The sequence below is a fragment of the Streptomyces sp. NPDC004126 genome (assembly GCF_050275515.1).
Taxonomy (GTDB): Bacteria; Actinomycetota; Actinomycetes; order Streptomycetales; family Streptomycetaceae; genus Streptomyces.
The window spans coordinates 1-56,256 of sequence record NZ_JBNNPF010000015.1; the positions used below are offsets into that span (position 1 = coordinate 1).

The window sequence follows — 56,256 nt, forward strand, 5'->3', positions numbered from 1 at the left end:
TTCCGGGGCGGGACGGCCTGTCAAGGGTCGCCGAAGGCGATCGCGAAGCGACGCGACCGAAGGGAGCGCCCTTGACAGGCCGGCCCGAACCGGAAAGACGATGGGACTGACGGGAAACCCCCAAACCCTCCCTGGCTCCCGCCCCAGGAGATCCCGCCCACCCAACCCCGGCCGCGCAGGCCCCCCAACCGGGTGAGTCCCCCCGACCCGCCCCTCACCCTCGTCGGCCCTCCCCCTTCCCCGTGGCAGCATCGGGCGGCGGAGGTGATTACATGACAAAACGACTACTGCGGATCGCCTGCCTCGCCGCCGTCTTCGTCGCCGCCGGCCCCCCGGCCGGCGTCCACGCCGAGCCGGCTCCGCACCCCCGGCTCGCCGCCGTCCCCGAAGCCCTCCCCGCCCGCGGCGTCGGGGAGTTGCTCACCCGCCTGCAGGGTCTCTACCAGCAGGCCGAGGAGGCCAGTGAGGCCTACAACGCCGCCGAAGCAGCACTCAAGGCCCGCCGGGCCGACGAGGCGCGGCTCACCACCGAGCTCGGGCGGGCCCGTTCCGTGCTCGACTCCGAGCGGGCCACCGCCGGGCGGCTCGCGCGGGAGCAGTACCAGGGGGTCCGGGGCGGCAGCCTCTCCCCGTACCTGCGGTTGCTGCTCTCCGGCGACCCCCAGCAGGCCGTCGACCAGCGCCGGCTCGCCGCCCGCGAGGGTGCCCGGCGGGCCGGGGTCGTGGCGCGGCTGGAGCGGGACCGCAAGGCGGCGGGGACGCTGGCCGGTGCGGCGCGCAAGGCCCTCGACGCCCAGGCGGCGCTGGCCGCGCGGCAGAAGGAGGCACAGACGGAGGTGACGGGCCGGCTCAAGGAGGTCGAGCGGCTGCTGGCGGCGCTCACCCCGGAGGAGCTCGCCGGGCTCGGGGCGCACGAGGCGGCCGTGACCGCCGGGGCGCAGCGGACGCTGGTGGACTCGGGCCGGCTGCCCGCCCGTACGACCACGCCGACGGCGGCGGGCGGGGCCGCCCTCCGCTACGCGGCGGCGCAGATCGGCAAGCCGTACGCGTGGGGGGCGGAGGGGCCGGGTTCGTTCGACTGCTCGGGGCTGACCTCGCAGGCCTGGGAGCATGCCGGGCGGTCCATCCCCCGCACCAGCCAGGAGCAGTGGGCGCGGCTGACCCGGGTTCCGCTGGACCGGCTGCGTCCCGGGGACCTGGTGGTGTACTTCCCGAAGGCGACGCACGTGGCCCTGTACGTCGGGGGCGGCAAGGTGATCCAGGCGCCCCGTCCGGGGGCGACGGTGAAGGTGTCCCCGATCGCGGCGAACCCGCTGCTCGGGGCGGTCCGGCCGGATCCGGAGGGGGCCCCGCTGGCGGAGTTCACCCCGCCGCCGCTGCCCGAGGCCGCGGCGGCGGGGGACGACGCTGGCTATTCCGCGGAGGAAGAGCCGGACGGGGAGAGCGACGCGGCGACCTCCGCCAGGTAGTCGGCCGTGTCCTCGGGGTCGTAGAAGTACGAGTCGAAGTCGGCCGGGTTGTCGAAGCCGTTGGCGAATCGATTCGCCACCGGCTGGAGCTGCCCGGCCGCACCGATCAGGTTCAGCACGTGCTCCGGCGGGACGCCCAGCATGGCGTTGGTCCACTGGGTCACCGGCTTGCCGGAGGTGAACCAGTACTTGTCGAAGGTGGCCTTCATCCACGCCTCGTCGAACGGCTTGTCTCCGTGCATGAGGATCGAGGAGAGGTACGAGGCCGCGCACTTGGCCGCCGAGTTCGAGCCCTGTCCCGTGATGGGGTCGTTGGCCACGACCACGTCCGCGACGCCCAGGACGAGGCCGCCGCCGGGCAGGCGCCCGATGGGGTTGCGGACGACCGGCGCGTAGCGGCCCGAGAGGGTGCCGCCCGCGTCCGTCAGTTCGACCTTGGTCGCCCGCGCGTACTCCCACGGGGTGTACTTCTCCATGAGCTCAAGCGTCAGCGCCAGGTGCTCGGAGGGGTCGTTGACGCCCCTGAAGACGTCCAGCGGGCCGCCCGGCAGGCCCTCCCAGAACAGGATGTCGGCGCGCCCCGAGGTGGTCAGGGTCGGCATGACGAACAGCTCGCCGACGCCCGGGACCAGGTTGCAGCGCACGGCCTCGGTGTCCGGGTGCTCGCGGCGCGGCCCGAGGCCGTGGACGTAGGAGACGGCCAGGGCGCGCTGGGGGGTGTCGTACGGGGAGCGTGCCGCGTCCCGCCCGAACATGGACACCAGCTCGCCCTTGCCGGCGGCGACGAGCACGAGGTCGTACGTCCGGGAGAAGAAGTCCAGGTCGGCGACGGAAGCCCCGTGCACGACGAGCTGTCCGCCGCGCTGGGTGAAGGTGTCGAGCCAGCCCGCCATCTTCACGCGCTGGTCCACGGACTGCGCGTACCCCTTGAGGCGGCCGAGCCAGTCGATGGCGCGGGAGCCGTCGGGGGCTGCGACGGAGACGCCCAGGCCCTGGATCTTCGGGGCCTGCTTCTCCCAGAAGTTCAGCTGGAGGTCCCGCTCGTGCTGGAGCGCCGTGTCGAACATGCACTGGGTGGACATGACCCGTCCGGTGCGGATCTCGTCCGCGGTCCGGTTGGACATGAGGGTGATCTCGTAGCCCTTGGCCTGGAGGCCCAGGGCGAGCTGGAGACCGGACTGGCCGGCCCCGACGACGAGTATCTTGCGCATCACGTTCTCGATTCGGGGGGAGGGGGAACGGACCTACTCGGGGGTGGCGTCCAGTGCGTGGCCCACCAGGGTGAGCAGGGACTCCACGACCGTGGTCCGGCGCCGCGCGTCCATGATCACGACGGGGACGCTCGGCGGGATGGTCAGGGCCTCCCGTACGTCCTCCACGTCGTAGGAGCGCGAGCCCTCGAAGTGGTTCACGGCCACCGCGTACGGCAGCCCGCAGGTCTCGAAGTAGTCGAGCGCGGGGAAGCAGTCGCGCAGCCGGCGCGTGTCGGCGAGCACCAGGCCGCCGATGGCCCCGCGTACGAGGTCGTCCCACATGAACCAGAACCGTTCCTGGCCGGGGGTTCCGTACACGTAGAGCACGAGGTCGTCGTCGAGGGTGATGCGCCCGAAGTCCATCGCGACGGTGGTCGTGCTCTTGTCCGGGGTCCCGGTCAGGTCGTCGGTGGGGACGCTGGCCTGGGTCATCACCGCTTCGGTGCGCAGCGGGGTGATCTCGGAGACGGAGGACACGAAGGTGGTCTTGCCGACGCCGAAGCCGCCGGCGACGAGCACCTTGACGGCGACGGGGGCGCGCGAGCGGTCGTACTGCCAGGGCTGGACGGGCTCGTCGTCCACGAGGCCCGTCACGCCGGCGGGGGCGCCGGCGGTGAATTCAGAGACGGCGGAGGCCACTGAGCACCCTTTCCAGCAGCGCGCGGTCGGGCCGGCCGGTGCCGTATCCCGTGCCGTAGACGCGTATGCGGCCCTGGTCGGCGAGGTCGCTGACGAGGACCCGGACCACGCCGAGCGGCAGCTTCAGCAGTGCGGATATCTCGGCGATGGTGCGCATCCGGCGGCACACCTCGACGATGGCGCGCATCTCGGGCATGCGGTCGGGCGTCTTGGCCGGGCCGCTGTCGAGCGTGGCGACGAAGGTCTCCACCAGCAGCACCTGCGGGAAGCGGGTGCGGCCGCCCGTGAGGGAGTACGGGCGGACGCGGGCGGGGCGGCGGTCGGCGCCGCGTATCGGCAGCCGGTCGGAGGCCGTACTCCTCACGGGTTTTTCTCCATCGACTGGCGCAGCTCGCTGCGGACTTCGGGGGTCAGGACGTGGCCGGCGCGGCCGACGAAGAGGGCCATGTGGTAGGCGACGACGCTCATGTCGCAGTCGGGCGTGGCGTGCACGCCGAGCAGGGAGCCGTCGCTGATGGACATGACGAAGACGGAGCCGTTCTCCATGGCGACCATCGTCTGCTTGACCGTGCCGAACTCCATGAGGGCGGCCGCACCGGTGGTGAGGCTGCCGAGTCCGGACACGATGGTGGCGAGGTCGGCCGAGGCGCCGCGGGGGCCCTTGGGGCGGTCGCCCCGGGCGGATTCCGCGGCCGGCTCGGAGGAGAGCAGCAGCAGCCCGTCCGAGGACACGACGGCCACGGAGTTGACCCCGGGCACCTCCTCGACCAGGTCGGTCAGCAGCCACTGCAGGTTGCGGGCCTGGGTGCTCAGTCCGTACGTACTGGGCGCGGTCATGTGCGTGCCTCCTGTGCGGTGTCCCCCTGGTCGGTGTGCCCCTGCCCCCGGTCCTGCGCGAGTTCTTCCGCTGCGACCCGGCGCCCGTCCTGGGCGCCCTGGTAGAACCCGCCGAGCCGGCGGCGCAGTTCCTCGGCGTCGACCCGGCGCGGCTCGGGGCGGGCCGCTGCGGGGTTTCCGATGCCGGGTGCCGCCACGGAGCGCGGGGTCCGCTTGGGCAGGCCCTTGGCGGTGACGGGCTGGGGGGCGGGCTCGGCCATGGGCTCGGGGTGGCTGCCCTGGCGGGGGACGAAGCCGTCCTCCGCGTCGGCGGCCCGCCGGTGGCTGGACTGTTCGGCGTCGTGCGCCGGTCCGGTGTTTCCTTCGTCCGTGTCCGCTTCGGCCGCGACCCGCGCGTGGGGTTCCTGCTCGGGGGCGGCCGCGGTGAAGACCTGGTCGGCGGGGGGCGGCGGCGCGTCCTCGAAGGCCTCGGCGAGGGTGACGACCTTGGCGGGCTCCGCCTCGGGGGTCACCGGACCGGCGTCGTCCTGCGCGGCCTCGGGGGCGGCGGCGGTGTCGTCGGCGCGGGCGAAGGCCCCGGCTCCGAAGGCCTCGGCCACCAGGGACCCGGCGTCGTAGGTGTCGGACTCGTACACCTCGGCGTCGAGGTCCTGCTCGACGGCGTCCGCGCCGTGCGCGTCGGCGGCGTCCACGTCGGCGGCGTCCGCGCTCACGTCCGCATCCGCATCCGCATCCGCGTCCACGCCCGCGTCGAAGGCCTCGGCGAGCGTGACGACCTTGGCGGGCTCCGCGTCGGCGGCCACGGGCTCCGCGTCGGCGGCCGCCGGCGGCGCGTCCGTGGCGGCCTGCTCCGCCGCGGGCGGGCGCAGCCGCGGCGGCAGGGTGTTCTCGTTGGCCTCGGCGATCACGCCGGGCAGCTGGAACGCGGGGGCGCCCGGCGTGGCCAGGGTGTGCACCGGGGAGCTCGGCGGGGCGTCCGGCAGGAGCGCCTCGGGGACGACGACCAGGGCCTCCAGGCCGCCGTGCCGGCCGGCGCGGAGCTCGGCGGTGACGGCGTGGCGCGCCGCGAGGCGGCCGGCGACGTACAGGCCGAGTCCCAGGCCGTGTTCGGCCTCGGGTTCCTCGTCGTAGGCGTCGGGGGTGGACAGGCGGGTGTTGAGGGAGGCCAGGCGGTCCTCGGTGACGCCGATGCCCTCGTCCACGACGGAGAGGACCACGTCGCCGGCGTCGTTGAGCCAGCCGGACACCTTCACCTTGGCGTCGGGCGGGGAGAACGTGGTGGCGTTCTCCAGGAGCTCGGCGAGGACGTGCGAGATGTCGTCGGCGGCGTGCCCGGCGACCTGGGTGTAGGAGGGCATGGCGGCGAGCTCGACGCGCTCGTAGCGCTCGATCTCGCTGACGGCGGCCCGCATGACGTCGACCAGGGGCACGGGCAGGCTCTGGCCGTGGCCGTGTTCCTGTCCGGCGAGGACCAGCAGGTTCTCGTTGTGGCGGCGCATGACGGTCGCCAGGTGGTCCAGCTTGAAGAGGGTGGCGAGCCGGTCCGGGTCGCCCTCCTTGGACTCCAGCTCCTCGATGACCGCGAGCTGGCGCTCGACGAGGCCGAGGGTGCGCAGGGAGAGCGAGACGGAGGTCGTCGACATGATGCGGCGGTGCTCTTCGAGTCCCGCGCGCAGCTTGGCGAGCTCCTCCTCCAGGACCTCGCGGCCGCCGGTGAGGGCTTCGTTGCGGCCGATGAGGCGGCGGCGGTCGGCGTCGAGCCCGGAGACCTTGGTGTGCAGGGCGACGGTCTGGTCGCGGACCGCGTTGAGGTGGCGTACGACCTCGGCGAACTCGTCGTTGCGGCCGGTGAAGCGGACGGGCTCCTGCGAGCCCTCGGGGGTCGCGAGCCGTTCCGCGCCGCGCCGCAGCACCGACAGGGGTCTGGTGAGGGAGCGGGCGACGGCGGTGGAGAAGCCGATGACGAAGAGGAAGAGGACGCCGAGTCCGGCGACCATCAGCTCCATCCGGGTGACGTCGTCGTCGCGCAGCTTGGTGAAGGCGCTGACGCGGTCCCCGGCCAGGGTGGACTCCACCGAGCGCATCCGGTCGATGCGGGCGGTGAGGGTGGTGGCGAGGGCTGCGGCGTCGGTGGCCTTGCGCTCGGCCGGGGTCAGGGTGGACCGCTCGGTGAGGCGCTTGAGCTGGTCGTCGGCGGCCTTGACCTCGGGGCCGGTGACGGTGGCGGCGAGGGTCTGGCGTACGGCGGGGCGGGCGGCGCGCGCGAAGTCGTCGAGGGCGGCCTGTTCGCGCACGCGGGAGCGCTGGGCGGCGCCGGTGAGCTCGTCGGCGACGGCGGAGTTCGGGGTCTGCTCGGCGCGCGGGACGGCCAGGGCGGCGAGCAGCAGGCCGCGGGTGGCGGACGCCTGGTCCACGGCCTGGCCGAGGGGGGCCATGGGCCGGGTGACGGCGAGGGCGGCCTCGGCGCGCGGCGGGGTGAGTTCGGCGAGGCGGTCGCCGGGTGCGAGGAGTTCGGTGAGGAGTCCGGCGTAGGCCTGCTGGGCGGCGAGGGCGGTGCCCTTGCCGTCGACGGCTTCGGCGCGGACGGCCTTGACCTTGCCGAGGGCGCGGGCGAGTTCCGCGTCGGCCTCGGGGCGGAGTTCGGTGATCTGCCGGTCGGTGCGCGCGGTGCGCTCGTCGACGGGGGCCTTGGCGTTGCCGGGCCGGCCCTTGGCCGCGTACTCGACGACGGCGTCGCGCTCGTCGCCGAGGAGGTGGGCGAGGGTGAGGGCGTGCTGCGTCTGCTCGGCCAGGGTGACCAGGCGCTGGGAGTCGTTCAGTTCCCTCGTGGCGGAAACGACGGCGGGGGTGCCTGCCGCGAGGACGGTGAGTCCGGCGACTGCTACTCCGACGACCAGCCTGCTGCGGACGCGTACGCGCCGTCCTGCGTTGGCGGGTGCGTCGGCGCTGGCGGTGCCGTTCTTCCGAGACCGCTTCTTGGACACCGGTGCTCGCAATCCTGTACGTGTGCTCGTGCTCGTCTACTCGTGTGGCCGAGGTAACGGCCGGTCAACAAGTAAACGCCCCCTGCCCCCTCGTACCGCCTCAGACCTTCGCAGTGTGTTGGGAGGAGAGCCGCACATCGCCCACCCGGCCACTCGAAGGAGTGAACATCACGGAGGAGTGGCCGACCAACTCGGGCACCGCGTGCCAGTGGCCCGGCATGGACGGGCGGTTGAAAGAACGCGGCGGGCTTTGGCAGTATGCCCGCCCACATTTCGCGGTGGGCGGGCGGCGGGGGCTTCCGGGCGGCCGGGCCGACAGTTCCGGGCATTGGTACGGACCTTCCGGCCCTTCAGGGGTCCCGGCGGGCAGAATGTCCGCATGCGCATCGACCTGGCCTCCGAACCCGGCAACCCGGAACACCCCAACCAGGACTGGGTGTCGGCGTCGGCACCTGCGTCGGGAGGCGGCGTCGTGGTCGTCCTGGACGGGGTCACCCCGCCGCGCGGGGACGACGGATGCGTGCACGGAGTGCCCTGGTTCTCCACCCGGCTCGGCGGCCGATTGACCGAACTGTCCGGATCGCGGCGGGACATGCCCCTGGAGGGGGTCCTGGCCCGGGCGATCACCGACACCGCCGACGCGCACCGGGACACGTGTGACCTTTCTCACGCACGGACCCCGCAGGCGACGGTGGTCGTGGTCCGCTGGGACGACACGTACGTGGAGCACTTGGTGCTCTCCGATTCCGTGCTCCTGCTCCGCGGGCCCGGCGGTGCGGTCACGCCGGTGCTGGACGACCGGCTGGACCGGGTGCCGGAGGGGGTGCGCGGCTCGGTGGCGGCGACGGACGCCCTGCGCAATGCCGAGGGGGGCTTCTTCACGGCGGCCGCGGACCCGGCGGTGGCGGCCCGGGCCGTCACCGGGCGCACCCCGCGCGCGGAGGTGCTGGCGGTGGCCGCGCTCACGGACGGGGCGAGCCGCTGGACGGACACGTTCGGGGAGGGCGACTGGGCGGCCTGCCTGGACGTGCTGCGCAAGGAGGGGGCGCGGGGGCTGATCGGGCGGGTCCGGGCCGTGGAGTCGGACCCGCTGCGCCCGCCGGCCCGGCACAAGCGGCACGACGACGCCTCGGCGGTCTACGCGGAGCTCTGAGCCCGCATCCGCCCCGGGGGCTACTCCTCGCCGGAGTTCAGCTGGTTGAGCAGCCGGGCCAGCTCCGCGACCTCGCCGCGGTCCCAGTCGGCGAGCTTGCGCATGTACTGCTCGCGCCGGGCCCCCCGTACGCGCAGGAAGCGCTCCCGGCCCTCTTCCGTGAGGCCGACGAGGAAGGCGCGGCCGTCGGCGGGGTCCGGCTCGCGGGCCACCAGGCCGAGCACCTCCAGGGCGCGCAGCTGGCGGCTCATGGTGGCCTTGCCGACGCCGAAGTAGGCGGCCAGCTCGGTGGCCCGCTGGCGGCCGGCGGCCTCCAGGCGGACCAGCAGGCCGTACGCGGCCGGCTCCAGCTCCGGGTGCAGGGCGCGGGCCATCTCGCCGGAGGAGGCCCGGGCGCGCCGCAGGAAGACGGACAGCTCCCGCTCCAGGGCGAGGAACTCCTGGTCTTCGCTGCCGTGCACGTGCCGCTCCCATCGGTGGCGGGGCACGCCGTGGCACCCCTGTTCGGGACCAGTATTTCGCAGCGGGTGCGCCGAGGACCCGGGGCCCCGCCTGGGGGTCCCCCCGGACGGAGTCTGGGGGAGGGGTCCCCGGGCCCTCAGCGGACCGTGTGCGCCTTCCGGATCAGGCGGCCTTGGTGAAGGACACCACCGCCGGGGCGAGGGCCAGCTCCAGCACCTGGCGCACGTCCGTCACCGGGTGCACCTCCAGCCCCTCCAGCACCTCGCTCGGGACGTCGTCCAGGTCCGCTTCGTTCCGCTTGGGGATGATCACGGTGGTCAGCCCGGCCCGGTGCGCGGCCAGCAGCTTCTGCTTGACCCCGCCGATCGGGAGCACCCGCCCGGTCAGCGAGACCTCGCCGGTCATGGCCACGTCCGTGCGGACCTGGCGGCCGGAGAGCAGGGACGCCAGCGCGGTGGTCATGGTGATGCCCGCGCTCGGGCCGTCCTTGGGGACGGCGCCCGCCGGGAAGTGGATGTGCACGCCCCGGTCCTTGAGGTCGGCGACCGGCAGCTCCAGCTCCGCGCCGTGCGAGCGCAGGAAGCTGAGGGCGATCTGCGCCGACTCCTTCATGACGTCGCCCAGCTGGCCCGTGAGGGTGAGCCCGGCGGCGCCGGTCTCCGGGTCGGCGAGGGAGGCCTCGACGAACAGGACGTCGCCGCCGGCGCCGGTGACGGCGAGGCCGGTGGCCACGCCCGGGACGGCCGTCCGCCGCTCCGCCGGGTCCTGGGCGGACTCGGGCACGTGGTGCGGGCGGCCGATCAGGCCGCGCAGCTCGTCCGCGCCGATGGCGAAGGGGAACTCCCGCTCGCCCAGTTCGTGCTGGGATGCCACCTTGCGCAGGAGCCGGGCGATGGACCGCTCCAGGGTGCGCACGCCGGCCTCGCGGGTGTACTCGCCGGCGAGCTTGCGCAGCGCGTCCTCCTCCAGGACGACCTCCTGCGCGGTCAGCCCGGCGCGCTCCAGCTGGCGGGGCAGCAGGTGGTCGCGGGCGATGACGACCTTCTCGTCCTCGGTGTAGCCGTCGAGGCGGACCAGCTCCATGCGGTCGGCGAGGGCTTCGGGGATGGCCTCCAGGACGTTGGCCGTCGCGAGGAAGACGACGTCGCTGAGGTCCAGCTCCACCTCCAGGTAGTGGTCCCGGAAGGTGTGGTTCTGCGCGGGGTCCAGGACCTCCAGGAGGGCCGCCGCCGGGTCGCCGCGGAAGTCGGAGCCGACCTTGTCGATCTCGTCGAGGAGGACGACCGGGTTCATCGACCCGGCCTCCTTGACCGCCCGCACGATGCGGCCGGGCAGGGCGCCGACGTAGGTGCGGCGGTGGCCGCGGATCTCGGCCTCGTCGCGTACGCCGCCGAGGGCGACGCGGACGAACTTGCGCCCCATGGCGTGGGCGACGCTCTCGCCCAGCGAGGTCTTGCCGACGCCGGGGGGCCCGACGAGCGCGAGGACCGCGCCGCCGCGCCGTCCGCCGACGACGCCCATGCCGCGCTCGCCGCGCCGCTTGCGCACGGCGAGGTATTCGGTGATGCGGTCCTTCACGTCGTTCAGCCCGGCGTGCTCGGCGTCGAGCACCGCCCGGGCGCCCTGGATGTCGTACGCGTCCTCGGTGCGCTCGTTCCAGGGCAGTTCCAGCACGGTGTCCAGCCAGGTGCGGATCCAGGAGCCCTCGGGGCTCTGGTCGCTGGACCGCTCCAGCTTGTCGACCTCCTTGAGCGCGGCCTCGCGGACCTTCTCGGGGAGGTCGGCGGCCTCGACGCGGGCGCGGTAGTCGTCGGACTCCTCGCCCTCCTTCTCCCCGCCCAGCTCGCGGAGCTCCTTGCGGACGGCCTCCAGCTGGCGGCGGAGCAGGAACTCGCGCTGCTGCTTCTCGACGCCGTCCTGGACGTCCTTGGCGATGGACTCGGCGACGTCCTGTTCGGCGAGGTGGTCGGAGAGCGCCTTGACGGCGAGGCGGAGGCGGGCGACCGGGTCGACGGTCTCCAGCAGCTCGACCTTCTGGGCCACGCTCAGGAAGGGCGAGTACCCGGAGTTGTCGGCGAGGGCGGAGACCCCCTCGATCTGCTGCACACGGTCCACGACCTGCCAGGCGCCGCGCTTCTTCAGCCAGCTGGTGGCGAGGGCCTTGTACTCCTTGACGAGCTCGGCGACCGCTCCGGGCAGCGGGTCGGGCACCTTCTCGTCGACGGTCTCCCCCTCGACCCAGAGCGCCGCCCCGGGCCCGGTGGTCCCGGCGCCGATCCGGACGCGGCCGCGCCCGCGGATCAGCGCCCCGGGATCGCCGTCGGAGAGCCGCCCGACCTGCTCGACGGTCCCCAGCACTCCGATCCCGGCGTACTTCCCGTCGACCCGCGGCACGAGCAGCACCCGGGGCTTCCCGCTGCCCGCCGCCGCCTGGGCCGCCTCGACGGCTCCGCGGACCTCGGCGTCGGACAGGTCCAGGGGAACGACCATCCCGGGCAGCACGACCTCGTCGTCGAGCGGCAGTACGGGCAGGGTGAGCGATACGGACGTCGAAGCCATGATCTTCCCTCCGGCAGTGAAGTTGAGCTATGCCGACTCAATGCTTCTGCGTCCGGCAATGTTCCCCAACGCCCGTTCGCCGGGGGCGAACACGTTTTGCGGGCCCTCCGTAGCACCATGACGGCATGGCAGACATACGACGGACCGTCAGCTCGGGCTCCCCGCTGGAACCCCGGATCGGCTTCTCCCGCGCGGTGCGGAGGGGGCCGTACGTGGCCGTCGCCGGCACCGCTCCGATCGGGGACGACGGCTCCACGGTCGGCCCGGGCGACGTCCACGCCCAGACGGTGCGCTGCCTGGACATCGCGCAGCGCGCCCTGGAGGAGGCCGGCGCCTCGCTCGCCGACGTCGTGCGGACCCGGATCATGCTCACCGACATCACCGCCTGGGAGGAGGCGGCGCGGGCCCACGGCGAACGCTTCGCCGCGGTCCGCCCGGTGACGACCTTCATCGAGGTGTCCCGCTTCATCGACCCGGCCTGGCTGGTGGAGGTGGAGGTCGACGCGGTGACCGACTAGACCGGCTGGACCGGCTGGAGCGGCTGGAGCGGCTGGACCCGCTCGACCGGCTAGACCGCGGAGAGGCGGATGTCGCCGGAGCTGGTGCGGACCGCGATGCGGGACGGGGCGTCGGGGGCGTCCCCGAGCGTGACGTCCCGCTTGCCCGAGGCGGTGTCCACGGACACCCGGTACGGGGCCTGCGGCGCCCGCAGGGTCACGTCGCCCGAGCTGGTGGTGACGGACACCGAGGCCGGGGCCTTCGCGAAGCCGACCGTGGAGTCCCCCGAGCTCGTGCGGAACTCGAACTCCGGGCCGGACAGCTCGGCGGCCGTCAGGTCCCCGGAGGAGGTGCGCACCTTCAGCGGGCCCGCGATCCGCTCGGCCCGGACGTCGCCGGAGGAGGAGTCCAGCTCGGCGGAGGCCACGCCCGTGACCGTTATGTCCCCGCTGCTGCTGCCCGCCTTGAGCCGCACCGAGGCCGGCACCTCCAGCCGGTAGTCCACCCAGCAGCTGTCCCCGTCGCCGCTGCAGCCGTCGGTGAAGCCCAGCACCCCGCCCGAGACCCGCTGCCCCGGCTCGGGCGCGGTGTCGCCCCGGTAGTGCACGACCCGGTGCACGGTGACCCCGGGACCGCTGCCCGGGGTCACCGTCACCGACCCCCGCCGAAGGCCCGTCAGCTCCACCGCGGTGACGGCCTCGGTGAAGGTGGCGTCGGCCTCGGCCGTCTTCAGCCTGGCTTCCTCCACGAAGGAGCAGCCCGACAGGAGCAGGGCCGAGGCGGCGACGGCGCCGGCGAGAGCGGTGCGGACGGTGCGGGAGGAGGTGTGGAGTGCCATGCCGACGAGTCTGCCGACCGGGCGCGCGGACCGCGCTGGTGCAGGTATCCGAACCCGGGGTGGGGCTAGCCCCACCCCGGTCAGGGCCCCGTCACCACCGGCCGCAGCTCCGAGGGCAGGCCCCACTCGCTCCACGACCCGTCGTACACCGCGGTCTCCCCGTACCCGGCCAGGGTGGCCCCCAGCGCGAGCACGCAGGCCGTGACGCCCGAACCGCAGCTGAAGTAGAGCCGCTCCCGCTCCCCGGCCAACGCCCCGAAGGCCTCGCGGAGTTCACCGGCGGGCCGCATCAGGCCGTCCTGCCCCTGGAGTTCGCCGAACGGCAGGTTGAGCGCGCCCGGCATGTGCCCGCCCCGCAGCCCCGGCCGGGGCTCGGGGGCGGTCCCGGCGAACCGCTCCCGGGTCCGGGCGTCGAACACGGCGGCGGCCGGATCGGCGAGCGCGTCGGCGACGACCCCGGCGTCCACCAGCAGCCCGGGCCGGGGCCGGGCGGTGAAGGAGCCGCGCGGCCCCTCGTACGCCGCCGCCCCGGCCTCCACGTCCAGCCCGGCGGCGACCCACGCGGGCAGTCCCCCGTCCAGCACGGCCGCCCGGTCGAAGCCCATGGCGCGCAGCATCCACCAGGCGCGGGCGCTGGAGTAGATCCCGGCTCCGTCGTACACGACCACCGTGTCGGTGTCGTCCAGCCCGAGCCCGCGCAGTGCCCCGGCGAAGTCCGCCGGGGAGGGCATGGTGTGCGGGGCCGGCGCCGCGTGGTCGGAGAGGGCGCCGTCGAGGTCGAAGGGCCGCGCGCCGGGGATCCGCACGGCAGCCCGCCGGTGCGCCCCGACGGAGGCGTCGAACACCACGACCCGGCCGAGCCGCTCCGCGAGCCAGTCGCTGCCGACGAGGGGGCCGGGTATCTCGGGTACGGGCATGCGGGAACCTCCGGTCGCGGCGTCGAACACGATCACGGCCCATCCTGACCGATCCGCGGCCGGGCCGGCCCCTGAACCGCACGTCACCCGCACGTCCCCCGCCAGGCGTACACCGCCACCCGGGCCCCGCGGACCGGGGTCACCGAGCAGCGGTCGAACGCCTGCGCCAGGGCCTCGCGCTTCGCCGCCTCCGCCGGGTCGCGGTCCAGCGGCTGGTCCGGCGGGTCCAGCAGGGCTATCACCCTCGGGGCGGCCAGGACCGCCGCCCGGACGCCGTCGGCCGGGAGCTCCGTGCCGTGCAGGGTGCGGGACTCCGCCGGGGTGCGGGACAGGGCGACGTCCCGCAGGGAGCCGTACGCCCCGGGTGACGACAGCAGCCACTCCCGCCGCCGGGACGGCATGAACAGCACCGCGTCCCCGGGCCGGGCCAGCTCCCGCACCGCCGCCGCGACGGCGAGGGCGTCGTCCTTGCGCGCCTCCGGGGTGCGCAGCCACACCGACCACCCCGCGAAGGGCACCAGCAGGGCCCCGGCCAGCAGCCACGGCGCCCACCGCGTCCGCGTACCGCTCGCCCGCGCCCCGGCCAGCACGGCGAGGCCGGCCAGCGCGTAGAGGACGTACCGATCGACGTACCAGGGGTGCACGAGCGAGACCGCCATCAGCAGCCCGGGCGGGAGCAGCGCCAGGGGCACGGCCACCCGTACGAGGTCCCGGTCCCCGGCCCCCCGCGCCAGCAGGGCCACCGCCGCCGCCAGTACCGCGTACGCCGCCCAGTCCTGCCACGACGGCCGCCCCAGCCAGCCCAGCTGGGCCGCCGCCTGCCGGGCGCTCACCAGGGCCAGCGGGAGCAGCCCGGCGAGGACGGCACCCGCCGCCCGGCGCCAGCCAGGCGCCCGCCAGGCGGTGAACGCGTGCGCCGGCAGGGCCAGTACGGCGAACTCGTGCAGCCAGCAGCCCAGCAGGAGGACCACCGCGTAGGCCGCCCACCGCTCGCGCAGCATCAGGTACGTCGCCCAGGCCACGGCCGCCGCGACCAGCGCGTACGAGCGGCCCTCCTGCGCGTACGCCTGCACCGGCGGCAGCGCGGCGTACGCGGTGCCGGCGATCAGCGCGGCCCGCTCGCCCGCCAGCCGGTGTGCCACGGCGGCCACTCCTGCGGCGGCGAGGGCGGTGCCGGCCACGGACGGCAGCCGCAGGGCCCAGGGGCCGCCGTCCCAGAGGGCGAAGACCCCGTGCATCAGCAGGTAGTAGAGGCCGTGCACCGCGTCGACCTGTCCGAGCAGTTCCCACAGCCCGCCGAGGGGACGGTGGGCGACCTGCCAGGTGGTGGACTCGTCGCGCCACATGCTCCCGCCGCCCGCACCGCGCGGCAGGCCCCACAGCCCGAGGAGCACGGCGGTCAGCGGGGGCAGCGTGCGCCAGGGGGTGATGCGGCGGATGGCGGCCTCCGGGTGCTTTCCGTTGCGGGGCGGGGGCTTCATACTCGGTGTTCGGTCGGAGTACCTGCGGAGGTGGGTGTGCGAGCGATCCGGGCGGCCGGGGCCGCGACGGTGGTGCTGCTGGGCGCGGTGCTGGTCCTGGCCGGCTGCGGTGGCGGGTCCGGGGGGCCTCCGGACGCGACGGCGGCCCCGACGGCGTCGGCGACGGCGACGGCGGCCACCACGACGCCTCCCCCGCCCACGACCCCTCCCCCGGCGGCCACCACCCCGCCGGCATCAGCCCCCACACCCCCCGCGGCAACCGTCGCGGCCTCCGAGACCCTCGTCCGCGTGACCCGCAGCGGCGGTTTCGCGGGCCGGACCAGGACCGTCCTCGTCAAGGGCGACGGCTCCTGGACCCTCCTCGACGACCGGGCCCGCGACCTGCGGTCCGGGAAGCTGGAGCCGGCCCGGCTGGAGGTGTTGCGCGGTGCGCTGCGGGAGGCGGACTTCGCGCACCTGCCCCGGGTGGCGACGGCCGATCCGCCGGTCTACGACGGGTTCACGTACGCCTTCGTGCACGGCGGTTTCGAGGTCGCCGCGGACCAGACCGAGCTGGCTCCGGGGCTTCGGAAGGTGCTGGACGCGCTGCCCGGATTCGACACGACGGGATGAATCTCTGATTCCGGATGACGCCGTCTCCTGTCCGAACCCCGCATAGCCGCAGGCCGGTGCCTCCTCTACGCTGCACCCCATCACGCGGGATCTTCAGGGGCGGGACATGGAACAGACACACACCACCCACAGCGTCGCCGCGGCCACCCCAGGTGCCCAGCGGCGCGTGCTCGTGGTCGAGGACGACCGCACCATCGCCGACGCCATCGCCGCGCGGCTGCGGGCCGAGGGCTTCCAGGTGCAGACGGCCTACGACGGGCCGGCCGCCGTCGCGGCCGCGGAGAGCTGGCAGCCCGAGCTGCTGGTGCTGGACGTCATGCTGCCCGGCTTCGACGGGCTGGAGGTCTGCCGCCGGGTCCAGGCGCAGCGGCCGGTCCCGGTGCTGATGCTCACGGCCCGGGACGACGAGACCGACATGCTGGTCGGCCTCGGGGTCGGGGCGGACGACTACATGACGAAGCCGTTCTCGATGCGCGAGCTGGCCGCCCGGGTCCACGTGCTGCTGCGCCGGGTGGAGCGGGCCACGCTGGCCGCGACGGCTCCGCGCGGGGCGACGCTGCGGCTGGGAGACCTGGAGATCGACCACGCGCAGCGCAGGGTGCGGGTGCAGGCGGAGGACGTGCACCTGACGCCGACGGAGTTCGACCTGCTGGTGTGCCTGGCGGGGACGCCGCGTGCGGTGCTGTCGCGGGAGCAGCTGCTGGCGGAGGTGTGGGACTGGGCGGACGCGTCGGGGACCCGCACGGTCGACAGCCACATCAAGGCGCTGCGGCGGAAGATCGGTGCGGACCGGATCCGTACGGTCCACGGCGTCGGGTACGCCCTGGAGACCCCGGCGCAGTCGTGAGCGGCCCGCCGCGCGGGCCGGGTCTGCGGCCCTACTCGCCGTTCTCGATCAAGACGAAGCTGGGCGTGCTCGTCGTGGTGTCGGTGTTCATCACCACGGGGCTGCTGATGGTGGCCCTGCGCACGGCCACGGAGCTGCGGTTCATCACGGTCTTCTCGGTGATCGCGTCGATGCTGATCACCCAGTTCGTGGCGCACGGTCTGACGGCGCCGCTGGACGAGATGACGACGGTGGCGCGGGCGATCTCGCACGGGGACTACACGCGCCGGGTGCGGGGTGCCGGGCGCCGTGACGAGCTGGGTGATCTGGCGTCGACGATCAACCGGATGGCCGACGATCTGGAGGCCGAGGACAGGCACCGTCGAGAGCTGGTCGCGAACGTCTCGCACGAGCTCCGGACTCCGATCGCGGCGTTGCGCGCGGTGCTGGAGAACGTGGTGGACGGGGTCTCGGAGGCCGATCCGGAGACCATGCGGACGATGCTGAAGCAGGCGGAGCGGCTGGGCCGGCTGGTGGACACGCTGCTGGACCTGTCGCGGGTGGACAACGGTGTGGTGCCGTTGAAGGCGCGCCGGTTCGAGGTGTGGCCGTATCTGTCGGGGGTGCTGAAGGAGTCGGGGCTGGCGGCCGCGGGGCGGCCGGGGCTGACTTCCGGTTCGGGTGGGCACACCCGCAATGACGTGCATCTTCACCTGGATGTGCACCCTCCGGAACTGACCGCGTACGCGGATGCCGAGCGGCTGCACCAGGTGGTGGCGAACCTGATCGACAACGCGGTGAAGCACAGTCCGGCGCACGGCCGGGTCACGGTCCGGGCGCGGGCCGGGGCGGCGCCGGGGAGCCTGGCGCTGGAGGTCGTGGACGAGGGTCCGGGGATTCCGGAGGCGGAGCGGCACCGGGTTTTCGAGCGGTTCAACCGGGGTTCCGGCGGTGGCGGGGACGCGGGCGGCGACGGGGGCACCGGCCTGGGTCTGGCCATCGCACGCTGGGCGGTCGGCCTGCACGGGGGCCACATCGGCGTGGCCGAATCGTCACGGGGTTGCCGAATCCTTGTCACCCTTCCGGGCAGCTCACAGGTCCCTTCTTGACGTAGGGTTCGAGTGGGAAGGACATGATCTCGGCCACACGTGCCCGGGGTCGTCAGGGGTGCGAGGCCTAGGGGGTCGCAACCTGGCTGCCCCCTACCCGAACCACGCTTGTTTCCCGCCATTCCGATGGGTGAAACCCGCCGTTCGGTGTGACCTGCACGACGGAAGTCCCGCCCGGCCTGCATCACACGCCCTGGGAGGCGTAGCCTTTATCCCCGCTGTCCATACCTTGTGAAGCGGAAGAGGGCGGTTGCCGCCGTGTCGCCACAGTCCCCCAGTAACCCGAGCACCACGACCGACGCAGCAGAGGGCGGGAAGAACCCCGCCTCAGGCTTCGGCGCGAATGAGTGGCTCGTCGACGAGATCTATCAGCAGTACCTCCAGGACCCGAATTCGGTCGACCGGGCCTGGTGGGACTTCTTCGCCGACTACAAGCCGGGTGGCGCTGCCGCCCCGGTGAAGGCGGCCGAACCCATCAAGACCCCGACGACGGACGGCGCCTCCGCACAGGCCGCCACCGCCACCGCCGGGGTTCCTCAGGCCGTCGACGCCGCCACGGGGGCGGCGCCGGCCGCGCCCGCCGCCGCGCCCACACCTGTGTCAGCTCCTGCCCCTGCTCCTGCCACCCCCTCTGGTGCCCCTGCTGTGACTGTCACCTCCCAGGCCCCGGCCGCCGCACCGGCCGCGCCCGCCCCTCAGGCCCCGGCCGCCACCACCCCGGCTCAGAAGGCCGCGCCCGCCACCGAGGCCCCCGCCGGCCCCGAGCTGGTGACGCTCCGCGGCCCCGCCGCCGCCGTGGCCAAGAACATGAACGCCTCCCTCGACGTCCCGACGGCCACGTCCGTCCGCGCCGTCCCGGTGAAGCTGCTGTTCGACAACCGCATCGTCATCAACAACCACCTCAAGCGCGCCCGCGGTGGGAAGATCTCCTTCACCCACCTCATCGGCTACGCGATGGTGCAGGCCATCAAGGCCATGCCGTCGATGAACCACTCCTTCGCGGAGAAGGACGGCAAGCCGACCCTGGTCAAGCCGGAGCACGTGAACTTCGGCCTCGCGATCGACCTCGTGAAGCCCAACGGCGACCGCCAGCTCGTCGTCGCCGGCATCAAGAAGGCCGAGACCCTCAACTTCTTCGAGTTCTGGCAGGCCTACGAGGACATCGTGCGCCGCGCCCGCGTCGGCAAGCTGACGATGGACGACTTCACCGGCGTCACCGTCTCGCTGACCAACCCCGGCGGCCTGGGCACCGTCCACTCCGTGCCCCGCCTGATGCCCGGACAGTCGGTCATCATGGGCGTCGGCTCCATGGACTACCCCGCCGAGTTCCAGGGCACCTCGCAGGACACCCTGAACAAGCTGGGCATCTCCAAGGTCATGACCCTGACCTCGACCTACGACCACCGGGTCATCCAGGGTGCGGCCTCCGGCGAGTTCCTGCGCATCGTCGCGAACCTGCTCCTCGGCGAGAACGGCTTCTACGACCAGGTCTTCGAGTCCCTGCGGATCCCGTACGAGCCGGTCCGCTGGAACCGCGACATCGACGCCTCGCACGACGACGACGTCACGAAGGCCGCCCGCGTCTTCGAGCTGATCCACTCCTACCGGGTCCGCGGCCACGTCATGGCCGACACCGACCCGCTGGAGTACAAGCAGCGCAAGCACCCCGACCTGGACATCACCGAGCACGGCCTCACCCTGTGGGACCTGGAGCGCGAGTTCGCGGTCGGCGGCTTCTCCGGCAAGTCGATGATGAAGCTCCGCGACATCCTCGGCGTGCTGCGCGACTCGTACTGCCGCACCACCGGCGTCGAGTTCATGCACATCCAGGACCCGAAGCAGCGCCGCTGGATCCAGGACCGCATCGAGCGCCCGCACACCAAGCCGGAGCGCGAGGAGCAGCTGCGCATCCTGCGCCGCCTGAACGCGGCGGAGGCCTTCGAGACCTTCCTGCAGACGAAGTACGTCGGCCAGAAGCGCTTCTCCCTGGAGGGCGGCGAGTCCGTCATCCCGCTGCTCGACGCCGTCATCGACTCGGCCGCCGAGGCCCGCCTCGAAGAGGTCGTCATCGGCATGGCCCACCGCGGCCGCCTGAACGTCCTCGCGAACATCGTCGGCAAGTCGTACGCGCAGATCTTCCGCGAGTTCGAGGGCAACCTCGACCCGAAGTCCATGCACGGCTCCGGCGACGTCAAGTACCACCTGGGCGCCGAGGGCACCTTCACCGGCCTGGACGGCGAGCAGATCAAGGTCTCGCTCGTCGCCAACCCCTCCCACCTGGAGGCGGTGGACCCGGTCCTGGAGGGTGTCGCCCGCGCCAAGCAGGACGTCATCAACAAGGGCGGCACGGACTTCACCGTCCTGCCGCTGGCCCTGCACGGCGACGCCGCGTTCGCCGGCCAGGGCGTGGTCGCCGAGACGCTGAACATGTCGCAGCTGCGCGGCTACCGCACCGGCGGCACCGTCCACGTCGTGATCAACAACCAGGTCGGCTTCACCGCCGCCCCGGAGTCCTCGCGTTCCTCGATGTACGCGACCGACGTGGCCCGCATGATCGAGGCGCCGATCTTCCACGTGAACGGCGACGATCCGGAAGCGGTCGTGCGCGTTGCCCGTCTGGCCTTCGAGTTCCGCCAGGCGTTCAACAAGGACGTGGTCATCGACCTCATCTGCTACCGCCGCCGCGGCCACAACGAGTCCGACAACCCGGCGTTCACGCAGCCGCTGATGTACGACCTGATCGACAAGAAGCGCTCGGTGCGCAAGCTGTACACCGAGTCCCTCATCGGTCGCGGCGACATCACGCTGGAAGAGGCCGAGCAGGCGCTCCAGGACTTCCAGGGCCAGCTGGAGAAGGTCTTCGCGGAGGTCCGCGAGGCCGCCACGCAGCCCGCGGTCGCCGCCCCGGCCCCGGCCCCGCAGGCCGACTTCCCGGTCGCCGTGAACACGGCGATCTCCCAGGACGTCGTCAAGCGGATCGCCGAGTCCCAGGTCAACATCCCCGAGGGCGTCACCGTCCACCCGCGTCTGCTGCCGCAGCTGCAGCGCCGCGCGGCGATGATCGACGACGGCACCATCGACTGGGGCATGGGCGAGACCCTGGCCTTCGGTTCGCTGCTGATGGAGGGCACCCCGGTCCGGCTGTCCGGCCAGGACTCCCGCCGCGGCACGTTCGGCCAGCGCCACGCGGTCCTCATCGACCGGGAGACCGGCGAGGACTACACCCCGCTGCTGTACCTGTCGGACGACCAGGCCCGCTACAACGTCTACGACTCGCTGCTCTCCGAGTACGCGGCCATGGGCTTCGAGTACGGCTACTCGCTGGCCCGTCCGGACGCGCTGGTCCTCTGGGAGGCCCAGTTCGGTGACTTCGTCAACGGCGCGCAGACCGTCGTCGACGAGTTCATCTCCTCGGCCGAGCAGAAGTGGGGCCAGACCTCCGGCGTCACGCTGCTGCTGCCGCACGGCTACGAGGGCCAGGGCCCGGACCACTCGTCCGCCCGCCCGGAGCGCTTCCTCCAGATGTGCGCGCAGGACAACATGACGGTCGCGATGCCGACCCTGCCGTCGAACTACTTCCACCTGCTGCGCTGGCAGGTCCACAACCCGCACCACAAGCCGCTCATCGTCTTCACCCCGAAGTCGATGCTGCGCCTGAAGGCCGCGGCGTCGAAGGCGGAGGAGTTCACGAGCGGTTCGTTCCGTCCGGTCATCGGCGACACCACGGTGGACCCGAACGCGGTCCGCAAGGTCGTCTTCTGCGCGGGCAAGGTCTACTACGACCTGGAGGCCGAGCGGGAGAAGCGCGGCATCACGGACACGGCGATCATCCGCATCGAGCGGCTGTACCCGCTGGCGGGCGCGGAGCTCCAGGCGGAGATCGCCAAGTTCCCGAACGCGGCGAAGTACATCTGGGCGCAGGAGGAGCCGGCGAACCAGGGTGCGTGGCCGTTCATCGCGCTGAACCTGATCGACCACCTCGACCTGGCGGTCGGCGCGGAGGTCCCGGCGGGCGAGCGCCTGCGGCGCGTCTCGCGTCCGCACGGCTCGTCGCCGGCGGTGGGTTCCGCCAAGCGTCACCAGGCGGAGCAGCAGCTGCTGATGAACGAGGTCTTCGAGGCGTAGTCGCTGACGCGGCCTGCACGAAGAAGGAAGGCCCGGCCCCCCACCTGGGGGGCCGGGCCTTCCGGCGTCGGTCAGGGTTGCGGTTCGAAGTCCCAGTAGGGGCGGGTCTGTTGGCGGGCCGAGACGGTGTGGACGTGCTGGGGGCCCAGGGTGCGGGTGAGGGCCTTGAGGCCGGCGTCCTCGTGTTTGGAGGCCTCCGCGTCCTCGCGGACCGCGCGGAGGTCCGCCGCGAGGGCGATCTGTGCGCTGAGGGCCATCGGGTGGTCGGGGCCCAGGACCCGTTCGGCTCCGCGCAGGGTCTCGCGGCTGAGTTCCAGGGCGGCGTCCAGGCGGCCGGTGATGTTGCGGTGGCCGGTGGCGTTGAGGGCGCAGCCGAGGGTCCAGGGGTGGTGGTCGCCGAGGGCGCCGCGCATGCCGACCAGGGCCTGTTCCGCGAGGTTCAGGGCTTCGGTGCGCTCGCCCTGGGCGCGCAGCACGAGGGCGAGGTTGCCGACGGTGCCGATGCTGTAGGGGTGGGCAAGGCCGAGCTGGGACTGGTAGCCGCGTACGACTTCCTCGGAGATCCGGCGGGCCTCCTCGATGTCCCCGTACTCGCGCAGGTAGGTGGCGTAGTCGGAGGCGACCATCAGGGTCCAGGGGAACTCGGCGCCGAAGACCCGGGTGGAGCGTTCCAGGACGCTGCGCAGCCGGGAGCCGGCGCCGGGGATGTCGCCGGTGCGGCGCAGGCACTGGCCGAGGTTGTGTTCGGCGCGCAGGGTCTGGGGGTGGTTGGCGCCGAGGACCTGGACGTGGAGTTTGAGGCCCTGTTCCTGGCGGGCGAGGGCTTCGCGGTAGCGGCCCATCAGGCGCAGGCCCATGGCGCAGCCGATGCCGGAGGAGAGGGTGGCGATGTGCCGGACGCGCAGGACGCGTTCGCGGCGGCGCAGGGTGTCGAGGTCGGTGTCGTAGGCCTCCTGGTAGCGGCCGAGGAGGCGCAGGGCGACGGCGACGTTGTTCTGGGCGCCGAGGGTGGTGGAGTCGTCCTCGCCGAGGAGTTCGCGGTAGCTGGCGAAGGCGTGTTCGAGGAGTTCGCGGGCCTCGTCGAACTTGGCGGTGCTGAGGAGGACCCCGGCGTAGGTGCTGGTGGCGCGGAGGGTTTCCAGGTCGCGGTCGCCGCGTTCGGCGAGGAGCCGGTCGGCGACGGAGCGGGCGAGGGTCTCGGCCTGCCGGAAGTGGCCGAGCATGCGCAGGGCGCCGCCGTAGTGGTAGCTGAGCTCGCGGACCTGGTCGTGGTCGTCGCCGAGCATGGCGCGCCATACGGCGTCGGTCTGTTCGGACAGGCGCAGGCAGGTGCGGTACTCGCCGGCGAGGATCAGGTAGCGCAGGCAGTGCAGCAGGAAGTTCTGGATGCGGGGGTTGCTGCTGGTGAGGACGCCGGCGTGGTCGAGGTGGGGGATGAGTTCGGCGTAGCGGGGCCAGAGCCGGGAGTCGGTGGGGCGGCCGGGGTCGGCGGCGGCGAGGACCTGGCGGACGGCGCGGGAGAGCTGGTCGGACTCGTCCTCGGCGAGGTTCTCGCGGACGATGTTGTGGACCATGCGGTGGAGCTGGACGGTCTCCAGGCCGCCGCCGTCCTCGACGGAGAGGTCGGAGTACTCCAGGCGGACGACGGAGAACTGGACGAGCTTGTTGAGGGCGGCGTTCCAGCGGATCTGGTCGTTGAGGATCCCGGCGAGGTGTTCGGGGACGCCGTCGGCGGGGAATTCGCGCAGCAGGCGCAGTGGGACGCGGCCGGGGGCGAAGAAGACGAAGAGCCGCAGCAGGGCGAGGGCGTCGGGGAAGTTCTCGCGGACGTTGTTGAGGAGTATGGCCAGGGCCGTCGGGAAGGGCAGCGGGTAGTCGTCGGAGAGGGTGACGGCCTCGTGGGAGTCGAGGCGGTGCTGGAGGAGGGTGAGGTACTCGCCGACGCCGAGCGGTGAGTCGGCGAGCCAGCCGGCGGTCTGGTCGAGGGCGAGGGGGTAGTCCTCCAGGGCGTCGGCGAGCTGGTCGGCCTCGTCGCCGGTGAGGCGGCGGGCGCGGCGGCGGATGAAGGTGACGGACTCGGGGCGGGCGTAGAGGGGGACTTCGACGAGGCTGGTGTGCCGGGCGGCCCATTCGCGGTTGCGGGAGGTGATGATGACGTCGCCGGCGCCGGAGGGCAGCAGGTCGGTGAGGTCGTCCGGGTTGTCGCAGCCGTCGAAGACCATCAGCCAGCGGTGGTAGGGGGATCCCCGGCGCAGGGCCTCCAGTACGGCCCGGATCTGTTCGCCGTAGCTGCCGGCGCCGCGGGGCAGGCCGAGGGCGGGGGCGAGGTCGGCGAGGCGTTCGCGGAGGGTGGGGCGGTCCTCGGCGGGCACCCACCAGACGACGTCGTACTCGGAGGCGAAGCGGTAGGCGTACTCGGTGGCGACCTGGGTCTTGCCGACGCCGGAGAGGCCGAGCAGGGTGACGGTGGAGGCGCCGGGCGGGGCCTCGGTGAGGGCGTCGCGGAGCCGGCCGATGACGTCGTTGCGGCCGGTGAAGCGGGGGTTGCGGCGCGGGACGCGGCCCCAGATCTCGGGCGGGTCGTTGGGGAAGCGGGGGCCCCGGCGGCCGCTCTCGGTGCCGATGCGGTCGGTGGCGAGGTCGAGGCGGCGCAGTACGCGGTATTCGGCCTCGTAGGCGTCCAGGCCCCACAGGTCGGTCTTCTCCAGGGCGGCGACGGCGCTGGGCAGCGGGGCGTCGGTGAGGCAGACGGCGGCGAACCGGTCGGGGTGGGAGGCGGTGACGGTGCGCAGGGCGGTGTTCCACTCCTCGTCCGTGTGGGTGCCGGCGGAGAAGTAGCGCTCGCTGAGGACCACGAGGATCCGGCCGCCCGCGCGGGCCAGGTCGTCGAGGGCCTCGGTGAGTCCGCCGGGGCTGCCCTGCGGGTCCCAGCGCTGGAGGACGACGCGGTGTCCGTGTTCCTCCAGGCGGTGGGCGATCCAGACCGCCCAGGGGCGGTTGAAGCCCGCGAAGCTGATGACGAAGCGCTGCGCGGGGGCGGCTCCGTCGCGGTCGTGACGCATGGCGGTACCGGTCATGCGGCCGTCTCCCTGGGGTCCGTTCGTTGGACGGGGTGCGGGGCGGTTCGGCTTGAAAGGTACCGCAGGGGACGGGGCGTCATACCCGTACGAACGGGGCGAGTTCGGGGTGTGCCTCGCACCAGGCGCGGCGTTCGCGTTCCAGGGCGCGGCGGGCTGCGGCGTGCTGGTCGCCGGGCGGCGGGGTGGCGTCCATGGCGCGTTCGGCGGCGGTCATGCCGTCGACGAACTCCCGTCCGGTGACGGTCAGCGCGGGGTGGGCGCGCAGGGCGGGCAGGACGGCGGCGACCTGGGCGCGGATCCGGGCGTGCTGGGCCCAGGCGCCGCGGGCTCCGTAGAGGGCGGCGTGCTGCCAGTACCCGGCGAGGGCGAGGTGGGCGTACGTGCCGTGCAGGAGGCCTTCCAGGGGGCGGGGGTCGGCGCGCCAGGGGGCCCAGTGGCGGGGGGTGCGGTCGGCGGTGTGCAGGGTGAGGACGTCGGCGAGGGCGGCGAGTTTGCCGTGCTGCACCTCGTGGACCAGGGTCGCGGCGAGGGCGGGCGGGGCCTGGGCGCGGGCCAGGACGGAGCCGGCGGCGGCGGGCAGGGTGGCACCGGTGGAGCGGGATCCGCCGGCGAGGGGGACCACGGAGCGCAGCAGCAGGCCGATCTCCCCGGCGCGGGCGGAGTCGTAGCGGCCCAGCAGGGTGTGCGCCCCGGACCACTGGATGTCCCAGCGTTTGTGGCCCTTGGGGGTGAGCCGGCGGGCCGGGCGGACGGCGGCCGGGCCGGTGGCGGTGCCGGGGGGCGGGACCCGGTAGGGGTCGAGGTCGTCGAGGGAGGTCGTGGCGGCGCCGGGGAGGGTGTGCAGGGGGAGGGCGTCGGCGGTGTCCCAGGAGCGTTCGGTGAGGGCGAGGCGGCCGGGGCCGTGGGGGCGGAGCAGGCCGAGGGTGGGCAGGACGAGGCGGCCGTTGACGGGGCGCAGGGTGGTCTTGAAGCCGATTCCGGCGCGCAGCGCCGCGGCGGCGGCGAGTGCCCCGAGGTGGCCGAGGTCGGGCGGGGGTCCCTGGGGGGCGTGCAGGCGGCGCAGGGTCTCCTCGGCCCAGACGCCGGTGGCGGGGTAGTGCAGGACGTCGTGCACGGCCGCGGGGTCCTGGCGTTCGGCTTCCTCCAGCAGGGCCCAGTGCTCGGCGGTCTCCGCGCCGGGGGCGGCGTCGAGTACGGCGCGCAGGAGGAGCAGCCGCTTGGAGCGGCGTACGTCCTGGACGAGGCGGGTGCCCTCTTCGGAGGGTTCGGTGGAGGCGAGGGCGCGCAGGGTGTGGGAGGTGACGGCGAAGCGGGCGAGGTCCTGCCGGGCCGTCGCGGGGGGCGCGGCGGCGGTCCGCTGGGCGGGGAGCCCGGTGCCGGTGCCCGTGCCCGTGTCGGTGTCGGTGCCGTGGGTCATGAGGCGGCCCGCCCGGCGGTGGTGGCGGCCCGGTGCAGGGCGTGGGCGACGTGCCGGATGACGGCCTGGAGGTCGGCGCAGTAGACGGACGGCTGGCGGAAGCCGTCGCCGGCCCGGTAGCGGTGCGGGTAGTGCCCGCCGCCGCACACTTCGACGAGTTCGCAGCTGCGGCAGCCGGCGGCGAGGGCGTCCCGGCCGAGCTGGCGGGCGGCGAAGCCGGGGTGGTCGAGGAGGTCGTCGAAGCTGTGCCGGTCCAGGGTCATGCCGGTCGCGGCGGCCCCTTCGTAGGCGGACTTCAGCGAATCGGCCTGTTCGATGCTGCCGTCGGTCTCGACGACGGCGGTGGTGACGGGTGCCAGGCCCAGGGTCTCGGTGGCGGCGGGCAGGCCGAGCAGCAGGGCGATGACCTCCTCGAAGATCCGGATCCTGGTGCGCCGGGCCCCGTCGTGCCACCAGCGTTCGAAGACGGCGAGGAGCCAGTCCCCGTACGGGGTCCCGTGCCCGGTATGGCCGGGCGGCGGGGTGCTCCAGTTGGCCAGGGGCAGCAGCAGGCCGATGCTGGGCGGGGCGAAGGCGAGCAGGGACTCGTACGTCTCGACGGGGTCCTGGGCGATGTCCACCACGCAGAGCACCCCGGCGTAGCTGTCGGGGTGGCGGGCGAGGAGGCGCAGTCCGCGGGCGGCGGCGTGGAAGCCGGGCCGGCCGGTGTGGTCGACGCGGCGCCGGTTGTGGGCGGGCAGGCCGCCGTCGAGGCTGACGCCGACCCGGATGCCGGCGGCGGCGAGGGCGGCGATCCGGCCGGCGGTGAGCAGGGTGCCGTTGGTCTGCACGGCGGCGGTGACGCGGGTGCGGGGCGTGTGCCGGGCGACGGCGGCCCGGACGGCCTCCACGGGGGCGGCGAGGGCGGCGGGCGGGGCGAGGAGGGGTTCGCCGCCGTGCAGGACGAGGTCGACGCGGGGCAGTCGGTGGGCGGCGGCGTGCTCGGCGATCCGTTCGGCGGCGCGCAGGGCGGTTTCGGGGGCCATGGTGGCGGGGCGGGTGCGCCAGCTGTGGTCGGCCATCTCGTAGACGTAGCAGTAGGTGCACGCGAGGTTGCAGCGGCTGTGGGTCTTGAGGACGAACTGCCGGACGGGCTGCGGGCGGTGGCCGGCGGCGCGCAGGCCCGGGACGTCGAGCCGGGCGTAGGGCCAGCGGGCGTGGCGGGCGTGACCTGCGAGGGTCCGGTGCACGGGCGGCACGGGACCGCTCGTGATCGCTTGGCTCATCGCCTGTACCTCTCCCCTGCGGACGGTCCATCCCTGCCCTCCGCGGGGGCCCGGCTAACGGCGGAAAGTGGTCAACTCCGGCGCGGGGCGGCGGCCGTCAGGCGACGCCGGAGTCGAACGCGTTGAGGATCTCGGCCGGGTGCGTGACCCGGTCGACGAGGCCGTCGATGATCTCGGAGAGCACGGGGTGGTCGATCCCGCGCAGTGCGGCCAGGTCGATGCCGGTGAGGTCCGGGAGCCCGGGCCGCGGCCCGGGGCACGGACGGGCCGGTGGTGCTGCTGCCGCTTCCTGACGTCCGGTCCCCATGGGCTGCCCGTCCCCTTGTCGTGTGTGGTCCACTGCCCTTTCCCTGCGCCCGGCGGGGGGAAACGGTTCAGGTGCCCGCCTCCAGGGCGCGTACGCGGGCCCGGACGGCCCGGGCCGGTGGGCCGTCCGCCTCGCCCAGTCGCTGCCGGAGGTCGAGGGCGGCGCGGTAGGCGTCCAGGGCGGCGCGGGGGCGGGCGAGGCGTTCCAGGACCTCCCCGCGCAGCTCCTGGACGCGGGCGGCGAGCGGCAGTGCCGCGTCGGCGCCTTCGTCGCGGTCGGCTTCCAGTGCGGCGCGCCAGGCCCGGCGGTAGGAGTCGGCCGCCCGGTCGAGGCGGTCGGCGGTGCGGGTGTGGGCGTGGATCTCCTGCTGGACGTCGCCGTGTTCCCGCCAGGCGCGGGCCCGTTCCAGCGGGCCGTGGCCCTGCCGGACGGCCAGCTCCAGCAGGTACTCGGCCTCGCGGAGGTCGACCAGGTCCCCTTCGTAGGCATGCCTCAGCCGCAGCCCGGCGGCCAGCCGGCGCAGCCGGTACGCGGCCCCGGGGTCGGACTGGGGGACGGCGGCGCGGCTTTCGCGCAGCACGCGTACGGCGGTGGAGGCGAAGCGCCGTCCGCCGGCGGCCCGGGCCCGGTCCAGGAGTACGTCGCCCCACTCGGGCAGCAGCTCCCCGAAGGCCTCGCCGTCCCGGGGGATCAGCCGCCGGGCCCGGCCGTACGCCTCGGCCGCGTCCTCCAGGGCCGCCGGGTCGGCGTCGCGCGCGTACCGGGCCCGGTGGACGCGGGCCAGGCCCAGCAGGGCGGCGAGCCGCAGCCCGGAGTCCCCGGCGGGGTCCTCCAGGGCGGGGGCCAGCCGGGCGGCGGCCTCCTCCAGGCGTGCGGGCAGGTGGAGCAGGGCCGCGCCCAGCTCGACGCGTACCCGCGCGGCGAGTCCGGGGGCGGCGGCGGGGTCCGGGCCGGAGGACGGGGCGGGGGCGAGGAGGGCCGTCAGGGCGGTGGTCAGGGTGTCGGCGGCCCGCTCGGCCAGGGCGGTGCGTTCCGCGGGGTCCGGGGTGCGCGGGAGGAGGGCGACCAGGACGCGGCCCAGGGTCAGGAGGAGTTCGGGGTCCGGGGGGCCGTCGGCGGCGGCGACCGGCTCCAGGGCGGCCCGTGCCTCGTGCAGCGGCCCGGCGTCGTCGCGCAGCGCGCCCAGCCGGAGCAGGGTGCGGGCCCGCAGTACGGCGCAGTCCCTGTGCAGGGCGGGGTCGGCGGCAGCGGCGGCGAACTCCCGGTCGGCGGCGGCCAGCAGTTCGGGCGCCGCGCCCGCCGCGACGGCCCGCTCGTACAGCACCCGGCCCAGGGCCGCCCGGCCGGCGGGGGTGCGCAGGCCGGTGGCGGCCCGTTCGGCCTCGTCGAGGTGTTCGGGGTCGCGCTGGACGGCCCACAGCCGCAGCAGTACCCCGGCGAGTTCGGTCTCGGCCTCCTCCGGGGGGTCCTCCGGGCCGGGCGGGGCGGCCACGGCCCGGCGCAGCAGTGCGGCGGACTCGTACAGGGGCCGGGCGTCGGCGTCGGGCGGGCCCGCGGCGAGGCGTTCCCGGGCGGCCCGGACGGCCCGGGCGCGGCCGGGCGGCGGGTCGGCGACGGGGGCCGGGAGGGGTGGTGCGGGGGGTTCCGGGGCGTCCTCGGGCGGGCCCGGCAGGTAGCGGCGCACGACCTTGGCGGAGACCTGCGCGAAGGCCTGCGGGAGCTGCCCGGGCGGCACCCGGCCGCCGTCCCACCCGGCGTCCGGTCCGGGGGCGGGCGCGGTGTCCGCTTCGGCCGCGGGCTCGCCGGTGAGCTGGGCGACGGCCAGCGCGGGGAAGTTGCGCACGCCGCGCCCGAAGTGGGCGAGGACGTACTCGGAGCAGTGCTTGAGGACGAGCGCGGCCTCGTCCCGGCCCAGCGGCCCGAGCAGCACCTCCTGCACGCCGGGTACGAACTCGTACCACTGCCCGGCCGGTTCGCCGCTGCGCCGCAGCAGTCCGCTGAGCAGGACCTCGGCCAGGTCGGAGGGTTCCGAGTCGGGCAGCATCGTGCGCTGGACCAGCCGCATGACGGGCAGGGTGAGCGGCGCCGCCGCGAGGTACACGGCGAGCTGGACGGCGCCGGGCGCGGCGGAGGAGCGGAACCGGCGTACGAGTTCGCGGGGCGGGCGGGCGGTGGGGGGCAGCGGTACGGGGGCGGCGGGGTGGTGGGCGAGGACGCGGCCGACCTCGGCGGGGACGGGGCCGGTGCCGAGTCCGGCGACGAGCCGTGCCCAGGCGCCGAGGGCGGTGGCGTTGGGCGGCAGCACGGGCACGGTGAGGCCGCCGGTGGGGCGGCCGGGCCGGGGAGGCCGGTCGGGCCGGAACCGCAGTGCGGGCCCGCCGCCCGCTCCCCCGCTCCCGCCGGCCCGTTCCAGCAGGCCGCGCTCGGTCGGCAGCCAGCTGCGGGCCCACAGCCGTTGCGGGAGGGGCTGTACGACGGCGCAGGGCGCGCACTCGGCCCAGCGGTGCAGCAGCCGCTGCGCCCGGCCCTCGCGCCACAGCGGTCCGGCGCAGTCGGAGACGACGATGGTCAGGGCCCGGCCGGTGGGGTCGCGGAGCTGGTCGCCGGAGCGCAGTCCGGGGCCCGGGGCGGGGCCGCGGCCGACGGCGGCGGTGCCGTCGGGGAGCCGGTGGAGGTGGTGGGCCTGGACGTCGCGGAAGGCGCCGAGGCGCTCGCACACGGAGCGGAGTTCCTCGAACATCTCCCGCCAGACCGCCATGGAGGGCGAGGCGTCCATGACGAGCCGTACGGTCGCCTCGCGGCGGGTCTCCGGCCGGAACACGGGGATGACCAGGCCGAGGGCGCGGGCGCTGGCCTCGGCGGTGGCGGTTTCGTCGAGGACGGTGCGGGTGGGGCGGCCGGGGGGCCGGTGCCGCTGGAGGGCGCGCAGGGCCCGCTGGATCTCCAGGATCCGGGGCAGTGCGGCCGCCCCGGGCACGCGTACGGGGACCCCGCCGGCGACGGGGATCTCGGCGGCGGCCCCGGTGTCGGGGGCCGGGGGTTCCCCGGCGGGGTAGAGGCTGACCGGGTCCTCGGGCTCCGGTTCCTCCGGTGCCGGCTCCGGGGGTCCGGCGGTGTCGGCGGGTCCGGGCGGTCCGGCCGGTTCACCTGGGTGGGCGGAGCCGGGTTCGGGGGCGGTGCCGGCGGGCCGGGCCGCCGCGCTGCCGGCCCGTGCGGCCAGCCAGAGCGCGTCGGCGAGTTCCTCGGCGGACGGGTCGAGGCCGGCGGCGCGCAGCAGCCCGGCGAGGGTGCGGATGTCCGCGGCCGCGGCCCCGTCGGGGTGGGCGGGTTCCTGGGGCACGGCGGCTCACCTCGGGCGGTCGAGGCGCTGGATGAGCAGGTCGGCGAGGTCGTCCCGGCTGGGCGGGGCGGCGTAGTGGGTGAGGTAGATGGCGTTGAGGAGCTGGTCGGCGGCGACGAGTTCGGTGCGGGAGCGGGTGAGGAACTCCCGGATCAGGTCGGCGCCGAGCTGGGCGGCCTCCTCGCCCAGGTGGGCGCGGACCATGGTGGCGAGGCGTTTTTCGCCGGGCTGGCCGAGCTTGAGCTGGATGCAGCGGCGCAGCAGGGCGGCGGGGAAGTCCCGTTCGCCGTTGCTGGTGAGGATGATGAAGGGGAAGGCGCGGCAGCGGACGCGGCCGTCCCGGACGGTGACCTTGGCGCCGTCGTCGGTGAGGACCTGCACCTCCGGTTCGGAGTCGGCGACGCGTTCGAGTTCGGGGAGGGTGAACTCGCCTTCCTCCAGGACGTTCAGCAGGTCGTTGGGGAGGTCTATGTCGCTCTTGTCGAGTTCGTCGACGAGCAGGACCCGGGGGCGTTCGGTGGGCAGCAGGGCGGTGCCGAGGGGGCCGAGCCGGATGTACCGGCCGATGCCGGGCGGGGTGCCGGGGGAACCGGTGCCGGCGGCGATCTGGACGTCCTGGAGGCGGGCGAGGGCGTCGTAGCGGTAGAGGCCCTCCTGGAGGACGGTCCGGGACACGACGGGCCAGCGCAGGACGCGGCCGAGTTTCAGCTCGTGGGCGACGGCGTGGGCGAGGGTGGACTTGCCGGTGCCGGGGTAGCCGGTGACGAGGAGGGGCCGGCGCAGGTAGAGGGCGGCGTTGACGGCCTCCAGCTCCTCCGGTTCGGGCCGGTGCAGTTCGGCGGCCTGGCGGTGGGCGCCGAGGCGGCGGGCCACGTTCCCGTCGGGGGCGGCGGCGGGGCCGCCCGGTTCGACGGCGGGGCCGCCGTCGAAGTCCCGCCAGGGCGGCGGTTCCGGCAGGGCCTCGATCCCGTCGTGGGGTTCGCCCACGCCCCGGTAGATGAGCCATTCCTCGTTCACACCCGCTCCCTCCCGCACGTCCCGCACCACCCGTACCCCGCTCCCGGCCCTGCTCCGGCTCCGGCTCCCGTTGTGCCGGCCGGCGGCGGAGGGGCCGGGCCGGGGGGCCGCCGGGTCACAGGTCGCCCCGCAGTGGCTCGTCCTCGGGCAGCGCGCGGGCCGGGTCGTCCCAGACGAGGGCCAGCCCGGTCGCCCAGTAGGCGTCGGGGTCCGCCCCGTACGCCCGTTGCCGCAGGGCCTGGAGGCGCTGGGGCAGCACCGCGCCCCGGCCGGCCTCGGCCAGTTCCTCGCGCAGCCCCCGGTGGAAGGGGGCGCAGGAGGCCCCCGGGTCGGCGGGGGGCCTGCGGCAGACCACCACCCCGTAGCCGGCCTCGCGTACGGAGTGCAGCGCGCCCAGGGTCGGTTCGGCGTCCGGTGCCCGGCAGAGCACCGGGACGGTGTTGTCGAGCAGTCCGGCCAGCCAGCCCGGCGAGGGGCTGCGGGGCCGGCCGCGCAGGCAGTCGGCCCGCTGGTCCAGGAGCGGGCCGGCCTGCACCCGCGCCCACCGGACGGACGGGACGGTCCCGCCGCCGGAGCGGAACACCACCGGCCGCTGCACCCCGACCGGGGTCCCGCCCGACACGGTCCACTCGTCGACGGCGAGCCCGAACAGTTCCGGTGCGACGGCGACTTCGAGGAGCGCGGCCGCCTCGTGGGTGTCGCACCGGCGGAACCCTTCGGCGAGCGGGGCGCGCAGTGCGTCGGGCAGGGCGGCGAGGGTGGCGCGTACGCCGGCGGCGACGGGGGTGACCCGGTCGGGGCGGGCCGGGCCGGCCAGGACGGACACCCGCCAGTCGTAGACGTCCTCCCAGCCGTGCGCCCAGGCCTCCAGCAGCACGGAGGGCCCCGGCGGCAGCCCGGTGCGGCGCCGGGCGGGGCCGTGCGCCTCCCGGCCGGCGGCGGCGCGCCGGCGGCGTTCCCGCTCGGCGAGGCCGCGTTCGTGCCGTTCGCCCAGTTCCCGGCGCAGCGGGCGCCACAGCCGCTCGGCGGTGGCGCGTACCCAGTCCCACAGTTCCTCGTCGGCGCCGGGCGCGGGCGGCTCGCGGTGGTCGGCGACGCTCACGGCGGTCGCGTAGCGGAGCATGGCGGCGGCCTCGCCGCCCGCGCCGGGCGGGTCGTGGAGCAGGCCGAGGCCGTCGCGCCAGCTGAGCGGGGCGGGCAGGGTGGTGTCGGGCTCCTCGCCCCGGGCCTGCTCGGCGAGCTCCCGTACGGCCTCGGAGGATCCGGGCGGCGGGAGTTCGGCGAGGAGCCCGCACAGGGTGGTGCGCTCGCCGGGGGTGAGGCGGCCGCGGCCGCCGTAGGGGTCGCCGTCGCCGGCGGGGAGTTCGTCGTGCACGTCGGTCCAGGTCCTGCGGCTGTCGAGGTCGCTCAGGTGCCGGTCGTAGTGGTACAGGTCGTGGGCCTGCATGACCCTGCGGTAGAGGCCGGTCTGGCCGGTGGGGGCCATGGGCAGGGTGCGCAGCTGGGCCACGGACACGGCGAGGCCGCCGCCGGCTCCGCTGCGGCGGGCCTTGACGACGCCGACGACCTCTCCGCGGGCGAGGTCGACGACGGGTCCGCCGGACATGCCGGCTTCGATCTCGTCGTCGTCGCCGAGGCGGATGGCGGCGCCGCCGGCGGCGATGCCGCGCAGCCGGGTGGTGCGGCCGGTGATCTCGCGGAAGCCGAGTTCCTCGGTGCAGCCGAAGTAGGCGGCGTCGTCGAGACGGGGTCTGGCCCGGTCGGTGAGCCAGACGCAGGCGTGGGTGACGGGGGCGAGGACGCGGACGAGGGCCAGGTCGGGTAAGTCCCAGAGGGCGCGGCGGCCGGGCCGCCGCTCGTCGAGCCGTTCGGGCAGGACGCATTCCACCCGGCCCGTGACCGTCCCGGTGGCGTCGCCGCCGCCGGAGCCCCCGGAGCCCCCGGCACGCCCGGCTCCCCCGGAGAAGAAGGTGATGCCGACCTCACGCCCGGCCAGCCGCACGGCAGCACCCCCTTCGCCGACCACGTGCGCGCACGTCAGGACCCAGCCCGGGGCGATGAAGAACCCGCTCCCCCACGTCGGCCCCGTCCCGGGGGTCTCATACCCGTCCGGGGGCGCGTGGACGCGTACGGTGGCGGCCCGGACGAGGGGTTCGAGGAGCTCGAAGGCGCGCGCGGATCCGGCCGTGCGCCCGTCCGGCATCTCCGGTCCCCCGTTCCCCGCTCGCCCCGTGAAGGGCGTCCAAGGTAGCGCCGGGTGACGGGCGGGCGGGAGGGTCTCGGGGGTAAGCGGATTATCCTGGCGGGAAACACCCCCATCACCACCACACGGCACGGAGCCCGACTTGTACTTCACCGATCGCGGCATCGAGGAGCTGGAGAAGCGGCGCGGCGAGGAGGAGGTCACCTTCGAGTGGCTCGCCGAGCAGCTCCGCACGTTCGTCGACCTGAACCCGGACTTCGAGGTCCCGGTGGAACGCCTGGCGACCTGGCTGGCCCGGCTGGACGACGAGGACGAGGACGACGAGTAGTCCGAGCAGCGCGCACGCACGACCGAGGGGCCCGACCGCGTACGGTCGGGCCCCTCGGTCGTGTCGCCGCTGGCCGGAAAGAGGTGGACGAACCGGCGGCGGCGCGGGCCGCTCACGGCCGCCTGTGAGCTGTACAGGTCATCGCCTCCGGCCATTGGAAGGATTGGGGGCCGCTTCCGGCGCACTCCCCCGTCCCGTCGGGGATCCGTTCTTCCGGACGCGGGCAGCCGCCGGGCACGCCCCCCACGCGCGCAGACGGGAGAAGCCGGAATGCTCTTGCGATCAGCCCGGGCAGCGACGATCGCGGTGACCGCCGGGGCCATCGGCCTGGCGGTGGCGGCCCCGCCCGCCGCGGGCCGCACCGCCGTGGTGGACTGCCGCACCAGCCCCACGGCCCTGCGGACCGCGATCGACGGCGCCGCCGCGGGGGACACGCTGCGGGTGAAGGGCACCTGCACCGGCCCGTTCACCATCGACAAGAACCTGACCCTCATCGGCGAGGAGCGCGCGGTCCTCGACGGCAACCGCGCCGGCTCCACGGTGGCGGTCGCCATCGGCGTCCGGGTGCGGCTGACCAAGCTGACCATCACCCACGGCACCGGCACCGGCGACGAGGGTTCCGCCCAGGGCGGCGGCATCTACAACTACGCCGGGACGGTGACGCTGACCGACTGCTCGGTGGAGGACAACACGGCGGGTGCCGGTGGCGGAATCTTCAGCACCAGCACCCAAGCCGGCGACTTCGGAACGGTCACGCTGGACAACTCGGTGGTGAAGAACAACACCGCGACCGCCGGCGGCGGTGGCATCTACAACGGGAACGGGCTGGTGACACTGACCGACTCCACGGTGCGTGACAACACCGCCGGCAACGGCGGCGGCGTCGCGAGCGCCGCCGGTACGGTGGCGCTGACCAACTCGACGGTGAAGTACAACACGGTCGACGGCAGTGGCGGCGGCATCTCGATCGGCTCCACCTCCTCAGGCGGCGACTTCCCCGTGACCGGCACGCTGACGCTGACGGACTCCACGGTGGAGCACAACACCGCGGTCAGGTCCGGCGGCGGCATCGACTCCGGCGACAGCGCGCTGACGCTGACCCGCTCGAAGGTGCGCGACAACAGCGCGAAGGGCGAAGGTGAAGGTTTCGGCGGCGGAATCGCCAACGCCGGGAAGACCGTGCTGGTCCGCTCCTCCGTGGAGCGCAACACCGCGAACATCGGTGGCGGCATCGCCAACGGCGGCGCCGTGGTCCTCGACCACTCCACGGTGCGCCGCAACAAACCGGACAACTGTTCCCCGCCCGGCGGCATCGACGGCTGCACCGGCTGACCCCGCTCCCGCCCCGGGGGGAGCCTCGCCCCCCTATCTCCCGAACGTCTCCCAAACGATCTGGAGAGAGCCCAACGGCCCGGCCGCGCGGAGCGGTCGGGCCGTTGTCATGTGCGCTCTGAGCAGCAGCGCAGGGGAATCCCCGGGGCACCTGAGATCAGGCGGCCTTGGTCTCCCAGAAGATGCGGTCGATCTCGGCGATGAGCTCCAGGGCCTTGGCGCCGGTCGCCGGGTCGTTCGACGCCTTGGCGGCCGAGAGGGCCTTCAGGGTGTCGTTGACCAGGGTGTGCAGCTGGGGGTACTTCTCGAAGTGCGGGGGCTTGAAGTAGTCGCTCCACAGCACCGAGACGTGGTGCTTCGCGAGCTCGGCGCGCTGCTCCTTGATGGTGATGGCGCGCGCGCGGAAGTCCGCGTCCTCGTTGGCCTGGTACTTCTCCTGGACGGCCTTGACGGACTCGGCCTCGATGCGGGCCTGGGCCGGGTCGTACACGCCGCAGGGCAGGTCGCAGTGGGCGGAGACCTTCACCTTGGGGGCGAAGAAGCGGGAAAGCATTGGAGTGGGTCCTCCTCGTGATCGTCTTCTCAAGGGTGGAGATTACTCGCTGAGAATCCGGAAATCGCGGGCGCCCCCATGGGCTTAGGACAAAAGTCCAGCCCCGGCCGAGCGGGGGTGAGCGAACGTACGGGGCCGTGCGGCAGCATGCGGGGAGCGATGAGGAGGCCGGAGATGGTGCGGAGCAGGCGGGCGCGGGTGCGCGTGGGGATCACCGAGGTGACGGGGCCGTCGATGGTGCCGACGCTGGTGCACGGGGACCGGCTGGCGGTCCGGTACGGGGCGTTGGTCCGGCCGGGTGACGTGGTGGTGTTCCGGCATCCGCTGCAGCAGGACCTGCTGGTGGTGAAGCGGGCGGCGGAGCACCGGCCGGGTGGCTGGTGGATGCTCGGGGACAACCCGTTCAACGAGACCGGGGACAGCACCGACTACGGCGCGGTCCCCGAGGAGCTGGTGCTGGCGGTGGCGTTCCTGCGGCTGCGGCCGCGTCCGGCGGGTCAGCGTTCGCTGAGGGCGCGGCTGTCCTGGGTGTGGTCGGCGGTGCGGCCGCTGCGTGCGGACGCCTCGGCCTCCAGCCGCTTGCGGGCGCGGTAGGCGGCGACGTTGGCGCGGGTGGCGCAGCGGTCGGAGCAGTAGCGCCGGGAGCGGTTGGTGGAGGTGTCGAGGTAGGCGTTGCGGCAGGGCGGCGCCTGGCAGAGGCCCAGGCGGTCGGGGCCGTGTGCGGTGACGGCGAAGGCGAGTCCCATGGCGGCCATGGCGGCGTAGCCGGCGGAGGCGTTGGAGGGGTGCTCGGCGAGGTGGAGGTGCCAGTCGGGGCTGCCGTCGTCGCGGACGGTGTCGTGGCCGGTGACCTGGGGGCTGACGGGGAACTCCATGAGGAGGGAGTTGAGGAGGTCGACGGCGAGGGCGTGGTCGCCGCCGTCGGCGGCCTCGAAGACGGCGCGGAGCCGGCCGCGGACGTTGCGGAAGCGGGTGACGTCGGTGTCGGTGACCCGGCGGGCCATCTGGACGCTGGCGCCGAAGAGGGCGCGGACGTCGTCCACGGAGGTGAGGGCGTCCTTGCTGCGGGCCGGCTCCTCGGTGTTGACCAGGCGCACGGCGAAGTCCGAGTAATGGGCCAGTTCCACTTGTAGTCCTTACGGCTGCGGATTAGTGTCGGCATCAGCCGAGTAACGGCTGCTTTGGCTTCGAGGGTATTACGTGTGGAGGGGTTCGGGATGGCGGACGCTGTGACTGGCTCGTTCGGTACGGACTGGCGGGCCTGGCAGGAGAGCTGGGACCGCCAGCAGGAGTGGTACATGCCCGACCGCGAGGAGCGGTTCCGGGTGATGCTGGACATGGTCGAGGCCTTCGTCGGCCCCTCCCCCCGGGTCCTGGACCTCGCGTGCGGTACGGGAAGTATCACGGACCGGCTGCTGCGAAGGTTCCCGGAGGCGACGAGCACGGGGCTGGATCTCGACCCCGCGCTGCTGAAGATCGCCGGCGGCCACTTCGCCGGGGACCGGCGGGTCGCCTTCGTCACCGCCGACCTCAAGGACCCCGACTGGCGCGCGGCCCTCCCGTACGACTCGTACGACGCCGTGCTGACGGCGACGGCCCTGCACTGGCTCCCCAGCGCGGAGCTGGAGGTGCTGTACGGGCAGATCGCGCCGCTGGTGCGCCCCGGCGGGGTCTTCATGAACGCCGACCACATGCCCGACGCCTCCACCCCGCTGCTCAACGCCGCCGACCGGGCGCAGCGGCACGCCCGGATGGACCGGGCGAAGGCCGCCGGGGTCCTGGACTGGCGGGACTGGTGGGCGCTGGCCGCGGCCGACCCGGTGCTGGCCGAGCCGGTGAAGGCCCGTTTCGCGATCTACGGGGAGCACGCCGACGGGGACACCCCCGACGAGTTCTGGCACGCCCGGACCCTGCGGGAGGCGGGCTTCGCGGAGGCCCGTACGGTCTGGCGCTCCCCCTCGGACGCGCTGGTCCTAGGCCTGAAGCAGTAACTTCCGGCGGCAGCGCGAAGGGGCGGTACGGACATCCGTACCGCCCCTTCGCCGAGCGCTCAGGGCACCGGGCAGAGCACCGGTCCGGGCACCCGTAAGGGCACCGGTCAGAGCACCTTGGACAGGAACGCCTTCGTCCGCTCGTGCTGCGGGTTGCCCAGCACGTCGCGCGGGTTGCCGGACTCGACCACGACGCCGCCGTCCATGAAGACGAGGTTGTCGCCGACCTCGCGGGCGAAGCCCATCTCGTGGGTCACCACGATCATGGTCATGCCCGACTCGGCCAGGTCCCGCATGACGTCGAGGACGTCGCCGACCAGCTCCGGGTCCAGGGCCGAGGTGGGCTCGTCGAAGAGCATCAGCTTCGGCTCCATGGCCAGCGCGCGGGCGATCGCCACGCGCTGCTGCTGGCCGCCGGAGAGCTGGGACGGGTAGTTCCCGCCCTTGGTGCCGAGGCCGACGCGGTCCAGGAGCTTCACCGCGCGCTCGCGCGCCACGGCCCTGCTCTCGCCCTTGACCATGACCGGGGCTTCCATGACGTTCTCTATGGCCGTCATGTGCGGGAAGAGGTTGAAGCGCTGGAAGACCATGCCGATGTCCCGGCGCTGGGCCGCGACCTCGCTGTCCTTCAGCTCGTAGAGCTTGTCGCCCTTCTGCTTGTAGCCCACCAGCTGCCCGTCGACCGAGAGCCGGCCGGCGTTGATGCGCTCCAGGTGGTTGATGCAGCGCAGGAAGGTGGACTTGCCGGAGCCGGACGGGCCGACCAGGCAGAAGACCTCGCGGGGGGCGACCTCAAGGTCGATGCCGCGCAGGATGTGGGCGGCGCCGTAGGACTTGTGGACGCCTTCGGCCTTGACCATCGGCTGGGCGGTCACTTCGCCACCTCCGTACGGCGGAACATGTTCAGGTTGGCCTTGAGCCGCTCGAAGGGGGTGGGCGGCAGGCTGCGCAGCGAGCCGCGGGCGTAGCGGCGCTCCAGGTAGTACTGGCCGACGCTGAAGACGCTGGTCAGCGCGAGGTACCAGATGGAGGCCACGAAGTACATCTCGATGACGGCACCGGCGGTGCTGCCGATGTTGGAGCTGGCGCGCAGGAGTTCGGTGTACTGCACCGCCGAGACCAGGGAGGAGGTCTTCAGCATGTTGATGAACTCGTTGCCGGTCGGCGGGATGATCACGCGCATCGCCTGCGGCAGCACGACGCGGCGCATGGTCTGCGTCTGGGTCATGCCGAGGGCGTGCGAGGCCTCGGTCTGGCCCTCGTCGACGGACTGGATGCCCGCACGGACGATCTCCGCCATGTAGGCGCCCTCGTTCAGGCCGAGGCCCAGGAGGGCGACCATGAACGGCGTCATGACGTCGACGGTCTCGTTCTTGTAGATCGGGCCCAGGTTGATGTACTGGAAGATCAGCGGGAGGCTGAACCAGACCAGCAGCTGCACGTAGACCGGGGTGCCGCGGAAGAACCAGATGTAGAGCCAGGAGACGAAGCTCGTGACCGGGTTCTTCGACAGCCGCATCACGGCGAAGAGGATGCCGAGCGCCAGGCCGAGCGCCATGGCCGAGATGCTGATGATGATGGTGTTGCCGAGGCCGCTGAGGACCGCGGGGTCGAACAGCTTGTCGCCGACCGTGCCCCAGATGATCTTGCCCTGGGAGAAGGCGTAGACCAGCCACGCCAGGATGACGGCGACGGCCACGGCGCTGATCCAGCGGCCGTAGTGCCGCACGGGGATGGCCTTGATCGCCTCGTAGGGGTTGCCCGAGGCGCCGGGTCCGGCCGGAGTGGCGGCCGGACCCTTGTCGATCTTGTCAGTCACAATGACTGCCCTTCAGTGGAGCTCTCGGATCACTTGCCGGCGTTGATCGTGGCGGACTGCACGGCGCTGTCCTTCACGTTCCACTTCTCCAGGACCTTGGCGTAGGAGCCGTCCTTGATGATGGCGTCGAGGGCTTCCTTGAGCGCGTCGCGCAGCTGGGTGTTCTCCTTGGAGACCGCGATGCCGAAGAGGCCGACGTCGGCCTGCTGGCCGCCGACCTCGAAGTCGTTGCCGCCGCCGGAGGTCTTCGCCGTGTAGGCGGTGACCGGGAAGTCGTTCAGGTCGGCGACGGCGCCGCCGGCCTTGACGCGGGTCTGGGCCTCGGCGTCGGTGTCGAACGCCTCGATGGTGAGCTTCTTGTCGCCGCACTTCTCGGCCTGGGCCTTGAAGGTGTCCTCGTACGTGGTGCCGCGCTGGACGGCGACGGTCTTGCCGCAGAGGTCGTCGAGGGACTTGATGTTCTGCGGGTTGCCCTTCTTGACGAGGAGCGAGACGCCGGAGGAGAAGTAGTCGACGAAGTCGACGCCCTTGCCGATCTTCTGGCCCTTGTCGTCCAGGCCCTCCTGGCGCTTCTTGTTGTCCGTGATCGAGGACATCGCGATGTCCTGGCGGCCGGTCTCCAGGGAGGTGATCAGGCCGTCGAAGGTGCCGGAGGTGAACTGGAACTTCACGCCGAGCTGCTTGCCGAGGGCCTCGGCGATGTCGGGGTCGACACCGACGATCTTGCCGCCGTCGACGAACTCCATCGGCGCGTAGGCCGTGTCGGAGCCGACCTTGATGACGCCCGCGTCCTGGATCTTCTTCGGGAGCTTCGAGAACAGCGGGGCGCTGTTGTCGGTCTTGCCCGAGTTCGAGGAGCCGTTGCCGTCGGTCTGGTCGCCGCATCCGGTGAGGATCAGGGCGCCGGCGACCGCGATCGCGCCGACCGCGGCGATCCGGGACCGGGCGGCGGTCGTACGACGGGTGGTGCTTGCGGTCATGAGCGGTTCCTCCGACAGGGGTGGAAAAGCATCCGAGAGAAGGACGGGCACGCACCATCGAGTGCCGCGACCTTGTGTGATTACGGCATCTTGCCATTCGGACTGACGCATTCAGGGTGCCCGTGAGGTCAAAATCAGATAACGGGCGCCCCCGACTACCCAACAGGACTGCGGGCAAGGCCCATCGGAGCCGCACAAACCCCCGTGACCTGCCGTTTTCACCTCACTATTTACGGTGCGTCTCGCCTGTTGGACAGAGAGATTTGGACTTTTAGCCAAAACCGGGGCAAGGACCCTACGATCAGTCCGGAATCGACTCGTCTGGGCGAGTGTTCTTCGGGTAGAACAGATCCTTACACCCCTCATCCGGGGCTCAGGGCGCGCGTGCGGCGCGCCCGCGCGTACGAACCTCCCCTCCGCGGAGGCGGTCCAACCGTCGATGCGGAGTACGAACGCGGTGCCCGCCCACCCCTTAACCAGGAGTGGCCACCCTCAACGATTCAAAGGACTTAAGGGGTCACACGAAGTGGCAGCGGAGATCGTCAACCCTCGCAGCGACAGTGCGACGGACAACAACCCCGACGCGGTGTTCGCGCTGCACCGGGGCGGCAAGATGGCCATTCAGGCCACGGTCCCGGTGAACGACAAGGACGACCTGTCCCTGGCGTACACCCCCGGCGTGGCGAAGGTGTGCACCGCCATCGCCGAGCAGCCGGAGCTCGTGAACGAGTACACCTGGAAGTCGAACGTGGTCGCCGTCGTCACCGACGGTACGGCCGTGCTCGGACTCGGTGACATCGGTCCCGAGGCCTCCCTCCCCGTGATGGAGGGCAAGGCGATTCTTTTCAAGCAGTTCGGCGGCGTGGACGCGGTTCCGATCGCGCTCGCGACCAAGGACACGGACGAGATCGTCGAGACGGTCATCCGTCTGGCGCCGTCCTTCGGCGGGGTGAACCTGGAGGACATCTCCGCCCCCCGCTGCTTCGAGATCGAGCGCCGCCTCCAGGAGGCGCTGGACATCCCGATCTTCCACGACGACCAGCACGGCACGGCCATCGTGACGCTGGCCGCCCTGCGCAACGCGGCGAAGCTCACCGGCCGCACCCTCGGCGACCTGCGCGCCGTGATCGCGGGCGCCGGCGCGGCGGGCATCGCCATCGCCAAGATCCTGGTCGACGCGGGCATCGGCGACGTCTGCGTCACCGACCGCAAGGGCGTGGTCTCCTCGGACCGCTCCGACCTGACGGACGTCAAGGCGGAGATCGCGGGCCTGACCAACAAGACCGGCCTGAACGGCACGCTGGAGGAGGCCCTCGCGGGCGCGGACGTCTTCATCGGCGTCTCCGGCGGCACCGTGGGCGAGGAGGCCGTGGCCACGATGGCGGAGAACTCCTTCGTCTTCGCCATGGCCAACCCGAACCCGGAGGTCCACCCCGACGTCGCGCACAAGTACGCGGCCGTCGTGGCGACCGGCCGTTCGGACTTCCCGAACCAGATCAACAACGTGCTGGCGTTCCCGGGCATCTTCGCGGGTGCCCTGAAGGTCCGCGCGACCCGGATCACCGAGGGCATGAAGATCGCCGCCGCCGACGCCATCGCCGGTGTCGTGGGTGACGAGCTCGCCGCCGACTACGTGATCCCCTCGCCGTTCGACGAGCGCGTCGCCGAGGCCGTCACGGCCGCGGTCGCCGCCGCGGCGAAGGCCGACGGGGTGGCCCGCCTGGCCTGAGCGCCACGCTGAGCCACAGCGGTACGAGTGGGGCCCGGCCGGATCCATCCGGCCGGGCCTCTTCGCGTGCGCGTCGTTCCGCCGCAGGAACGCACCCTCCCCGCCCCCGAACCGGGAGGGGTCGTTCCGCCCTCCTTGCCGGGCGCGCGAGAGAACGCGGGAACGCAAAGCGAGAATGCGACGTGAGTGACAGGCTCATGACGAGCGCGCCGCATGGCTTGAATCCTACCCCTCTCCGAGACCCTTCTTGACGTTCCGGTTAGTCCTATGCGAGGCACAAACCAGCTGGCACGCCCGGTAGTTGAGCATCAAACCAGTACTTCCGCTCCGGCCGGTCCGCGATCACCCGCCCCTGGCCAGGACGGCCTACCGACCGGTAGCGTCTGGCGCCATGTTCGCCGCCTATGCCGCCCGAATCGACCGAGACCAGCCGCTGAACGGCCTTGAGCTGGGCGAGCGCCCGGCTCCCGGGGCCCGCCCCGGCTGGGTGACCGTCAACGTCAAGGCCGCCTCCCTCAACCACCACGACCTGTGGTCGCTGCGCGGGGTCGGCCTCGGCGAGGACAAACTGCCCATGATCCTCGGCTGTGACGCCGCCGGGACCGACCAGGACGGCAACGAGGTCGTCCTGCACTCCGTGATCGGCCAGAGCGGCCACGGGGTCGGCCCCGACGAGCCCCGCTCGATCCTCACCGAGCGCTACCAGGGCACCTTCGCCGAGCAGGTGACCGTCCCCGCCTGGAACGTGCTGCGCAAGCCCGCCGAGCTGTCCTTCGAGGAGGCCGCCTGCCTCCCGACGGCCTGGCTGACGGCGTACCGGATGCTCTTCACCAACGCCGGGGTCCGCCCCGGCGACTCCGTGCTCGTCCAGGGCGCGGGCGGCGGGGTCGCCACCGCCGCGATCGTCCTGGGCAAGGCCGCCGGCCTGCGCGTCTTCGCCACCAGCCGCGACGAGGCCAAGCGCAAGCGGGCCGTGGAACTGGGCGCGGTGGAGGCGTACGAGCCGGGCGCGCGGCTCCCGCACCGGGTGGACGCGGTCATCGAGACGGTGGGCGCCGCCACCTGGTCGCACTCGGTCAAGAGCCTGCGCCCCGGCGGCACCCTGGTGATCTCGGGCGCGACCAGCGGCGGCACCCCGCCGGCGGGCGAGCTGCACCGGATCTTCTTCCTGGAGCTGAAGGTGGTCGGCTCGACCATGGGCACCAAGGACGAGCTGGAGGACCTGCTGTCCTTCTGCGCGGCCACCGGCATCCGCCCCGTCATCGACCAGGTCCTCCCGCTGGACCGCGCCCGCGAGGGCTTCGAGAAGCTCGAAGCGGGAGACCTCTTCGGCAAGATCGTCCTCACCGTCTGACCCCGCCGATCACGTCAACCCGGGTTGACACCCCTCCCGTGTCAACCTAAATTGACAGCATGACCGAAGCGACCGACCTCGCCGCACGCGCCGGCGACCGGGACCCGCGCGTGGGCCTGCGTGCCGTGGCCGCCCTCCGCAGGCTGCTGGAGCAGCTGGAGGCCGTACAGGTGCGCAGCGCCCGCGCGCAGGGCTGGTCCTGGCAGGAGATCGCGTCCGAACTGGGCGTCAGCCGGCAGGCCGTACACAAGAAGCACGGGAGGCTGTGATGTTCGAACGCTTCACCCGGGACGCGCGGGACGCGGTGACGGGTGCCGTGGCCCGGGCACGGGCCGCCGGAGCCGGGGCCGTCACCGAGGAGCACCTGCTGCTCGCCCTGCTGGACGGCGGCGCGATGGCCCCGCTGGGCGTGGACCGCGCGGCCGTCGCCGCCGGCCTGGAAGCGGCCCGCCGCCGGGGCGGGATGTCCAAGGCGGACGAGGAGGCCCTCGCGGGCCTCGGCATCGACCTCTCGGAGATCGTCTCCCGGATCGAGGAGACCCACGGCGAGGGCGCCCTCGCGGCCCCCGCACCCCGCAGGCGGGGCATGGCGTCCTCGCTCCGCGAGGCCCTGGGCCGCCCCGAACCCGAGAACCGGCACATCCGCCTCACCGAGGGCGCGAGGAAGACCCTGGAGCAGTCCCTGCGCGTCGCCCTGGGCCGCAAGGACCGCCACATCGGCACCCTCCACCTGCTCCTGGCCCTGATCTCCCGCCCCGGCCCGGTCTCCGAGGTCCTCGCGGACCACGGAGTCACGTACGCCTCCGCGGAGACCGGCCTCGCGGCCTAGGGGGTGTCCGCCCCCTAGCCCTTCAGGCCCGCCGCGATGCGGGCCGCGGCGGCCGCCAGGTGGGCGCGGGCCTCGGCGAGCTGCGCCGGGGTCACGCCGTGGTCGCGGGCCGCGTCGCGGACGTCGTCGCGGAAGCGGTCCAGCAGCCGGTCCAGGTCCCGCGCCGGGTCCGCGGTGGGCGTCAGGTCCTCGGCCCAGCCCGAGCCCGCGGGTCCGGGGGCGGCCGCCCATTCGGGGGCGGGGGCGGGGTGGCCGTTCCCCAGCCAGGCCCCGGCCAGGCTGCCCAGGACTCCGCCGGACTTGGCGAACTGCTCCTGGAGCTGCGCGGCGATCCGCTGCACCTCCTCACGGGCCCGCTCCTGGGCCTCCTTGGCCTGGCGGCGGGCCTGCTGGGCCTCCTCGCGGGCCCGGCGGCTCTCGTCCTTGGCCCGGCGGGCCTGCTCCTTCCACTCCTGCTTCGCCTTGCGGAACTCCTCCTTGGCCGCCTTCCAGGACTCGTCCTCGAAGTGGGTCGCCGTCGCGGTGGCCGCGGCCCGCATCTCGCGGCGCAGGTCGCCGGCGGCGCCGCGCACGTCGTCCCGGATCTCGGCGGCCAGCTCGGAGACGGAGTCCCGGATCTCCACCTCCAGGTCCGCCAGCTCCCCGACCCGGTCCGCCAGCTCGGCGCGGCCCGCCTCGGTGATGGAGTACACCTTGCGCCCGCCCTCGGTGGCGTACGTGACCAGCCCCTCGGCCTCCAGCTTGGCCAGCCGCGGGTACACGGTGCCCGCGGAGGGCGCGTACAGCCCCTGGAAGCGCTCCTCCAGCAGCCGGATCACCTCGTACCCGTGACGGGGCGCCTCGTCCAGCAGCTTGAGGAGGTAGAGGCGGAGGCGGCCGTGGGCGAAGACGGGCGGCATGTCAGAGCACCTTCTTGTCGAGCTGGAGGGGGGCGGCGGCGGCTTCCTGCGGGCGGCTCAGCAGGGCGATCGCCCCGGAGACGGTGGTGGCGCGCAGGGTGCCGGTGCCGGCGCCGAGGGTGCCGGTGATCCGCTTGGCGCCGAACTGGCCGGTGACGCGGAGGTCGGCGAAGCCGTTGGAGACGCTGCCGGTGGCGGTGTTGGCCTCGACCTTGGCGTCGGCGGGGTGCGGGAGGCGGATGGCCACCTGGCCGGAGACGGAGTTCAGGAAGACGTCCACCGGCCCCGCGGCGGCCGGGTCGGGGACGAGGTCGATGAGCATGTCGCCGCTGACGGAGTCGGCCCGTACGCTGCCGGCCGCGCCGTCGACGACCGTCAGGCCGCCGGAGACCGAGTGGAAGCCGAACTCACCGGCGACGGACTGCGCCTCGACGCCGCCGGACACCGTCCGCGCCTCCACCCGGCCGGAGAGCCCGACCAGCGTCGCGTCGCCCGAGACCCCGTTGACCTCGGTACCGCCGGAGATGCCGGACACGAAGGCGGCGGCGCTGACGGTGGCCAGCTGGACGCGGGTGCCGGCGGGGACGGTCAGCGTCACGGTGACGCTGCGCTCCCAGGCCTTGCGGCCGTCCGGGGACGAGCCGGTCCAGGCCTTCCACGGCTTGCCCTCGATCCACTTCCGGAAGCCCTGGGAGCCGTTCCAGGGGAGGTCCTCGTAGGACAGCGTGAGGGTGCCGCCGTCCTGGACCACGTGCAGCGGCGGCCCGTCGACCTCGGCGACCTCCAGCCGGGCCGGGCCCTCCTCGGCGGCGACCACGTTGACGGTGCCGCCCACGACGCGTACGCGGAGGTCGTGGACCGGCTGCTCGAAGGTGAGCTTCTGCGGTGCGGCGACGGACCACGTCATCTGCTCTGGCATGTGCTGCTCCTCCTCAGGCTGACGCACGCAACATATCGCGTCTTCTGTAGACACGATATATCGCGGCACCTCGAAGTCAAGCACTTCCTTCCTGACGCGCCGGGGTGCTGGGGGGCGGAACGGCCGAACGCCGGCGGGGCTGGAGGATCCAGCCCCGCCGGCGTTCGCGGTACGGGGGCCCCGGACGGAACCGGGGGAAGGCGTCCGGGCGCCGGCCCTACGCCACCAGCAGCGGGCTTCCGCTGCGGCGGAGCCAGGCTCGGTACGGCGGGGTGCGGAGGGCGGCTTCGCGGTAGGCGTCGCGGAGGTCCTCGAAGACCTCCGCGTGCTCCCCCGGCCGCGCCGCGAGGAGCAGCCGCACCGCCAGCGGGTCCCCCGACAGCGGCCGGATGGCCATGTCGTCCCGCGGCCCGGACGTCGGCTGGCACGGCGCCACCGCCTCGCCGGAGACGATCAGCGAGGTCGCCGTGTGGTAGTCGGCGTGCAGCACGGGCGGGTCGACGCCCGCGCCCGCGAAGACCCGCCGCAGGCCGTCCCACTCGCCGTCGACCGAGGGGTCCACCGTCCAGCGGTCCCCGGCCAGGTCCTCTAACGCCACCACGGGCGACCGCGCGGCGGGATGGTCCCGGCTCATGGACACGAACTGCGGCTCCCGCTCCATCAGCACCCGCAGCTCCAGCCCGTCCGGCACCCGCAGCGGGCTGCCCTCCACCTCGTGCACGAACGCCACGTCCAGCTGACCGCCCGCCACCATCCGCAGCAGCGCGTTCGCCGAGACGTCGACGACCAGCGAGGTCTCCGTCTCCGGTGCGCGCCGGTGCAGCCGCCGCAGCCAGCCCGGCAGGGCCCGGCTCGCGGTCGAACCGATGCGCAGCCGGGGTCCGTTCGCCGCGGCCCGCGCCTCGGCGACCAGCGCGGCCATGTCCGCGAGCAGCGGCCGCGCCCGTCCCAGCACCGTGCGTCCGAAGGGGGTGGGCCGGCAGCCGGTCCGCTCGCGCAGGAACAGCTCGCCGTCCAGGGCGCGTTCGATCCGGCGCAGTTGCGTCGTCAGGGAGGGCTGGCTCACGCCGAGTTGCCGGGCGGCCTTGTGCAGACTGCCGGCGTCCTCGATGGCGCACAGTGCGCGCAGGTGCCTCACCTCGAGCTCCATGACCCGAGGGTAGGCGGGCCCCGCGTGCCGCACCAGCCGCCGATAGCCCCCCGAATCCCGCCATTCTCACGCCAGTTGACCAAGGTGAACCTTGCCGAAACCCGCCCGATAGCTCCGCGCTATCGGGCTCTGACATCATCCGCAGGCCCCATCGGCTCCCGCAGACTCCGGTACCGGATGACCCATCCACCCCCCACCGCACCAGCCGAGTAGGAGCCCCCCACATGCGCCACTCCCGCAGGAACATGCTGTCCGCCGCCGCCGTCGGCCTCGGTGTCGCCGCCGCCATCGGCGGTGTCGTCCCCTCGGCCGGGGCCGCCTCCCCCGCCGGCAACCCGGCGAGCTACGCCGCGTACGAGCGTTCGACGGAGAACGAGGCCGCCAACCGGGCCTTCTTCGAGGCCGTGAAGCAGGCGGTCGCCGAGCAGCGGGCCGCGAACCCGGGCGCGCTGGCCGTCACCGTCACCTACAACACCCGCAGCGCGCCGAGCTTCCGCACCCAGATAGCCAACTCCACCCGGATCTGGAACAGCTCGGTCGCCAACGTGAAGCTCCAGGAGGTGTCCTCGGGCGGGAACTTCTCCTACCGCGAGGGCAACGACTCGCGCGGCTCGTACGCGAGCACGGACGGCCACGGCCGCGGCTACATCTTCCTGGACTACCGGCAGAACCAGCAGTACAACTCCACCCGCGTGACGGCGCACGAGACCGGGCACGTGCTGGGCCTGCCGGACCACTACTCGGGTCCGTGCAGCGAGCTGATGTCGGGCGGCGGCCCGGGCACCTCGTGCACGAACGCCAACCCGAACAGCGCCGAGCGGGCGCGCGTCAACCAGCTGTGGGCCAACGGCCTGGTCGCCTCGGGTCTGGACGCCAAGGGCTAGGAGTCACCCCCCCCCAGGGGTCACCCCCCAGGGGTCACCCCACGGGGACGTAGCGGGCACAGCCCGGGTTCCGGCAGGGACCCGGGCTCCACTCGGGGACGAAGATCCCCAGGGACTTGCGCCGTCGGAGCACCGTCTCCACCGCACGCCCGCAGGCCGGACACGTCTGCTGCTCGTGTCCGGCCCGCGGGGCGACCGTCCCGCGCTCGTGCTGCTGCTGTTCACCGGCCATACCTCCACGGTAGGCCGGTTTCGCGCGTTGTGGCGCGGCCGGCCGGTCAGCGCCTGACGTCGTACGAGGTGACGACCTGGCCGCCGCCGAGGGCGGTGCACCCGGTGAGCTCCAGGGGGCGCACGCCGAACCCGGCGCGGGACATCGGCATGCCGGTCCCGACGACCACGGGGTAGGTCTTGACGATGTACTCGTCGATCTCGTCCACCAGCTGGGCCGCGAGGTCGGCTCCGCCGCACAGCCAGATGCCGAGCCCGTCCCGCGCCTTCATCTCCCTCACCCGGGCGACGAGGTCGCCGCTGATGAGCCGGACGCCGGGGTCCGGCGGGGTGGTGAGGCTGCGGGAGACGACGTACTGCTCGCGCATGTGGCCGTAGGGGCTGGGCATGCCCGCCTTGAGGCCGGGCTCGTAGGTGTTGCGGCCCATGATCACCGCGTCGAAGCGCTTGGGCGCGGCATCGTCGATGCCGAGCTGCCTGCGTCCGGCGCCGGAGATCGTCTCCGGGTACTCGGCCGTCAGGAGGGCGATGAACTCCGGGTCGACGTAGCTGTAGATGAAATCGGCATCGCCGTCCGGGGCTCCGATGAAGCCGTCGACGGTGGTGGCGATGAAGTACGTGAGCTTGCGCAAGCGATCCTCTTCCGTTCGGGGGTGCCGCCGCTCCGGGGCACGTCAATGAAAGTACTTCACTTGAAGTACTTTGCCAATCCCCATTTTCCGGGGTCCCGTTCAGCCCCTCGGCTTGCGCCACATGGGCCACATCAGCGGACCCTCGGGCAGCTGCACCGCCTCACCGGTGAACTCCCACCCGAGCCGCTCGTACAACCCCTTGCTGCGCTCGCTGCTCGCCTCCAGGTAGGCCGGGAGCCCCTCCCGGTCGCAGCGCTCCAGCACCGGCCGCATCAGCTCGGTGCCCAGCCCCTCGCCCTGCCGGCCGGGCGCGACCGCGATCATCAGCAGGTACTCGTGCTCCTCGGAGGTGGGGTGCACCTCCCCGGTGAGCCGGCCGACCAGCTCGCACCGCTCGTTGTCCGGGTCGGCGACCGCCCGCATCTTCGCCGGGACCTCGTCCTCGCCCTCCGGCTCCCCCGCCGGGATCCGCAGCCACAGCGCCGCCGCCGAGCCGTCCGCCGCGTAGTCGATCCGGCCCTCGGCCAGCGCGACGTCCACGAAGACCCCGAGGAACCTGCCGTGCACGGCGGCCCGGTGCTCCGGGTCCGGGAAGACCCAGCTGCTCACGGGGTCGTCACGGAAGGCCTCGTCCAGCAGGCGCGCGACCGCGTCCCGGTCCGACTGATCCGCCTGACGTATCTCCAGCACCACGGGTGACACCCTTCACTCACAGGTCAACTACCGCGAGCGATCCTAGAGTTGCCCCGCACACCTGCCGCCCCCCGCCCGCGAAAAGGCCTGTTCCGGCGCCCCGCAGCGCCGGAACAGACCGCTCCGCGGCACCGGACCGAGCCGGCCGCTACCTGGTGCGCCGCGTCACGAACTCCGCGAGCGCCAGCAGCCCGCCCGCCGCCGCGAGGTCGGGCACCGCCCGGGACAGTTCCTGCACCGCCCGGCCCATCCGGTCGGCGGCGTGGGCCTGCGCCCAGTCGCGGCCGCCGGCCCGCTCCACCGCCCGGGCGGCGCGGGACACGTCCTCCTCCTTCAGCGGGCCCGCGTACAGGAGAGCCAGCTCCTCCCCGGCCTCCGTGCCCGAGGTGAGGGCGGCCACGACCGGGAGGGACTTCTTGCGGGCGAGCAGATCGGCCCCGGCCGGCTTGCCGGTGTGCCCGGGATCGCCCCAGATGCCGATCAGGTCGTCGATCAGCTGGAAGGCCAGCCCCGCCTCCCGCCCGAAGGCGTCCACGGCCTCGACCTCCTCCGGCCCGGCCCCCGCGTACAGGGCGCCCAGCGCGCACGCGCAGCCCAGGAGGGCCCCGGTCTTGGCCGCCGCCATGGTCAGGCACTCGTCGAGCGAGACGTGCGCGCGCTCCTCGAAGGCGCAATCCGCCTGCTGCCCCTCGCACAGCTCGACGACGCAGGCCGCGAGCCGCGCCGAGGCCCGGGCCGAGGCCGGATGCGGGTCCTCGGCGAGCAGTCGCAGCGCGAGCGCCATCATGGCGTCGCCCGCGAGGATCGTGTGCGGGGTCCCGAAGACGGTCCAGGCGGTGGGCCGCCCGCGGCGGCGGACGTCCCGGTCGATGATGTCGTCGTGCAGCAGCGTGAAGTTGTGCGCGAGCTCCACGGCCGCCGCCGCCCGTACGGCGCCCCGGACGGCCTCCGCGGGCGCTCCCAGGGCCTGCGCCGAGGCGAGCACGAGTGCGGGCCGGATGGCCTTGCCCGCGCCGCCCGCGGCGGGGGCGCCGTCCTCGCGTTCCCAGCCGAAGTGGTACATCGCCACCCGGCGCATCGCCGCGGGCAGGCCCTCGACGGCCCGGCGGAGTTCCGGGTCGACCGTTCCCCTGGTCGCTTCCAGCAGGGCCGCCGCTTCCTGCCCTTCGCCCGTGACCACGGTGCCGGCGGTGTCGGCGGTCACCGGTCCCAGCGGCCGATCTCGACGTTCTCCAGGACGCCGAGCGCGTCCGGCACCAGGACGGCGGCGGAGAAGTAGGCGGTGACCAGGTAGGAGATGATCGCCTGGTCGTTGATCCCCATGAAGCGCACGGACGTGCTCGGCTCGATCTCGTCGGGGATGCCGGGCTGGTGGAGGCCGATGACGCCCTGCTCCTCCTCGCCGGTGCGCATGCACAGGATGGAGGTCGTACGGGCCGCGGTGACCGGGATCTTGGTGGACGGGAAGATCGGCACGCCGCGCCAGGCGGTCACCCGGGTGCCGGCGACGTCGACCGTCTCGGGGTAGAGCCCGCGCCTGTTGCACTCGCGGCCGAAGGCGGCGATGGCCCCGGGGTGCGCGAGGAACAGCTTGGAGTCGCGCCGCATGCCGAGCAGGGCGTCGAAGTCGTCCGGGGTGGGCGCGCCGTCGTGGGGCTGGATGCGCTGGTCGTAGTCGGCGTTGTGGAGCAGGCCGAACTCCGGGTTGTTGAGCATCTCGTGCTCCTGGCGCTCGCGCAGCGCCTCGACCGTGAGCCGCAACTGCTGCTCGGTCTGGTTCATCGGGTGGTTGTAGAGGTCGGCGACGCGGGTGTGGACGCGCAGGACCGTTTGTGCAATGGAGAGTCCGTACTCGCGCGGGCGGGGTTCGTAGTCGGCGAAGGCGCGCGGGAGGACGGCCTCGCCGACGTGGCCGGCGGAGAGCTCGATCGCGGCCTCGCCGTACGGGTTGACGGGCCGCGCCGGCCGGGTGCGTACGCGGTCCACGTGCGCCCGCAGCGAGTCGGCCCGGTCGGCGAGGAGCAGGAAGTCCTCGCGGGACAGCACGAGGGCCGTACCGGGGGTGGCCGCGCGGGCGGTGTACTCCCAGATGGCCGCCCCGTCGGTGAGGGAGGCCTCGCCGAAGTAGGCGCCGTCGGCGACGGTCCGCAGGACGGCGTCCTCGCCGTAGGGGCCGGGGCCGATCTGCTCGACGCGGCCGTGGGCGAGCAGGAAGACCTGGTCGGAGGGGCTGCCGAAGGAGGTGAGCTGCTGTCCGGCCTCGAAGTCGACCTGGCGGCAGCGGCCGGCGAGTTCGGTGAGGACCTCCGCGTCGTCGTAGTCGCGCAGCAGCGGCAGCTCGCCGAGTTCGGCCGGGATGACCTGGACCCGGGAGCCGGTCTTGACGAACTCGACGACTCCGTTGCCGACGGTGTGGCTGAGGCGGCGGTTGACCCGGTAGGTGCCGCCCTGCACCGGGACCCACGGGAGGGTCTTGAGCAGCCACCGGGAGGTGATCTCCTGCATCTGCGGCGCGGACTTGGTCGTGGTTGCCAAGTTCCGCGCGGCCGCGGTCCCGAGACTGCTCTGCGGTGTCCGGGATTCGGCTTCGGAACCTGCCTGGACCGACATGTATTTCCTTCCGATCACTCCGTGGTGTGCGGGACGGAAGCCTTCCAGTGCGCTGCGCGGCCGGGCCACTACACAAACGGGTGGGACTAGCGCCGGCGGGCCGGGGCATGCTCAAAGGTTCAACTGCTTCACATTTCCTCCCCGGAACCTCACCCGTTCCGGCCATCTCGCACGCCCGGCCGCTCTTAATTTGCATCCCTGATGCCAGTTTTCTACGCTGGGGTCATGCGGCTGACGCGATTCACGGACCTGGCGCTGCGCGTGCTCATGCGCCTGGCCGTCGAGGACACCGACCTCCCCACCACCCGAGAGGTGGCGGCGACCATGGAGGTCCCGTACACCCACACCGCCAAGGTGGTCGCCAGGCTGCAGCATCTCGGACTGGTCGAGGCCCGGCGCGGCCGCGGCGGCGGGCTCGCGCTCACCGCCGCCGGGCGCGCCGCGTCGGTGGGCGGGGTGGTGCGCGAGCTGGAGGGCGCGGGCGACGTCGTGGACTGCGACGGCGCCACCCCGTGCCCGCTGCGCGGGGCCTGCGTCCTGCGCGGCGCGCTGCGCCGGGCCCAGGAGGCGTTCTTCGCCACGCTGGACCCGCTCACGGTGAACGAGCTGGTGGCGGCCCCCACGGGGCCCCTGCTGCTGGGCATTTCGAGCGGAGGCGGCCGAGTGGCCGATTGACCACGCCTCCCGGCCCGCCCTCGAACGGATCTCCGTATGGCGGCGGGCCGCCCCGAGCCCTTTAATACGAATCTGCAATGCCAATTAAGCGAGGAGCCGCCATGCTGTCGGAGAAGTCGACCGCGACCGTACGCGCCACCCTGCCCGCCGTCGGGGCCGCCATCACGGACATCACGGAGCTGTTCTACGAGAAGCTCTTCGCGGCCCATCCGGCCCTGCTCCGGGACCTGTTCAACCGGGGCAACCAGAACGCCGGACTCCAGAAGCAGGCCCTCGCCGGCTCGATCGCCGCCTTCGCGACCCACCTCCTGGAGCACCCGGACACCCGCCCCGACGTGATGCTGAACCGCATCGCCCACAAGCACGCCTCCCTCGGCGTCACCCGCGAGCAGTACCAGGTCGTCCACCGGCACCTCTTCGAGGCCATAGCCGAGGTCCTCGGCGAGGCCGTCACCCCCGAGGTCGCCCAGGCCTGGGACGAGGTGTACTGGCTGATGGCGAACGCCCTGATCGCCATCGAGGAGCGGCTCTACGCCGAGCAGCAGGTGCTCGCCGGGGACGTCTGGCGGAAGTGGACGGTGGCCGCCCGGGTCGAGGAGACGGCCGACTGCACCACCTTCCACCTGGCCCCCGCCGACGGCGCCCCGGCCCCCGGCTTCAGGCCCGGCCAGTACATCTCGGTCCAGGTCGAACTGCCCGACGGCGCCCGCCAGATCCGCCAGTACAGCCTCTCCAGCTCCCCCGGCTCCCCCGTCCGCGCGATCACCGTCAAGCGGGTCCACGGCCCGGCCGCGGGCGGCGGCCCCGACGGCGAGGTCTCCCACCACCTCCACGCCCGGGTCCGCACCGGCGACACCCTGCGCGTCTCCGCCCCGTACGGGGACCTGGTGCTCCAGGACCCGGACTCGCCCGTACTGCTCGCCTCGGCCGGCATCGGCTGCACCCCGATGCTGTCGATGCTGGAGCACCTGGCCGAGACCGGCCACACCGGACCGGTCACCGTGGTGCACGCCGACCGCAGCCCCGCCGACCACGCCCTGCGCACGGACCACCGCGCCCTGACCCACAAGCTGGCCGACGCCACGGCCCGCTTCTGGTACGAGGCCGGGGCCGAGGCCGGCGACTCCACCGGCCTCGTCGACCTCGCCGCCGTCCCCGTCGCCCCCGGCACCAGGGCCTACCTGTGCGGGCCGCTCCCCTTCATGCGGTCGGTGCGCGCACAGCTGATCGCCAAGGGCGTCCCGGCCTCCGACGTCCACTACGAGGTCTTCGGCCCGGACCTGTGGCTCGCCTCGGCGTGACGGCCGGCGCCGGCCTGGCGCCCCACCCCGGCGCGGCGACTGGCCGAAAGACGCCCTAGCCGCGGAAGGGCCGCCTCCACTACACCGTAAGTAGTCACATGAACACGTACGGTGAAAGGAGGCGGCCGTGTCCGCACCCATGTCCGCTGACCGCTTCATCCAGGCGCTGCGCGCCGAAGGCCTGACCGTCGTCGAGGTCGGCGCCTGGCGCACCCACAACCGCAACCACAAGGGCCCCTGGGGGCCGGTGCACGGGGTGATGATCCACCACACCGTCACGCACGGCACCGCGTACACCGTCGAGCTCTGCCGCGACGGCGACTCCGCCCTGCCCGGCCCCCTCTGCCACGGAGTCATCGCCAAGGACGGCCGGGTCCACCTCGTCGGCTACGGCCGCACCAACCACGCCGGCGCCGGCGACTCCGACGTCCTGGCGGCCGTGATCGCCGAGAAGCGGCTGCCGCCGGACCACCACGCCGACACCGACGGCAACCGCTACTTCTACGGCTTCGAGTGCGAGAACCTCGGCGACGGCGAGGACCCCTGGCCGCCCGCACAGCTCGACGCCATCGCCCGCGCGGCCGCCGCCGTCTGCCGGGCCCACGACTGGGGCGCCCGCTCGGTCATCGGCCACCGCGAATGGCAGCCCGGCAAGATCGACCCCAGGGGCTTCACCATGGACTGGCTGCGCGAACGCGTCGCCGACCGCCTCAAGTGACAATGGGCGGGTGCCCCACCCCGAACTGCGCCCCCGCCCGCCGTCCCCGCTCGTCGAGGCGGCCGACGAACGCTTCGCCGCGCACGGGGTAAGGCTCCTGCTCAAGCGGGACGACCTGGTCCACCCGGAGCTGCCCGGCAACAAGTGGCGCAAGCTCGCGCCCAACCTCCGGGCAGCGCTGGAAGCGGGCCACGGCCGGCTCGCCACCTTCGGCGGCGCCTACTCCAACCACCTCCGG

Annotated in this window: 50 protein-coding genes (1 of these 50 only partly in view); 20 read left to right on the forward strand and 30 right to left on the reverse strand. The window is 73.5% G+C overall.

The genetic code is table 11. The features are described 5' to 3' along the window. The first annotated feature begins 272 nt into the window (after window positions 1-272). Window positions 273-1,469: an NlpC/P60 family protein gene (locus ACQKM2_RS16315; protein ID WP_427710254.1), complete on the forward strand. Its 1,197-nt coding sequence runs from the start codon at window positions 273-275 to the stop codon at window positions 1,467-1,469. Here ACQKM2_RS16315 and ACQKM2_RS16320 read toward each other — a convergent pair. Genes ACQKM2_RS16320 through ACQKM2_RS16340 form a run of 5 tightly spaced genes read right to left on the reverse strand, consistent with a single transcriptional unit; the run spans window position 1,412 to window position 7,182 of the window. After that, window positions 1,412-2,680, reverse strand: coding sequence for a styrene monooxygenase/indole monooxygenase family protein (locus ACQKM2_RS16320; RefSeq protein ID WP_427710256.1), 1,269 nt, complete (start codon window positions 2,678-2,680; stop codon window positions 1,412-1,414). The two genes, ACQKM2_RS16315 and ACQKM2_RS16320, sit on opposite strands and share 58 nt — an antisense overlap. Before the next feature lie 33 nt (window positions 2,681-2,713). Beyond that, window positions 2,714-3,316: a GTP-binding protein gene (locus ACQKM2_RS16325; RefSeq protein WP_427710482.1), complete on the reverse strand. Its 603-nt coding sequence runs from the start codon at window positions 3,314-3,316 to the stop codon at window positions 2,714-2,716. A gap of 25 nt (window positions 3,317-3,341) precedes the next feature. After that, window positions 3,342-3,725 (reverse strand): DUF742 domain-containing protein, encoded by a 384-nt coding sequence (locus ACQKM2_RS16330; RefSeq protein ID WP_427710258.1) that lies wholly within the window; start codon window positions 3,723-3,725, stop codon window positions 3,342-3,344. Beyond that, window positions 3,722-4,198: a roadblock/LC7 domain-containing protein gene (locus ACQKM2_RS16335; protein ID WP_007266520.1), complete on the reverse strand. Its 477-nt coding sequence runs from the start codon at window positions 4,196-4,198 to the stop codon at window positions 3,722-3,724. The genes ACQKM2_RS16330 and ACQKM2_RS16335 overlap by 4 nt, the downstream gene beginning before the upstream one ends. Then, window positions 4,195-7,182 (reverse strand): nitrate- and nitrite sensing domain-containing protein, encoded by a 2,988-nt coding sequence (locus ACQKM2_RS16340; protein WP_427710260.1) that lies wholly within the window; start codon window positions 7,180-7,182, stop codon window positions 4,195-4,197. Before ACQKM2_RS16340 ends, ACQKM2_RS16335 begins: the two co-directional genes overlap by 4 nt. A 379-nt stretch (window positions 7,183-7,561) precedes the next feature. On the opposite strand from ACQKM2_RS16340, the gene ACQKM2_RS16345 reads away from it, so the two are divergent. Then, window positions 7,562-8,335: a hypothetical protein gene (locus ACQKM2_RS16345; RefSeq protein ID WP_427710262.1), complete on the forward strand. Its 774-nt coding sequence runs from the start codon at window positions 7,562-7,564 to the stop codon at window positions 8,333-8,335. 20 nt (window positions 8,336-8,355) lie between these two features. Here ACQKM2_RS16345 and ACQKM2_RS16350 read toward each other — a convergent pair whose 3' ends face one another. Both ACQKM2_RS16350 and lon read right to left on the reverse strand, forming a co-directional pair. Further along, a complete protein-coding gene (locus ACQKM2_RS16350; RefSeq protein ID WP_050779716.1) occupies window positions 8,356-8,796 on the reverse strand; it encodes a MarR family winged helix-turn-helix transcriptional regulator in 441 nt (146 codons plus the stop codon). Window positions 8,797-8,959: 163 nt separating this feature from the next. Next, a complete protein-coding gene (gene lon, locus ACQKM2_RS16355) occupies window positions 8,960-11,356 on the reverse strand; it encodes an endopeptidase La (protein ID WP_427710263.1) in 2,397 nt (798 codons plus the stop codon). Between the two features lie 125 nt (window positions 11,357-11,481). On the opposite strand from lon, the gene ACQKM2_RS16360 reads away from it, so the two are divergent. Then, entirely contained in the window at window positions 11,482-11,874 is a 393-nt protein-coding gene (locus ACQKM2_RS16360; protein ID WP_427710265.1) for a RidA family protein, read from the forward strand. A gap of 50 nt (window positions 11,875-11,924) precedes the next feature. On the opposite strand, the gene ACQKM2_RS16365 is transcribed toward ACQKM2_RS16360, so the two are convergent. From ACQKM2_RS16365 to ACQKM2_RS16375, 3 genes are all read right to left on the reverse strand, one after another. Further along, on the reverse strand, window positions 11,925-12,692 hold the full coding sequence (locus tag ACQKM2_RS16365) for a DUF4097 family beta strand repeat-containing protein (protein WP_427710267.1): 768 nt from the start codon (window positions 12,690-12,692) through the stop codon (window positions 11,925-11,927). Between the two features lie 80 nt (window positions 12,693-12,772). Then, the gene (locus ACQKM2_RS16370; protein ID WP_427710484.1) at window positions 12,773-13,609 is read right to left on the reverse strand and encodes a sulfurtransferase; all 837 of its coding nucleotides are present in this window, start codon (window positions 13,607-13,609) and stop codon (window positions 12,773-12,775) included. 83 nt (window positions 13,610-13,692) lie between these two features. Further along, complete coding sequence (locus ACQKM2_RS16375) at window positions 13,693-15,090, reverse strand: glycosyltransferase family 39 protein (RefSeq protein WP_427710269.1); 1,398 nt, start codon at window positions 15,088-15,090, stop codon at window positions 13,693-13,695. 36 nt (window positions 15,091-15,126) lie between these two features. Here ACQKM2_RS16375 and ACQKM2_RS16380 point away from each other — a divergent pair, with 36 nt between their 5' ends. From ACQKM2_RS16380 to ACQKM2_RS16395, 4 genes are all read left to right on the forward strand, one after another. Beyond that, the gene (locus ACQKM2_RS16380; RefSeq protein WP_427710271.1) at window positions 15,127-15,702 is read left to right on the forward strand and encodes a hypothetical protein; all 576 of its coding nucleotides are present in this window, start codon (window positions 15,127-15,129) and stop codon (window positions 15,700-15,702) included. A gap of 106 nt (window positions 15,703-15,808) precedes the next feature. Further along, entirely contained in the window at window positions 15,809-16,549 is a 741-nt protein-coding gene (locus ACQKM2_RS16385) for a response regulator transcription factor (RefSeq protein ID WP_007266510.1), read from the forward strand. Then, window positions 16,546-17,637 (forward strand): ATP-binding protein, encoded by a 1,092-nt coding sequence (locus ACQKM2_RS16390; RefSeq protein WP_427710273.1) that lies wholly within the window; start codon window positions 16,546-16,548, stop codon window positions 17,635-17,637. Before ACQKM2_RS16385 ends, ACQKM2_RS16390 begins: the two co-directional genes overlap by 4 nt. 258 nt (window positions 17,638-17,895) lie before the next feature. Then, a complete protein-coding gene (locus ACQKM2_RS16395; protein WP_427710275.1) occupies window positions 17,896-21,762 on the forward strand; it encodes a multifunctional oxoglutarate decarboxylase/oxoglutarate dehydrogenase thiamine pyrophosphate-binding subunit/dihydrolipoyllysine-residue succinyltransferase subunit in 3,867 nt (1,288 codons plus the stop codon). Window positions 21,763-21,833: 71 nt separating this feature from the next. On the opposite strand, the gene fxsT is transcribed toward ACQKM2_RS16395, so the two are convergent. The 7 genes from fxsT to ACQKM2_RS16430 form a co-directional block, all read right to left on the reverse strand. After that, complete coding sequence (fxsT, locus tag ACQKM2_RS16400) at window positions 21,834-24,839, reverse strand: FxSxx-COOH system tetratricopeptide repeat protein (protein WP_427710277.1); 3,006 nt, start codon at window positions 24,837-24,839, stop codon at window positions 21,834-21,836. Window positions 24,840-24,918: 79 nt separating this feature from the next. Beyond that, on the reverse strand, window positions 24,919-26,259 hold the full coding sequence (locus ACQKM2_RS16405) for an HEXXH motif domain-containing protein (protein WP_427710279.1): 1,341 nt from the start codon (window positions 26,257-26,259) through the stop codon (window positions 24,919-24,921). Beyond that, on the reverse strand, window positions 26,256-27,524 hold the full coding sequence (locus ACQKM2_RS16410) for an FxsB family cyclophane-forming radical SAM/SPASM peptide maturase (protein ID WP_427710281.1): 1,269 nt from the start codon (window positions 27,522-27,524) through the stop codon (window positions 26,256-26,258). Before ACQKM2_RS16410 ends, ACQKM2_RS16405 begins: the two co-directional genes overlap by 4 nt. Before the next feature lie 97 nt (window positions 27,525-27,621). Further along, window positions 27,622-27,831 (reverse strand): FxSxx-COOH cyclophane-containing RiPP peptide, encoded by a 210-nt coding sequence (gene fxsA / locus ACQKM2_RS16415; protein ID WP_042801776.1) that lies wholly within the window; start codon window positions 27,829-27,831, stop codon window positions 27,622-27,624. 67 nt (window positions 27,832-27,898) lie between these two features. Further along, window positions 27,899-31,171: an SAV_2336 N-terminal domain-related protein gene (locus ACQKM2_RS16420; protein WP_427710283.1), complete on the reverse strand. Its 3,273-nt coding sequence runs from the start codon at window positions 31,169-31,171 to the stop codon at window positions 27,899-27,901. A 6-nt stretch (window positions 31,172-31,177) separates the two neighbouring features. After that, on the reverse strand, window positions 31,178-32,188 hold the full coding sequence (locus tag ACQKM2_RS16425; RefSeq protein WP_427710285.1) for an AAA family ATPase: 1,011 nt from the start codon (window positions 32,186-32,188) through the stop codon (window positions 31,178-31,180). 115 nt (window positions 32,189-32,303) lie between these two features. Continuing rightward, window positions 32,304-34,391, reverse strand: a complete 2,088-nt coding sequence (locus tag ACQKM2_RS16430) for a trypsin-like peptidase domain-containing protein (RefSeq protein WP_427710287.1) — start codon at window positions 34,389-34,391, stop codon at window positions 32,304-32,306. Between the two features lie 142 nt (window positions 34,392-34,533). Between ACQKM2_RS16430 and ACQKM2_RS16435 the strand changes: the two genes are divergently transcribed. Together ACQKM2_RS16435 and ACQKM2_RS16440 are read left to right on the forward strand one after the other, a co-directional pair. Beyond that, window positions 34,534-34,719, forward strand: a complete 186-nt coding sequence (locus ACQKM2_RS16435; protein WP_007266501.1) for a DUF6104 family protein — start codon at window positions 34,534-34,536, stop codon at window positions 34,717-34,719. Between the two features lie 270 nt (window positions 34,720-34,989). Then, window positions 34,990-36,051, forward strand: coding sequence for a hypothetical protein (locus ACQKM2_RS16440; protein ID WP_427710289.1), 1,062 nt, complete (start codon window positions 34,990-34,992; stop codon window positions 36,049-36,051). 157 nt (window positions 36,052-36,208) lie between these two features. On the opposite strand, the gene sodN is transcribed toward ACQKM2_RS16440, so the two are convergent. Further along, window positions 36,209-36,604 (reverse strand): superoxide dismutase, Ni, encoded by a 396-nt coding sequence (sodN, locus tag ACQKM2_RS16445; RefSeq protein WP_007266490.1) that lies wholly within the window; start codon window positions 36,602-36,604, stop codon window positions 36,209-36,211. A 174-nt stretch (window positions 36,605-36,778) separates the two neighbouring features. On the opposite strand from sodN, the gene sodX reads away from it, so the two are divergent. Next, window positions 36,779-37,198: a nickel-type superoxide dismutase maturation protease gene (sodX, locus tag ACQKM2_RS16450; RefSeq protein WP_427710291.1), complete on the forward strand. Its 420-nt coding sequence runs from the start codon at window positions 36,779-36,781 to the stop codon at window positions 37,196-37,198. Here sodX and ACQKM2_RS16455 read toward each other — a convergent pair. After that, window positions 37,102-37,731, reverse strand: coding sequence for a CGNR zinc finger domain-containing protein (locus ACQKM2_RS16455; RefSeq protein WP_427710293.1), 630 nt, complete (start codon window positions 37,729-37,731; stop codon window positions 37,102-37,104). The genes sodX and ACQKM2_RS16455 overlap by 97 nt on opposite strands. 90 nt (window positions 37,732-37,821) lie before the next feature. Here ACQKM2_RS16455 and ACQKM2_RS16460 point away from each other — a divergent pair, with 90 nt between their 5' ends. Continuing rightward, on the forward strand, window positions 37,822-38,595 hold the full coding sequence (locus ACQKM2_RS16460; protein WP_427710295.1) for a class I SAM-dependent methyltransferase: 774 nt from the start codon (window positions 37,822-37,824) through the stop codon (window positions 38,593-38,595). Between the two features lie 107 nt (window positions 38,596-38,702). Here the strand turns inward: ACQKM2_RS16460 and ACQKM2_RS16465 are convergent, their stop codons facing one another. Genes ACQKM2_RS16465 through ACQKM2_RS16475 form a run of 3 tightly spaced genes read right to left on the reverse strand, consistent with a single transcriptional unit; the run spans window position 38,703 to window position 41,394 of the window. Continuing rightward, window positions 38,703-39,455, reverse strand: a complete 753-nt coding sequence (locus ACQKM2_RS16465; RefSeq protein WP_042804020.1) for an amino acid ABC transporter ATP-binding protein — start codon at window positions 39,453-39,455, stop codon at window positions 38,703-38,705. Between the two features lie 11 nt (window positions 39,456-39,466). Next, window positions 39,467-40,414 (reverse strand): amino acid ABC transporter permease, encoded by a 948-nt coding sequence (locus ACQKM2_RS16470; RefSeq protein WP_427710297.1) that lies wholly within the window; start codon window positions 40,412-40,414, stop codon window positions 39,467-39,469. Window positions 40,415-40,443: 29 nt separating this feature from the next. After that, window positions 40,444-41,394: an ABC transporter substrate-binding protein gene (locus ACQKM2_RS16475; RefSeq protein ID WP_427710299.1), complete on the reverse strand. Its 951-nt coding sequence runs from the start codon at window positions 41,392-41,394 to the stop codon at window positions 40,444-40,446. A gap of 526 nt (window positions 41,395-41,920) precedes the next feature. Between ACQKM2_RS16475 and ACQKM2_RS16480 the strand changes: the two genes are divergently transcribed. The 4 genes from ACQKM2_RS16480 to ACQKM2_RS16495 all read left to right on the forward strand — a co-directional run bounded on the left by ACQKM2_RS16480 (window position 41,921) and on the right by ACQKM2_RS16495 (window position 45,306). Then, window positions 41,921-43,123 (forward strand): NAD(P)-dependent malic enzyme, encoded by a 1,203-nt coding sequence (locus tag ACQKM2_RS16480; RefSeq protein ID WP_007266483.1) that lies wholly within the window; start codon window positions 41,921-41,923, stop codon window positions 43,121-43,123. A 391-nt stretch (window positions 43,124-43,514) separates the two neighbouring features. Beyond that, on the forward strand, window positions 43,515-44,477 hold the full coding sequence (locus ACQKM2_RS16485; protein WP_427710301.1) for a zinc-binding dehydrogenase: 963 nt from the start codon (window positions 43,515-43,517) through the stop codon (window positions 44,475-44,477). 59 nt (window positions 44,478-44,536) lie between these two features. Further along, a complete protein-coding gene (locus ACQKM2_RS16490; protein ID WP_362467998.1) occupies window positions 44,537-44,746 on the forward strand; it encodes a helix-turn-helix domain-containing protein in 210 nt (69 codons plus the stop codon). Continuing rightward, window positions 44,746-45,306, forward strand: a complete 561-nt coding sequence (locus ACQKM2_RS16495; protein ID WP_427710304.1) for a Clp protease N-terminal domain-containing protein — start codon at window positions 44,746-44,748, stop codon at window positions 45,304-45,306. The genes ACQKM2_RS16490 and ACQKM2_RS16495 overlap by 1 nt, the downstream gene beginning before the upstream one ends. Before the next feature lie 14 nt (window positions 45,307-45,320). Here ACQKM2_RS16495 and ACQKM2_RS16500 read toward each other — a convergent pair whose 3' ends face one another. The 3 genes from ACQKM2_RS16500 to ACQKM2_RS16510 all read right to left on the reverse strand — a co-directional run bounded on the left by ACQKM2_RS16500 (window position 45,321) and on the right by ACQKM2_RS16510 (window position 48,274). Then, a complete protein-coding gene (locus ACQKM2_RS16500; protein ID WP_427710306.1) occupies window positions 45,321-46,205 on the reverse strand; it encodes a helix-turn-helix transcriptional regulator in 885 nt (294 codons plus the stop codon). A gap of 1 nt (window position 46,206) precedes the next feature. Further along, the gene (locus tag ACQKM2_RS16505; protein WP_427710308.1) at window positions 46,207-47,124 is read right to left on the reverse strand and encodes a DUF4097 family beta strand repeat-containing protein; all 918 of its coding nucleotides are present in this window, start codon (window positions 47,122-47,124) and stop codon (window positions 46,207-46,209) included. 217 nt (window positions 47,125-47,341) lie between these two features. Further along, on the reverse strand, window positions 47,342-48,274 hold the full coding sequence (locus tag ACQKM2_RS16510; RefSeq protein ID WP_427710310.1) for a LysR substrate-binding domain-containing protein: 933 nt from the start codon (window positions 48,272-48,274) through the stop codon (window positions 47,342-47,344). A gap of 224 nt (window positions 48,275-48,498) precedes the next feature. Between ACQKM2_RS16510 and snpA the strand changes: the two genes are divergently transcribed. Then, window positions 48,499-49,158, forward strand: a complete 660-nt coding sequence (gene snpA, locus ACQKM2_RS16515) for a snapalysin (protein ID WP_427710312.1) — start codon at window positions 48,499-48,501, stop codon at window positions 49,156-49,158. Between the two features lie 34 nt (window positions 49,159-49,192). Here snpA and ACQKM2_RS16520 read toward each other — a convergent pair whose 3' ends face one another. The 5 genes from ACQKM2_RS16520 to ACQKM2_RS16540 all read right to left on the reverse strand — a co-directional run bounded on the left by ACQKM2_RS16520 (window position 49,193) and on the right by ACQKM2_RS16540 (window position 53,324). Further along, entirely contained in the window at window positions 49,193-49,390 is a 198-nt protein-coding gene (locus ACQKM2_RS16520) for a hypothetical protein (RefSeq protein ID WP_427710313.1), read from the reverse strand. 46 nt (window positions 49,391-49,436) lie between these two features. Continuing rightward, window positions 49,437-50,021, reverse strand: coding sequence for a dihydrofolate reductase family protein (locus tag ACQKM2_RS16525; RefSeq protein WP_427710315.1), 585 nt, complete (start codon window positions 50,019-50,021; stop codon window positions 49,437-49,439). 99 nt (window positions 50,022-50,120) lie between these two features. Next, the gene (locus ACQKM2_RS16530; RefSeq protein WP_427710317.1) at window positions 50,121-50,714 is read right to left on the reverse strand and encodes a GNAT family N-acetyltransferase; all 594 of its coding nucleotides are present in this window, start codon (window positions 50,712-50,714) and stop codon (window positions 50,121-50,123) included. 148 nt (window positions 50,715-50,862) lie between these two features. Then, a complete protein-coding gene (locus tag ACQKM2_RS16535; RefSeq protein ID WP_427710487.1) occupies window positions 50,863-51,927 on the reverse strand; it encodes a family 2 encapsulin nanocompartment cargo protein polyprenyl transferase in 1,065 nt (354 codons plus the stop codon). Then, window positions 51,915-53,324 (reverse strand): family 2B encapsulin nanocompartment shell protein, encoded by a 1,410-nt coding sequence (locus ACQKM2_RS16540; protein WP_427710319.1) that lies wholly within the window; start codon window positions 53,322-53,324, stop codon window positions 51,915-51,917. Before ACQKM2_RS16540 ends, ACQKM2_RS16535 begins: the two co-directional genes overlap by 13 nt. A gap of 225 nt (window positions 53,325-53,549) precedes the next feature. On the opposite strand from ACQKM2_RS16540, the gene ACQKM2_RS16545 reads away from it, so the two are divergent. The 4 genes from ACQKM2_RS16545 to ACQKM2_RS16560 form a co-directional block, all read left to right on the forward strand. Then, entirely contained in the window at window positions 53,550-53,999 is a 450-nt protein-coding gene (locus tag ACQKM2_RS16545) for an RrF2 family transcriptional regulator (RefSeq protein WP_427710321.1), read from the forward strand. 101 nt (window positions 54,000-54,100) lie between these two features. After that, window positions 54,101-55,300 carry a globin domain-containing protein gene (locus tag ACQKM2_RS16550; protein WP_427710323.1) on the forward strand — a complete coding sequence of 400 codons (1,200 nt, stop codon included), beginning with the start codon at window positions 54,101-54,103 and terminating at the stop codon, window positions 55,298-55,300. A gap of 127 nt (window positions 55,301-55,427) precedes the next feature. Next, entirely contained in the window at window positions 55,428-56,018 is a 591-nt protein-coding gene (locus ACQKM2_RS16555) for an N-acetylmuramoyl-L-alanine amidase (protein ID WP_427710325.1), read from the forward strand. Window positions 56,019-56,028: 10 nt separating this feature from the next. After that, window positions 56,029-56,256, forward strand: the beginning of a protein-coding gene (locus ACQKM2_RS16560; RefSeq protein ID WP_427710327.1) for a 1-aminocyclopropane-1-carboxylate deaminase/D-cysteine desulfhydrase. The gene runs 666 nt beyond the window's last position; 228 of the gene's 894 nt are visible here — the first part of the coding sequence; the start codon lies at window positions 56,029-56,031; its stop codon lies beyond the right edge, outside the window.

Bases quoted from the DNA above. Each gene is read 5' to 3' on its own strand.
- ACQKM2_RS16315 (WP_427710254.1), top strand. From the start codon at position 273: ATGACAAAACGACTACTGCGGATCGCCTGCCTCGCCGCCGTCTTCGTC.
- ACQKM2_RS16320 (WP_427710256.1), bottom strand. From the start codon at position 2,680: ATGCGCAAGATACTCGTCGTCGGGGCCGGCCAGTCCGGTCTCCAGCTC.
- ACQKM2_RS16335 (WP_007266520.1), bottom strand. From the start codon at position 4,198: ATGACCGCGCCCAGTACGTACGGACTGAGCACCCAGGCCCGCAACCTG.
- ACQKM2_RS16345 (WP_427710262.1), top strand. From the start codon at position 7,562: ATGCGCATCGACCTGGCCTCCGAACCCGGCAACCCGGAACACCCCAAC.
- lon (WP_427710263.1), bottom strand. From the start codon at position 11,356: ATGGCTTCGACGTCCGTATCGCTCACCCTGCCCGTACTGCCGCTCGAC.
- ACQKM2_RS16360 (WP_427710265.1), top strand. From the start codon at position 11,482: ATGGCAGACATACGACGGACCGTCAGCTCGGGCTCCCCGCTGGAACCC.
- ACQKM2_RS16365 (WP_427710267.1), bottom strand. From the start codon at position 12,692: ATGGCACTCCACACCTCCTCCCGCACCGTCCGCACCGCTCTCGCCGGC.
- ACQKM2_RS16370 (WP_427710484.1), bottom strand. From the start codon at position 13,609: ATGCCCGTACCCGAGATACCCGGCCCCCTCGTCGGCAGCGACTGGCTC.
- ACQKM2_RS16375 (WP_427710269.1), bottom strand. From the start codon at position 15,090: ATGAAGCCCCCGCCCCGCAACGGAAAGCACCCGGAGGCCGCCATCCGC.
- ACQKM2_RS16385 (WP_007266510.1), top strand. From the start codon at position 15,809: ATGGAACAGACACACACCACCCACAGCGTCGCCGCGGCCACCCCAGGT.
- fxsT (WP_427710277.1), bottom strand. From the start codon at position 24,839: ATGACCGGTACCGCCATGCGTCACGACCGCGACGGAGCCGCCCCCGCG.
- ACQKM2_RS16405 (WP_427710279.1), bottom strand. From the start codon at position 26,259: ATGACCCACGGCACCGACACCGACACGGGCACGGGCACCGGCACCGGG.
- ACQKM2_RS16410 (WP_427710281.1), bottom strand. From the start codon at position 27,524: ATGAGCCAAGCGATCACGAGCGGTCCCGTGCCGCCCGTGCACCGGACC.
- fxsA (WP_042801776.1), bottom strand. From the start codon at position 27,831: ATGGGGACCGGACGTCAGGAAGCGGCAGCAGCACCACCGGCCCGTCCG.
- ACQKM2_RS16430 (WP_427710287.1), bottom strand. From the start codon at position 34,391: ATGCCGGACGGGCGCACGGCCGGATCCGCGCGCGCCTTCGAGCTCCTC.
- ACQKM2_RS16440 (WP_427710289.1), top strand. From the start codon at position 34,990: ATGCTCTTGCGATCAGCCCGGGCAGCGACGATCGCGGTGACCGCCGGG.
- sodN (WP_007266490.1), bottom strand. From the start codon at position 36,604: ATGCTTTCCCGCTTCTTCGCCCCCAAGGTGAAGGTCTCCGCCCACTGC.
- sodX (WP_427710291.1), top strand. From the start codon at position 36,779: ATGGTGCGGAGCAGGCGGGCGCGGGTGCGCGTGGGGATCACCGAGGTG.
- ACQKM2_RS16460 (WP_427710295.1), top strand. From the start codon at position 37,822: ATGGCGGACGCTGTGACTGGCTCGTTCGGTACGGACTGGCGGGCCTGG.
- ACQKM2_RS16465 (WP_042804020.1), bottom strand. From the start codon at position 39,455: ATGGTCAAGGCCGAAGGCGTCCACAAGTCCTACGGCGCCGCCCACATC.
- ACQKM2_RS16475 (WP_427710299.1), bottom strand. From the start codon at position 41,394: ATGACCGCAAGCACCACCCGTCGTACGACCGCCGCCCGGTCCCGGATC.
- ACQKM2_RS16485 (WP_427710301.1), top strand. From the start codon at position 43,515: ATGTTCGCCGCCTATGCCGCCCGAATCGACCGAGACCAGCCGCTGAAC.
- ACQKM2_RS16490 (WP_362467998.1), top strand. From the start codon at position 44,537: ATGACCGAAGCGACCGACCTCGCCGCACGCGCCGGCGACCGGGACCCG.
- ACQKM2_RS16495 (WP_427710304.1), top strand. From the start codon at position 44,746: ATGTTCGAACGCTTCACCCGGGACGCGCGGGACGCGGTGACGGGTGCC.
- ACQKM2_RS16500 (WP_427710306.1), bottom strand. From the start codon at position 46,205: ATGCCGCCCGTCTTCGCCCACGGCCGCCTCCGCCTCTACCTCCTCAAG.
- ACQKM2_RS16505 (WP_427710308.1), bottom strand. From the start codon at position 47,124: ATGCCAGAGCAGATGACGTGGTCCGTCGCCGCACCGCAGAAGCTCACC.
- ACQKM2_RS16510 (WP_427710310.1), bottom strand. From the start codon at position 48,274: ATGGAGCTCGAGGTGAGGCACCTGCGCGCACTGTGCGCCATCGAGGAC.
- snpA (WP_427710312.1), top strand. From the start codon at position 48,499: ATGCGCCACTCCCGCAGGAACATGCTGTCCGCCGCCGCCGTCGGCCTC.
- ACQKM2_RS16520 (WP_427710313.1), bottom strand. From the start codon at position 49,390: ATGGCCGGTGAACAGCAGCAGCACGAGCGCGGGACGGTCGCCCCGCGG.
- ACQKM2_RS16540 (WP_427710319.1), bottom strand. From the start codon at position 53,324: ATGTCGGTCCAGGCAGGTTCCGAAGCCGAATCCCGGACACCGCAGAGC.
- ACQKM2_RS16545 (WP_427710321.1), top strand. From the start codon at position 53,550: ATGCGGCTGACGCGATTCACGGACCTGGCGCTGCGCGTGCTCATGCGC.
- ACQKM2_RS16550 (WP_427710323.1), top strand. From the start codon at position 54,101: ATGCTGTCGGAGAAGTCGACCGCGACCGTACGCGCCACCCTGCCCGCC.